This window comes from Methylomonas koyamae (genome assembly GCF_006483455.1).
Classification (GTDB): Bacteria; Pseudomonadota; Gammaproteobacteria; order Methylococcales; family Methylomonadaceae; genus Methylomonas; species Methylomonas koyamae_B.
The window spans coordinates 1-42,800 of the sequence record NZ_PPPU01000042.1; the positions used below are offsets into that span (position 1 = coordinate 1).

Below are 42,800 nucleotides of genomic sequence, written 5' to 3' on the forward strand. Positions count from 1 at the left end.
CCGGCGGTGACGGCAAAACCGCCGATATAATCGGCGATGCCGCTTTCAACCGGTGCAACGAAGTCGGACAAGCAATAGTTTGGTCGGCCCGGCGCCTTAACGTTCTGCTGTCGCAAATGGTGCAGCACTTCGAGCCGCTCGCTACGGCTGTCGTCGGTGTAAACGATGACGTCATCGCCCTCACTGTTGGCCGGGAAGAAGCCGATCACAGCTTTGGCGGTCAGCCAGTTTTCGCTGACGATGCGATTTAGCATGTCCTGCGCGTCCTGGAATAATTTGCTGGCTTCCTTGCCGACGACCGCATCATGCAAGATCGCCGGGTAGCTGCCGGACAGTTCCCAAGTCAGGAAGAAAGGTGTCCAGTCGATGTATTGTGCCAGCGTCGCCAGCGGGAAATGGTCGAAGACCTGGGTGCCGAGGAACTTCGGTTTAACCGGCTGATGCCCGGCATGGTCGAAACGGTTACGCCGCGCGGCTTCAAGCGGATGCTGCGGATTCTTGGCCTGGCGGCCTTTATGGCGTTCACGGACCTGGGCATACTCGTCGCGGGTTTTCGCGACAAAGTCGGCCTTTAAATCCTGGCTTAGCAGCGAACTGACCACGCCGACCGCACGCGAGGCGTCGGTGACATAAACAGTTGGATGCTCGTAGTTGGGTTCGATCTTGACCGCAGTGTGGGCGCGCGATGTGGTGGCACCGCCGATCAACAACGGAATTTGGAAGCCCTGGCGCTGCATTTCCTTGGCGACATGGACCATTTCGTCCAACGACGGCGTGATCAAACCGCTCAGGCCGATCACGTCGACCTTTTCCTCGCGGGCGGTTTTCAAGATGTTTTCCGCCGGCACCATCACGCCCATATCGATTACTTCGTAGTTGTTGCATTGCAATACCACGGTGACGATGTTTTTGCCGATGTCATGCACGTCGCCTTTGACGGTAGCCATCAGCACCTTGCCGTTGGTTTCGCGGGCGGCGCCGTCCTTGTCGGCGTCCATGAACGGCATCAGGTAGGCCACGGCTTTTTTCATGACCCGCGCCGACTTCACGACTTGCGGCAGGAACATCTTGCCTTCGCCAAACAGGTCGCCGACCACGTTCATACCGTCCATCAACGGGCCTTCGATGACGTGCAACGGCTTTTCCGCTTCCAGGCGGGCGGCTTCGGTATCTTCCTCGATAAAGTCGGCGATGCCTTTGACCAAAGCGTGTTCCAGGCGTTTAGTCACTGGCCATTCGCGCCATTCCAGGGTTTCCTGCTTGGCCGCCTGGCCGCTACCGCGATATTTTTCGGCGATGTCCAGCAGTCTTTCGGTGCCGTCCGGGGTGCGGTTCAGAATCACGTCCTCGACTGCGTTGCGCAACTCTTCCGGAATGTCGGCGTAAATCGCCAGCTGGCCGGCGTTGACGATGCCCATGTCCATGCCGGCATGCACCGCGTGGTACAGAAACACCGCGTGGATCGCTTCCCGCACCGGATTGTTGCCGCGGAACGAGAACGAGACGTTGGATACGCCGCCGGAAATCAAGGCATGCGGCAGGTTTTGCTTGATGGCGCGGGTGGCTTCGATGAAATCGACGCCGTAATTGTTGTGCTCCTCGATACCGGTGGCGACCGCGAAAATATTCGGGTCGAAGATGATGTCTTCCGGCGGAAAGCCGACCTGCTCGGTCAAAATCTTGTAGGCGCGGCTGCAAATCTCGATCTTGCGCGCCATCGTGTCGGCCTGGCCGACTTCGTCGAAGGCCATCACGATCACCGCCGCGCCGTAGCGGCGTACCAGTTTGGCTTGCTCGATGAATTTGGCTTCGCCTTCCTTGATTGAAATCGAGTTGACGATACCCTTGCCTTGGATGCATTTCAGGCCGGCTTCCAGAATTTCCCATTTCGACGAATCCAGCATCACCGGCACTTTGGCGATGTCCGGCTCGGCCGCCAGCAGATTCAGAAAGCGCACCATCGCCGCCTTCGAATCGAGCATGCCTTCGTCCATGTTGATGTCGATGATCTGCGCGCCGTTTTCCACCTGTTGGCGCGCCACTTCCAGGGCATCCTCGTAACGCTCTTCGACGATCATCTTCTTGAACACCGCCGAACCGGTAACGTTAGTGCGCTCGCCGACGTTGACGAACAAGGTTTCCGGGCCGATGCTCATCGCTTCCAGGCCGGCCAGATGGCAGCGTTTTTCCAACTCGGGAATTTTACGCGGCGGATATTTGCTCAGTTCGGCGACGATGGCGCGGATCGTGTCGGGCGAGGTGCCGCAGCAACCGCCGATGATGTTCAGATAACCGTTGGCAGCCCAGTCGGCTAGTTCGGCGGCCATCATTTCCGGGGTTTCGTCGTATTCGCCGAACTCGTTGGGCAGGCCGGCGTTGGGGTGGGCCGAGACGTAGGTGTCGGCGATGTTGGACAATTCTTCGATGTACTGGCGCAGTTCCTGGGCGCCGAGCGCACAGTTGAAGCCGATCGAAATCGGTTTGACGTGTTTCAGCGAAGTCCAGAATGCGGCAGCGGTCTGGCCGGACAGAGTGCGACCGGAGGCATCGGTTATCGTGCCGGAAATCATCACCGGCAATTGGTAACCGATTTGGTCGAATACCGATTCGACGGCGAATATCGCCGCCTTGGCATTCAGGGTGTCGAATACGGTTTCGATCAGAATAATATCCGCGCCGCCGTCGATCAAGCCACGGGTGGCTTCGCTGTAAGCGTCAACCAAGTCGTCGAAGGTGATGTTTCTAAAGCCCGGGTCGTTGACGTCAGGGGACATCGACGAGGTGCGGTTGGTCGGGCCCAGCACGCCGGCGACGAAACGCGGTTTGTCCGGTGTCAGCGCGGTTGCCGCATCGGCCGCTTGTCTAGCGACGCGGGCCGAGGCGACGTTGATTTCGTAGGCCAGATCTTCCATCCGGTAATCGGCCATCGCTACCTTGGTGGAGTTAAAGGTGTTGGTTTCCAGAATGTCGGTGCCGGCATCCAGATAGGCTTTATGTATGGCGCGGATGACGTCGGGTTGGGTGATCGACAACAAGTCGTTGTTGCCTTTCAGATCGACCGGCCAGTCGGCAAAGCGCTCGCCGCGATAGTCCTTCTCCTCCAGCTTGTAGCTCTGTATCATGGTGCCCATGGCGCCATCCAGAAATAAAATTCGCTGTGACAGAAGCTGGTGTAAACGTTCGGAGCTATTCATGCGGGCAGTTGATCGAAGAGTAATATTGGAACGGCAGCTGATCGGAAATTTTGGCAAATCAAGATTTGAGGGGAACCATGTCTAAACCCAGTCTGTTGCACGTCGTAAAAAGCGTGATAGCCGCCGCGATTGGCGTACAAAGCAACAAGAACAGAGAGATCGATTTTCAGCATGGCTCGCTGCCGGCCTACGTAATCGTCGGCTTGATTGCGACGGTACTGTTTATTTTGGCGATAGTCAGTATCGTGTCGGCCGTCGTTGGCGGTTGAATGATTGCCGTGGTAAGCCCAAGTCGCCTTGGGCTTACCGAATCGGAACGGCTTAGCTGCCGGACGAGGTTTTAAAGCTGTCTTTGATGCTGATGAACATCTCTTTGACGCCGCTGAACAGGTTTGCCGGAGTCAACGCTTCTTTCAAAATCACCAAGGTGCGGACGACTGCGACGACGAGGAAGCCGGCTACCGATGGAAATAATTCGCACAAGCTGTTGACAAAGAAACCGCCGGCGTTTTCCTGGGTTCTTCTGTCGCTGACGCTGGCCAAATCGCGGTCGTAAGTGTCGCCGATGTCTTTGCCGCCCAGGGCATCGATGATCTCGATGCAGAAAATTTGGGCGATGAATTCCACTGCGAAAAATGCTGCAGCGCACGCGGCCACCCACATCAAAACATTGGATTTTTTAGCCTTCATCATGCTCTGGTAAACCCAGATAGCGGTCAAAACCATTACAATGCCACCGATCATATTTATTCCCCTTGTACTTTTTTATTGTTCTAAAAATTCAGGTTGAAATGGCATACTACCATATTCGGTCCGGATAGCAATTGTGCCGCTATCTTTATCGAACAGCCACGAATTGCTTGACTTTGAGGGTGGCTAAAGTAACATATGAACTTCGACCGCCAACGAAATGGCACATTTTATAACAACTAACTTTAAGGTAGGAGGCACCCATGGGAGCGATCTTAGATTTAACAGAAATGCTGAAAGAACCATCTGGCATGATCGGCGCGGTAGTAATCATCGCTGCTGGCTATTTCTTCGTAAAATGGGTTTTCGCTGAACCTAAAGACGAAGAATAAGCAACGTTTCCTGCTCGCGCTTACAAAGCTTTTCTGGAAAAAGCGGCTACGGACAGATCCCGTAGCCGCTTTTTTTTCGCCCTCTGAGCCGGCTTTTCGGCAAAATCCCTTATAATCGGTAGTCTTTTGGCCTGCCGATCCATCATGTACAAATCGTTAGTTCTAAAAATCAATAGGCTTTATTCGGAAAGGGTTCCGGCAACCGGCATCGGCTTGTTTCGGCTGCTGTTTGGTTTGGTAACGTTGCAGGAAGTGTTGTTTCTGCTGTATTTCAACCATCTGATTTTCGATCCGATTCCGTTCCTGGATGTCGAATTTCCGATGATTCCGTTCTTTCTCTGGCTGTGGGCAGTAGTGGCCATATGTCTGGCCGCGGGTTACCGTTGCCAAGTTAGCAGTATTGCTAACTATCTGTTCTGGCTGGTTTTCGTCAATTTCACCCCGATGCAACGCGATTTTGACGGCGGCTTCGATTTGTTCATGACCGGTGCCAATTTCTGTTTGATCTTCATGCCGCTGGACCGGGCATTCGCCATCGACGGATTACGCCGCAAATTGCGTAATCCGTTCGTTCAGTATACCGCCTACGGACCGGAAACCGTCTCGGCCTTGACATACCATTTACCGGTCATCGTCTGCCTCGGCTTTCTGTATTTCGATTCGGCGATTCACAAAATGTTCGCCGAGCATTGGCGCAACGGCCTTGGTGCTTGGCTACCGTCTTCCATGCCGTACTACATATCCGCGCTCGATATGTCCTGGCTGCTGAACATCGAGATCCTGCAACAGACCATCGGTTACACCATCATCGTTTTCCAGTTCAGTTTCTTGTTTTTGTACTTCCGCCGGAATTTCAGGTGGTTGTACTTTCTGCTGGGATTGTCGCTGCATTTGGGCATCGCCCTCTCGTTGAATATCTATCCGTTCGGTATGGGCATGTTGATTTTCTATGCACTCATGATGCCGTTTGGATGGTACCGTTTTATCGGAGCGCGGCTTTGCGCCAAACACGCGGTTTTGACCGTGTTTTACGACCAGCAATGTCCGCTGTGCAATCGCACGGTGTTGACCTTGAACCATTTCGACATATTGCGCCGTATCGATTTCAAGCCCGCACAAATCCATGCTGCCGAATATCCGGCCTTGTCGCATTTGGGGCAGGAACAACTGATGAAGGATCTTTACGGGGTCGACGGTCTAGGCCGGGTCTATGCAGGTGTCGACACTTATTCGCAAATTCTGGTGGCGATGGGCTACCCGGCGCTGGCAGGCTGGACAATGCGCTTGCCGTTACTCTACGGATGGATTTGTAAGCGCTATCGGGCGATAGCCGACAATCGGCAACGTTTAGTCTGCGACAGCAGTTGCGCGCCGCCGGTTGCCGACGCAGCCGAAAATAGTCTTTACCATCGAATTTTCGAGGCTGAGCATGCGATCTCGGCCAGAAGTTGCGTCCACAAGATCAGTAAAGTGTTGTTGGTATTGATCTTGTTTCAACTCAACAGCAGCATACATTACGGTTTGCTTTACCGCTTGCACGTCGACACCCGGCAAACGCCGGTGACCAGCATGCTGAACAATATGAGCAATGCACTGTTGATGATGTCGCATACCTTTCTCGGCATCACGCCGCATGCTTTGTATCTGCACGACCATTTTGAAGGCTACGACCATATTTTGGCGATTACCTATCTCGACGCGGATGGTACCGAGCACTGGTTACCGTTCGTCGACCAGCAGGGCCGGCTGTTGGCGCCCAACTGGGGGCGGGTGCATTCGATGTGGGCCAATATCGCCGTTACGCCGAATATCGACGAATTGCGGCTGAAAAAATTCATCATGAAAATCACTGCTTTCTGGGGTATCAAAGGCGGTTTGGACCTGGATAACACCCAGTTCATCATCAAAATGAAGAAAATCAGGGCGCCGTTTACCTGGGAGAAAGATTTAAGAAACAATAATTTATCCGGTAGCTGGCAAACGATAGGCTCGGCGCACTGGGTCGGTAGGGAAATCAAAATCAGCCTGCCTATGGACATCGACGCAATATGAAAAAGGGTGTTGCATGCGCAGATTGGTCATGCTATAAATTTTGCGTGCTTCGTTTAAGTACACTCAAAATTATAAAAACCCATTAAATCTGGAGGATGTTATGAAAAAAGTATTTTCTGTTTTGGCTATGGTTATGGTTATGGTGAGCTTGGCCGGTTGCATGGACGATCCAGACCAAGGCAACCCAAAACCAAAAGGTTACGGCTCTACCAACCAACAAGGCAGCGGTATAAAATAATCGTAGCCGTTACAGGATTTCAGACTCCTGATGTAAGGCCCGCATTTGCGGGCCTTATTCGTTTAAGGGCTTGACAATTTGATAATAACCCTGAATTTGCGTATCTGTTTTTAGCCGTGTTATAAAACCTTCCGTGTTCGATTGACGAGCACGTAAAAATTAAAATTTTTTGGAGGAATTATGAAAAAAGTACTGTCTTTATTGGCTATGACACTGATGATTGCCGGCTTGAGCGGATGCATGGACGATCCAGATGCGTCAAAACAAAAAGTTTCCAGCGCTACTTCATCAGTACAGCTGTAAACAAACCTGCTTAACAAAAAGGCCCGTTGAATCCGGGCCTTTTTTGTGTCAAACGGTTACTAAACCTTGGTTTTTTCCGCTTCGATTTCTGCCATGGCCTGAGAAATCCAGGCTTCGGCTTCAGCATTGATATCTTTCGATTTCTTATCGACCGTAGTTATTGGCGGGCCGATTTTTACCTTAATTACGCCGGGATACTTTAAAAAGCTGTTGCGCGGCCAAAATTCGCCAGCGTTGTGCGCCAAAGGGATCACCGGGAAGCCGGATTTCTGGGCCAGCATAGCGCCGCCGGCATTAAATTTTTTGTGCGCGCCTGGCGCGACCCTGGTGCCTTCCGGAAACACCACGACGAACAAGCCCTCCTGTAAACGTTCGATACCTTGATCGATCAACATTTTCAGTGCTTCTTTCTGATTTTGCCGGTCGATGGCGATTGGCTTCAATGTCGCCAAAGCCCAGCCGCCGAACGGAATCTGTAGCAGGGATTTCTTTAAAACCGCGGTTTGCGGCCGAATAAACTGTCTCAACGCCACCGTCTCCCAGGCCGATTGGTGTTTGCTCAGCACGATCGCCGCCCGGTCTTGCGGGATGTGCTCCAGGCCCTCCACCTCGTAGCTCAGGCCGCAGCACAGCTTTAACATATGAAGCAGGCAGTCTATCCAGATGTCGGCGAATTTGTAGCGCAAATGAAACGGCAGGAAAAACCCGCCCAGGATCGCCACCCCGACGATCAGTGTCGAGATCACGATGTAAATGAATAGCAGGGTAGAGCCCAGATAAACTCTAAAGTCGGCTTTCGGAGACGATGTATGTCGCTGCGTCATAAAGATTGTCGAAAACGGGAACGTCTAGTTGTGGGTTGTCGTTAAGGGTTTGCATGCCTTTACCGGTCTTGACCAACACCGGTCTGGCGCCGGCTGCTTGGGCGGCCTGTATGTCGCGCAACGCATCGCCGACGGCAAAAGTAGCGCATAAATCGATTTGTTTGTCTTGCGCCAATCGGCGAAACAAGCCGGCTTTGGGTTTGCGGCAATCGCATATGTCGCCGGGGCCGTGCGGGCAGTAATAGATTGCCTCGATTTCGCCGCCGGCAGCATGGGTCAGTTGCAACATTTTGGCGTGGATTGCGTCCAGCGTTGCTAAATCGAACAAGCCTCGGGCAATGCCGGACTGGTTGCTGATCACCGCTACGCGAAAGCCATGGCGGTTCAGCATGGCTATGGCTTCCAGGCTACCCGGTAAGGGCAGCCATTCAGCGGCGGATTTGATGAACTCGTCGGAATCGACGTTGATGGTGCCGTCCCGATCCAGTATCACGTAACGCCCGCTCACGCTTGCAGCTTGGAAATGTCGGCGATTCGCAAGAATTGGTTGGACAATTTGGCCAGCAGCGCCAAGCGGCTGTTACGCAGTGCCGGATCGTCGGTATTGACCATCACGTTGTCGAAAAAAGCGTCGACGCTGTCGCGCAGCTGCGCCAGGCGGCTTAGCGCCAGCGCATAATTTTGTTCCGCCAATAACGGCCCGATATCGGCCTCCGACTGTTCGGCGGCGATAAGCAGGTTTTTCTCCGCCGCTTCGACTAATGTCCCGATCTGCTCGGCCGGCGCTTGCTCGGACTTTTTCAGGATATTGCTGATCCGTTTGTTGGCTGCCGCCAAACTTTCCGCTTCAGGCAGAGCGCGGAAATTCTGTACGGCGCGGATGCGTTGCCAAAAATCGAACGGCCGGGTCGGATTAACCGTCAGGACCGCTTCGAATTCGTCGCTGGAAAAGCCCTGGTCCAGGCAGTAGCCTTTCAGGCGGTCGAAAATAAAGCCGACCAGTTTCTGCCGGATTTCGGCTTTGTCGAAAGCGTGGCTGAATTGCGCCAGCGCCGCATCCAGCAATTCCGCAACGTCCAAGGCCAAACCGTTTTCGACCAGTATCCGCAAGATACCTATCGCGGCACGGCGTAAGGCATACGGATCCTTGTCGCCGGTCGGAATCAGGCCAACGCTGAAAATACCGGCCAGCGTGTCGATTTTTTCAGCCAACGCCAGCGCAATGCTGATCGGCGCCTGCGGAATTTCGCCACCGGATTGTTTCGGGAAATACTGTTCTTCCAGCGCGTGGGCCACCGCCAAATCTTCGCCGTCGGCCGCGGCATAATAGCGCCCCATCGTGCCTTGCAGATTGGCGAACTCGCCGACCATATTGGTTATCAGATCGGTTTTCGCCAGTAGGGCTGCGCGCTTGGCCAAGCCCGCGTCGGCGCCGAGTTGTTCAGCAATCAGGCCGGCCAGATTGGCGACACGTTCGGTTTTGTCGAACAAGGTGCCCAGGTCTTTCTGGAACACGATGGTTTTCAGGCTTTCCACCCGTTCCGCCAGCGACTGTTTTCTATCCTGCTTCCAGAAAAATTCGGCATCGACCAGACGCGGCAATACCACCCGCTCGTTGCCGGCCCGAATCGAATCCGGACGCGAGCTTTCGATATTGGCGAAGGTAATGAAATGCGGCAGCAAACCGCCTTGCGCATTCTTCACCGGGAAGTATTTCTGGTTGGCCTGCATCGTCGTGATCAATACTTCCTGCGGCAATTCCAGAAAACGGGAATCGAAATTACCCACCACCGGCACCGGCCATTCGTTCAGCGCAGCAACCTCTTCCAGCAGGTCCGCCTCGATATGGGCGACGCCGCCGACTTTTTCCGCCGCTTGGTTCGCCGCATCGCGAATCACCGTCATCCGTTCCTCGAAATCGGCCAGCACCTTGCCCTGCAGCCTTAAAACCTCCAGATACTCGTGCGGGTCGTGAATGCTCAAATCCTGCGGCGCGTGAAAGCGGTGGCCGCGCGTGATCCGGCCGGTAGTACGGCCGAGGATGTCGGTAACGATGATTTCGCTGCCGAACAATAGCACCGCCCAATGTACCGGTCGGGCGAATTCGGCGTCGAAACTGCCCCAGCGCATGCGCTTGGCGATCGGCAGATTGACCAAAGCCTTGCGGATGATGTCCGGTAATAATTCGGCAGTGGCCTGACCTTTTACGGCCTGCTTGAAGATCAGCCAGGAGCCTTTGTCGGTCTCCAGTTTTTCCAATTGCTCGAAACTGGCGCCGCAACTGGCCGCGAAGCCCAAGGCCGCCTTGCTGGGCGTGCCGTCCGGCCCGTAAGCCGCTTGCAGGGCCGGGCCGCGTTTCTCGACCACCTTGTCGGCCTGAAAGGTTTGCAGATCGTCGATCAAGACTGACAATCGGCGCGGAGTGGCATAGGCGCGGGCCAAGTCGTAACTCAATCCGGCATCCTGCAGACCGGCCAGGATGTTGTCCAGCAAGGCTTGGCTCAGGCGTTTCAGAGACTTCGGCGGTAATTCCTCGCAGCCCAATTCGAATAGAAAATGATTGGTCGCAGTCATGATTACGCTCCTTGTCTGGCCAGAATCGGAAAGCCCAGCGCTTCCCGGCGGTTGTAATAAGCTTCGGCGACCGATTTGGCCATATTGCGGACCCTGAGGATATAGCGTTGGCGCTCGGTCACGGAAATGGCGTGGCGGGCGTCGAGCAGGTTAAACGAGTGCGAGGCTTTCAACACCATTTCATAGGCCGGCAGCGGCAGATTTTTTTCCAACAACATCAGGCATTCGCGTTCGTAGGTGTCGAAGCAGTTGAACAGGAAATCGACGTTGGCCAGGTCGAAGTTGAACTCCGACATTTCCACCTCGTTCTGGTGAAATACGTCGCCGTAAGTGACCACGCCTTGCGGGCCCTGAGTCCAGACCAGATCGAATACGGACTCGACGCCTTGCAGATACATCGCGATCCGTTCCAGACCATAAGTAATCTCGCCGGTCACCGGCCGGCATTCCAAACCGCCGACTTGTTGGAAATAGGTAAATTGCGTCACTTCCATACCGTTCAACCACACTTCCCAGCCCAAGCCCCAGGCGCCCAGGGTCGGCGACTCCCAGTTGTCCTCGACGAAGCGGATGTCGTGTTCCAACAGATCCAGCCCCAAATGGCGCAACGATCCCAGGTAAAGCTCCTGGATGTTGTCCGGCGACGGCTTCATGATCACCTGGAATTGGTAGTAGTGCTGCAAGCGGTTCGGATTTTCGCCGTAGCGGCCGTCGGTCGGCCGGCGCGAAGGCTGCACGTATGCCGAGTTCCAGGGCTCCGGGCCTATCGCGCGCAAAAACGTGGCCGGATGGAAGGTGCCGGCGCCGACTTCCTGGTCCAAAGGCTGCAACAACACACACCCCTGATTCGACCAGTATTCCTGCAAAGTCAGAATCAGGCCCTGAAAAGTTGAGACATCGTTTTTGCTAGTCGACACGTTGAGAGCCACTCGTTTGGTAAAAATGCCCCGATTATATCCGAAATCGCTACGCAGGGCGGAAGGGCGCCGGGCCGCCGATACCCGACAAAGCTTGCTGGCGACGGGCTGGCCGCCGCAAAATCCGGCGTGGATTCGGCTGCGGTTAGACTAGTCGACAACTCGGCTAAAACCGCCGGTTTTGGATTAGAATGCCCGGCCATGGCCCGCAATCGCCCTTGTAACTTCCCAACCCTTGCCCAGCGATGAATAAAATTACCGAGCGCCTTCGCCAATACTGGCTTCTCGCCCGCTTCGACAAACCCATAGGCATTTTCATTTTGCTGTGGCCTACCTTATGGGCGTTATGGATTGCCGGCAACGGCAGGCCGGATTCCTTGGTGTTGACGGTATTCGTTGCCGGCGTGGTTTTGATGCGCGCAGCCGGCTGCGTCATCAACGATTATGCCGACCGCGATTTCGACCCGCATGTCGACCGCTGCAAGCAACGGCCGATCGCCGCCGGCCGCGTCACGCCCAAAGAAGCCTTGCTGGTATTTGCAGCACTGTGCCTGACCGCGTTCGGCCTGGTGTTATTGATGAACTGGTACACGATAGCGCTGTCCTTCGTCGGCGCTTTTCTGGCGGCCAGCTATCCGTTCATGAAACGCTATACCCATTTGCCGCAAGCCTATCTGGGCGCGGCATTCGGTTTTGCGGTACCGATGGCGTTTGCCGCCCAAACCAACAGCATCCCGTTGGTGGGCTGGGTTTTATATCTGGCGGTTTTGCTGTGGGCGCTGGTGTACGACACGATGTATGCGATGGTTGATATCGACGACGACTTGAAAATCGGCGTTAAATCCACGGCAATTTTATTCGGCAGCCGGGTGCGGGAAATCACCGGCGGTCTGCAAGTCGTCATACTGGGCTTGTTAGTCTGGATCGGCACGCGACAGCAATTGGCCTGGCCCTATTACGCCGGTTTATTGGCCGCGACCGGTTTTGCGGTTTACCAGCAAACGCTGATCTTCCATTTCGACAAATCCAATTGTTTCAAAGCGTTTTTGAACAACAACTGGTTTGGTCTGGCCGTATTTGCCGGACTGGTGCTGGCATACCTGTAACCGGACAGACTGGGTTGACGCCGGATTTTTTGCGTCACCGGCGGTCCTCCCAAGCGGATGCGTTTGCCAGGCAGAGGTGATGCTTTTATTAACGCAACTGAATTTCGGCAAGCCGCGGCTGTTGGCCGCGGACTTGGCGAGGTAGAACCCGTAGCGCGGCTATTTGGACGCGGGATGTTCGCTGGTTTCAAGGCATATGGTGGGCTCGCGTTGACAATCAATCGATTGATTGATATTTTCTAAATCAATCGATTGATTTCTTGCTTGGATATTCGGCGGCATGACTAAAACCACCCCCTGCGACACCGATACTCATGATTCCCGCAGCAGACTGGTTAGCGCTGCACTGCGCTTGTTTGCCGAAAAAGGTTACGAAGGCGCCTCCACCCGCGAGATCTGCGAGGCGGCAGGCGTCAACATTTCCGCGATCCGCTATTACTTCGGCGACAAAGCCGGCTTGTACCGCGCCGCGTTCACCGAGCCGATGGGCGAATCCCCGTGCGGTGCGAACATAGCCGAATATGCCGATTTGCCGTTGCCCGAAGTGTTTTACCGCTTCTTCAGCGAATTTCTGGAGCCCCTGAAAAAAGGCGAAGAGCTCGGGCTGGTGATGAAGCTGCATTTCCGGGAGATGATCGAGCCGACCGGGGCTTGGCAGCAAGAGATCGATGCGGAGATCAAGCCGCAACACGATGGCTTGGTGGCGTTGTTGCAAGCCCATTTTGGCCTGGCTGAAATCGACGACGATTTGCATCGGCTGGCGTTCTCGATCACCGGCATGGCTGTGCATTTTTATGTCGGGCAAGACGTCATCGCCGCGGTTTCGCCGCCGTTGTTGAATACGCCCGACGCAGTCGACATCCTGGCGGAACGTTTGGCCGGCTACGCGACGGCTATGGTTGCCGGTGAGGCGGCACGGCGTCGGCTCCCCGTTGTAGCCCAGGCCCGGCATTCGCATTAAATCAGATCTATTTCACTGGAGGAAAACCATGACCCACGGAAAAATCATTGCATTGGTCGTTGCCTTGCTGTCGATGATCGGGCTCGGTCTGGCGGTTGGCAGCGCTAAGGAACCTGCGCCCGCCGCATTGCCGGCCGCCAACCCGGCGCTTAGCGTCACCACGGTGCAGCCGCAAATGGTGGACATGCCGATTGCCCTGACCGCCAACGGTTCGATCGCGGCGTGGCAGGAAGCGGTGATCGGTGCCGAAATCGGTGACTTGCGGCTCAACGCCGTTAACGTGCAAGTCGGGCAAACCGTGAAGAAAGGCCAGGTGTTGGCAACCTTTGCCGACGAAAGCGTGTTGGCCGACATCGCGCAAAGCCGCGGCATCGTCGCCGAAGCCGAAGCCAATCTGGCGGAAGCGCGGGCCAATGCGGAACGCGCGCGCAAAGTTCTGGAGAAAGGTGCGTTGAGCGCCCAGCAGGTCGACCAATACTTGACCGGCGCCAAAACCGCCGAAGCCAAACTGCAATCGGCCAAGGCGCAACTGGAGGTGCAATTGCTGCGCTTGAAGTACACCAAGGTTCTGGCCAGCGACGATGGCGTAATCTCGTCACGCAGCGCGACATTGGGCGCCGTCGCGGCCAAAGGCCAGGAGTTATTCAAACTGATCCGGCAGAACCGGTTGGAATGGCGGGGTGAAGTCACTGCTGCCGAAATGACGCAACTGCGGCCCGGCGTCGCGGTGACGGTCGAAGTGCCTAATGTCGGTAGCATCCGGGGAAGTGTGCGTTTCCTGGCGCCAACCTTGGACGAACAAAGCCGTAACGGCCTGGTTTACGTCGATCTGCCTAACGCGGCGCAAAGCGGTTTGCGGGCCGGCATGTTCGGTCGCGGCGAATTTCATCTCGGTTCCCGCGCCGGCTTGACCGTACCGCAAGACGCGCTATCGCTGCGCGAAGGTTTCAGTTACGTGTTCCGCCTGACCGAGCAGAGCGGCGAGCGGGCCAAGGTCGAGCAGGTCAAAGTCCAATTGGGCCGCCGCGCCGGAGATAAGCTGGAAGTACTGGCAGGCCTGAACCCCGGCGATCGCCTGGTGGCCAGAGGCGCATCCTTCCTGGCCGACGGCGACAGCGTCAGAGTGGTGGCGCCATGAACGTATCGGCTTGGTGCATCCGCAACCCGATCCCGGCGCTGATGCTGTTCGTGCTGCTGTCGTTCGGCGGCGTGCACAGCTTCAAAACCATGAAAATCCAGAATTTTCCGGACCTGGATTTACCTACGGTTACGGTCACGGCAAAGCTGCCCGGAGCCTCGCCGGCGCAACTGGAAACCGAGGTGGCGCGCAAAATCGAAAACGCCATTGCCACCTTGCAGGGTTTGAAGCACATCATGACCAAAGTCCAGGACGGCAGTGCGACCATCACCGCCCAATTTCGCCTGGAAAAGCCGGTGCAGGAGGCGGTGGAGGATGTGCGTTCCGCCGTGACCAAGGTACGCACCGATTTGCCCAGCGATCTGCGCGATCCTATCGTCAATAAACTCGATCTGGCCGGCTCGCCGATTCTGGCGTTTACCGTGCGCTCCGACCAGCGCGACGACGAAGCCTTGTCCTGGTTCGTCGAAGACACCGTCGCCAAGCGCTTACTGGCTGTAAACGGCGTTGGCGCCGTGACCCGGGTCGGCGGCGTCAGCCGGGAAGTGACGATTGCGCTCGATCCGGTCAAATTGCAGGCTTTGGGTGCGACTGCGGCCGACATTTCCCGCCAGTTGCGCGAAATGCAGCGCGAAAGCGCCGGCGGCCGTACCGATCTGGGCAGCGGCGAGCAGCCGGTGCGCACCTTGGCCAACGTGCTCTCGGTGGATGAGATGCGGCCGCTGCAGTTATCGCTGCCGGACGGTCGTCATATCCGTCTGGATCAGGTCGCCACGGTCGAAGATTCGGTGGCCGAACGCCGGGCTGCTGCGTTTCTGGACGGCAAGCCGGTGGTCGGTTTCGAGGTCACCCGCAGCCGCGGTGCCGGCGAAGTCGAGGTCGGCGCCGGTGTGAAGAAGGCTTTGGACGAATTGTTGGCCGCGAATCCGGACATCGAATTCAGCGAGGCTTTCAATTTCGTCGATCCGGTTGCGGAAGAATTTGAAGGCTCAATGGCCATGCTCTACGAAGGCAGTTTGCTGGCGGTGCTGGTGGTCTGGCTGTTTCTGCGCGACTGGCGCGCTACCTTCATCTCGGCGGTAGCCTTGCCCTTGTCGGTGGTGCCTGCCTTCATCGGTATGGACCTGTTCGGGTTTTCGTTGAACGTGATCACCTTGCTGGCCTTGTCCCTGGTGATAGGCATCCTGGTCGACGACGCCATCGTCGAAGTGGAAAACATCGTCCGCCATCTGCGGATGGGCAAGACGCCGTACCAGGCAGCAATGGAAGCCGCCGACGAAATCGGTCTGGCCGTGGTCGCCACCACCTTTGCCCTGGTCGCGGTGTTTTTGCCGACCGCGTTCATGAGCGGCGTTGCCGGCCGTTTTTTCAAACAATTCGGTTGGACCGCGGCGTTGGCGGTGATGGCCTCGCTGGTGGTGGCGCGGATGTTGACGCCGATGATGTCCGCCTATCTGTTGAAAGGCACCGGCCACCAGGAAATAGCCGAAGGACCGTTGATGCGCTGGTACATGCGTGCGGCCGCCTGGTGCCTGAGGCAACGCCTGCTGACGATCAGCGGTGCGGCGGCGTTTTTCGTCGGCTCGCTGATGCTGATTCCCTTATTGCCGACCGGTTTCATTCCAGCCGACGATAATCCGCAAACCCAGGTGTTCGTCGAATTGCCGCCGGGTGCCAGCTTGAACCAGACCCAAGCCTTGGCGGAAGCCGCCCGGCTTCTGGTGGCCGACATTCAATACGTGAAGACGGTCTATACCACGATAGGCGCCGGCTCGGCCGGTAGCGATCCGATGGCCGGCGACCAGGGCGCCGGCGAAGTGCGCAAAGCCACGTTGACCATTACCTTGGCCAGCCGCCGCGACCGACCGGTCCGAAAACAGGTTATCGAACAACAGATTCGGCAAGCCTTGGAAAAATTACCCGGGGTGCGTACCAAAGTCGGTTTGGGGGCGTCCGGCGAGAAATACGTGCTGGTGTTAAGCGGCGACGATCCGCAAGCCTTGTATAGCGCAGCCCGCGCCGTCGAGCGCGATCTGCGGACGATTCCGGGCCTGGGTAGCATTGCCTCCAGCGCTGCTCTGGTCCGGCCGGAAATTGCCGTAAGGCCGGATTTCGCCCGCGCCGCCGACTTGGGCGTCACTACTGCCGCATTGGCCGAAACGTTGCGCATCGCCACGGTCGGCGATTACGACTGGTCGCTGTCCAAGCTGAATCTGGCCCAGCGCCAGGTGCCGATGGTGGTGAAGCTGGCCGCCGAAGGCCGCCGCGATCTGGCGGTGCTGGAACGGCTGGCGGTGCCGTCGGCAAAAAGCGGTAGCGGTACGGTCTTGGTCGGCCAGGTGGCGAAACTGGAACTGTCCAGCGGCCCGGCCGTGATCGACCGTTACGACCGTTCGCGTAACGTCAATTTCGAGATCGAACTGTCCGGCCAGCCGCTCGGCGAAGTCACCGCCGCGGTCGCCAATCTGCCCAGCATCCGCAATCTGCCGGCCGGCGTCAAACGCATCAGCATCGGCGACGCCGAGATGATGGAAGAGCTGTTTTCCAGTTTCGGTTTGGCGATGCTGACCGGCTTGCTCTGCATCCTGGTGGTGCTGATCCTGCTGTTCAAGGATTTCATCCAGCCGATCACGATCCTGGCCGCGCTGCCATTATCGTTCGGCGGCGGTTTCGTCGCCTTGCTGTTGACCGGCAAGGCCTTCTCGATGCCGTCCTTGATCGGTTTGGTGATGTTGATGGGCATCGCCACCAAAAACTCGATTCTGCTGGTCGAATATGCCATCGTCGCCCGCCGCGATCATGGCATGAGTCGCGCCGATGCGTTGCTGGATGCCTGCCGCAAACGGGCGCGGCCGATTGTGATGACCACCATCGCGATGGGCGCCGGGATGCTGCCGATCGCACTTGGTACCGGCGATGCCGATGCCTCGTTCCGCAGCCCGATGGCAATTGCGGTAATCGGCGGCCTGATCACCTCGACCTTGCTTAGTTTGTTGGTGATTCCGGTGGCGTTTACATATCTGGACGACGGTAAGCAATGCGCGCTGCTACTGTGGCGGCGTTGTTTCGGCGGCAATACCGCCGGTGCCCAGGCGCCGGTTCCGGATTGACCGTCCAGCGGGGCCGGCCGTTTCGGTCCCGCGACTCCAAATGGTGCATGGCGGGTTAGCACGGCGGGCAAACGGTCCAAACCGGTGCGGTGCCGGACGCTGACCAGCGGTATTTTCGAGTCGACAAGGCTGGCGAGAAATTTGCTGCACACAAAGCCAGTCTCCACTTTCGACGAGTACCCCATGCCCGCTTCGTTGCTTTCCGCCGTTCTCGGCAACTATCGGCTTCACCATCAATTCCTGATCCTGTCCGGCCTGATCGCACTGCCGGCAATGCTTAGTGCGGCCGTGGTCGCCAACGGCCACCCCGGCCTGTCGCCGGAGCTTTGGCTGGCGGCGACTGCCGGCCAATTGCCCTGGATGATCGCGCTGTATGCCCTCTACGCCGGATTGCGTAACGGGCTGCAAAGTCTGCTTGCTGCACAGCGCCAACTTGCGAACGGCGATTTCGACGTGCGCTTGCAGGTCTCCGGCCGCGACGAGTTGGCTGAACTGGGCGTTGGCTTTAACGATACGGTACGCGAACTGGGCCGGCGGATGAACAAGGTGCAGGCGTCGATCCAGGAAGTGACCTATGCCGCCGACCAGTTGCACCAAGGCTCCGGCCAGGTTGCCGACCAACTCGACCTGCAGCGGAAAAGCACGACGATGATGGCGGCGGCCATCGAGCAAATGTCGGCCAGCATCCTGGGCGTGGCCGGCCAATGCCGGGAAACCGAAAAGATTTCCTCGACCACGCAACAACTGTCGCTGCAAGGCCAGCATTCGATCGATAGTTTTATTGCCGATATCAAGCAACTGTTCCTGGAAATAGAGGAACTGGCCGGTTTGATGCGCAACCTGGAACAGCATTCCCAGCAGGTCTCGCAAATCTCGGAGATGATCAAGGCCATTTCCGAACAGACCAATCTACTGGCGTTGAACGCGGCGATCGAAGCGGCGCGGGCCGGCGAATACGGCCGCGGTTTTGCCGTTGTGGCCGACGAAGTGCGGACGCTGGCGCAACGGGTCAGGCTGTCGGCCGAGGAGATCACCGGCACCACCCAAGCGGTGCGCGAGCAAATCGATCGCGCCGTGCGTTCGATCGACGCCACGCAGCAACGCACCGAGCAGGGTATAGACAAGGCTTACAGCGTGGAGCGCGTGCTGGCCGGGATCAAGGAATATGCCGACAGCGCCTTGGACAACGTGTCGATGATCGCCACCAGCACCGAACAGCAAAGCCAAGTCAGTCTGGAGATCGGTCGCAACGTGGAAAGCATCGCCCAGCATGTCGAAGAAAACAGCAAAGCCGCCCAGGAATCGGCGGCGATCGCCCGCCATCTGTCGAAACTGGCGCAAGTCGCAGCTCATTAACCCGCACCGCACATATTCCGATGGCCAATACCTTAATCTTACTATGCGCGGCCGCCGGCTCGGCCGGCTCGGTGTTTGCCGCGATCTGGCATTGCCGCAACCGAAGCCGACTCGCTCACTTGGCCGGCCAACAAACCAGCATCGCCATCAACCGCCAACTAAAGCAATTACTCGGCAAAATACAACAGCACCGCGGTATGGTCAGCGGTTATCTGAACGGCGATGCCAGTTTCAAATATAAAATTTCGGCATTGCAGGCCGAAATCGACCGCGAAACCGAACAAATCGCCGCCAGCTTGCAAGCCTTGCCGGCCCATCGTGCCGGATTCGAGTCGATTCAATCCCGCTGGCGGTCATTGAGCCCGACCGTACTGCACGGCACCCGCGAGCAAAGCTTCGACAATCACTGCCAATTGATCTCGGCCGTACTGGATTTGATACGCGACATCGCCGAACGCAGCCAATTGCACTGCGATAGCGCCTGCCCGTTCGGATTCGTCGAGATTGTTTGGCATTTGTTGCCGGACACTGCCGAAGCGATCGGCCAAACCCGGGCGATCGGTACCGGCATTGCCGCCGCCGGCCGCAGCCTCAGCACCGAACGCATCAAACTGGGCTACTTGCTGACCCGCATCCGCAATACCGCAGAGCGCCTCGAGTCCGGCATCGCCCGAACGCCGTCGGCGATGGCGGGCGCCGAATTTCGGCGCAGCTTCGGCGAGGTGCAGCAGCGCATCGGCAGTTTGGTCGGCGATATCGAGCAGCAATTGCTGGCGACCGAACGCCCCGAAATCGACCCGGCCGGCTTTTTCGCCAACGCCACGCAGACACTGAACGGCGTATTCGACCTGTACGACCGGGCCGAAGCGGTCGCCAACCGGGAGTTGCAAACGCTGCTGGCCGGCGCCACCCGGCTGGGCCGCCAATCGCTGGCAGCGCTGCTACTGGGCTTGGCTATCGCCACCGCCGGCATCGTGCCATTGGCGCAGTAAGCCGGCGTCCGGCCGGAACGGCTTGTGTAACGGCGGGGTAAGCCGTTACAGTGGCGCGGTTTGCCGCCCGACCTGCCCCACGGCAACGGCGGCTACCGGACCCGTTCGCGAATTTCGATGCCCAACGCCAAATCCATACCGCAAGCCAAAGCCGATTTTCTGATCGGCAATTTGCGACCGCTCGCCGCCGATCCGTTTCGGACTTTATCCGCCTGGTGGCGCGACTACGGCGATGCGGTCGGTTTTCGAGTACTAACCCGGCAATTCTATATGTTCAGCCATCCGAGCATGGCGGAACAGGCCTTGGTCCGTCAGGCCGGCAAGTTCGTCAAAATGTACGACCCGCAAAAGCCCAAAGGCCTGGAGTTGGTGCTCGGCCAGGGTTTGGTCACCAGTCGCGGCGAATTGTGGCGCAATCAGCGGCGGTTGATGCAGCCGGTGTTTCAGCGCGGCAACCTGAGCGCATTGCAGCCGCAAATCGTTGCCGCCGGCCGCGAAATGCTGCTGCGCTGGCAAGGCTTGGGCGATGGGGTCCAGGTCAATCTGTGCGACGAAATGATGCGACTGACGCTGGAAGTCATCACCCAAACCATGTTCGGCACCAGCGTGCTGGATCGGATCGAGGCTATCGCTCCGGCGCTGGACACGGCATTGCGCCACGCCGCAGCGTCGCTGCTGAATCCGTTATCCTTGCCGCCATCGGTGCCGACGCCGCGTAACCGCGCCTTCAACCGGGCCATGGCGACGTTGGACGGCGTGGTTTACGGCATCATCGAACAGCGCCGCGCCCAACCGGCGCCCGTCGGCCAGGATTTGCTGGGCATGTTGTTGCAGGCGCGCGACGAGGATAGCGGGGCCGGCATGAGCGACCGCCAACTGCGCGACGAAGTGTTGACCATTTTCAGCGCCGGCCACGAGACCACCTCGAATTTACTGAGTTGGACCTTGTACTTGTTGGCCAGGCATCCGGAAGCGCTCGGCCGTTTGCGGCGGGAGTTGCAGGCTTTGCCGGCCGAGGAAGATTGGCAGTTTGCCGACCTGCAAAACCTGGAATACTGCAAGGCGGTCCTGCACGAATCGCTGCGGCTGCGGCCGCCGGTCGGCATCATCATGCGTAAGGTCGCACAAGATGTCGAATTCGAAGGTTACCGGCTCGCCGCCGGGAGCTTGGCGTTGTTCAATATTTTCAACCTGCACCACCATCCGCAATTCTGGGACGACCCGGAGCGCTTCGATCCGGAGCGCTTTCTCGGCAACCGTAGCCACCGCTTTGCTTTTATGCCGTTCGGCGCCGGCGAACGGATTTGTATCGGCAATCATTTCGCCTTGCTGGAGAGCCAGTTGCTCTTGAGTCTGATCGTGCGCCATTACGATATCGAATTACTCGATCCGGGCGAGGCGGAGATCGAATTAATGGTGAGCCTGCGGCCGAAAGGCGGGCTGCCGGCGAGCTTGCACCGGCTCGCATAAGCCCAGGCAAAAGGCCGGAATCAGGTTGCGGAGAGTCTTGCGCTCGGTCGGATTCCAACCCTGCCGCGGCGATACCGATCAGCTTGAGCTGCCATCATCTCCACTTTGCTCGCGCTCTTTGCTGATCAGCCAATCCAGCACCAGGGCGTAACTGGTCGCCAGCAGGGTTGGGCCGATGAATACGCCAATGAAGCCGAAGGCCAGCAGGCCGCCGAAGATGCCGAATACGATCAAGACGAACGGCAATTCGACTTCGCGGCTGATCAGGACCGGCCGCAACCAATTGTCTATCGTGCCGACGAACAACAGGAACCACAGGGCGATAAAAATCGCCCGGCCGGTTTCGCCTCCCACCAGCAGCCATAACGCAACCGGCAGCCAGACTACGGTGCCGGCGGCCGGAAGCAGCATCAAAAAGAAAGCGACGACGCCTAGCACGAAGGCGTAGGGCACGTCGGCAAGCACGAAGCCGAGCATCGAAGCCAAGGCTTGAACCAGCGCGGTGCCGATAATGCCGTATACCACGGCGCGCAAGCTGGAGCGGACGATGTGCAGAATGCGTTGGCTGCGTTCGCCGGCCAGGCGCCGAACCGCAATCACCACGTGTTCGGCGACCCGTTCGCCGTCGCGATAGAAAAAAAACAACACCAGAATACTCAGGCCCATATGCATCAACTGGCCGCCGAGCTTGATGCCTTGCTGCAAAATCCAGGTGCCGGCACCGAGGGCGTAGGGACGGGCCAGATTCACCAGCCGGCTGGTGTCTTCGCCTATATTTTGCCAAGCCGATTTGGCCCTGTCGCCGAGCCACGGCAGGCGTTCCAGCCATTCCGGGGCTGCCGGCCAGGTGTGCACGCTTTGGTTGAGCCATTGCAACAAGCGGTTGATGTCTTCGGTAAAGCTGAATCCGGCGGTAACGAACGGCGTCAACAGCAGGATACCGATCGGCAGCACCATGGTGGCCGCGGCGCGATTGGCGCTGAAATGCCATTCCCGCAAGCGGGAATAGAGCGGCCAGGTGACGAAACATAAGATGGCGGCCCACAGCAAATCGAACACAAACGGCTGCAGCACCTGGTAACAGGCAAACAACAGCAGGCCCAGTGCGGCCAGACTGGCGGCTTTTTCGTAACGCGTGTTTTGCATGCTCATTGGCGGCCTGCACCGGTTTAACAATACTGGTCCCGAGTTTACGGCATTATCGCGCCGGCCGGTATTGCCGGTTGCGGCTTAATCAGCGCTTGCTTGGCCGGCGAAGCATTCACTAGAATGCGGCAGCGACATTTTGGAGACCCTTGCCGTGAGCGAACCCCGTGAATTCATTCCGATCAATATCGCTGTATTGACCGTATCCGACACCCGCAGCGAAGCGGACGATACTTCCGGCCGCGTGTTGGTCGAAGGCCTGCTCGCGGCCGGGCATATGTTGGCGGATAAAAAAATCGTGCGCGACGATATTTATCAAATTCGCGCCGCCGTCAGCCAATGGATCGCCGATCCCAATGTCAATGCAATCATCACCACCGGCGGCACCGGCGTAACCGGGCGCGACGGCACTCCGGAAGCGGTGTTGCCGTTGCTGGACAAGGTGCTGGACGGCTTCGGCGAGGTGTTTCGGATGTTGTCCTACCAGGACATCAAGAGTTCGACGATGCAGTCGCGGGCGCTGGCCGGCGTCGCCAATGCGACCTATATCTTCTGCGTGCCGGGATCGTCCGGTGCCTGCCGCACCGCCTGGGAGGCGTTGATCAAAGACCAACTGGATTACCGCACCCGACCTTGTAATCTGGTGCAACTGATGCCGCGTTTGCTGGAGAAATGATGCGCCGGACTTTTTTATTTTTGGCTGCTGTGGGCGGCTTTAGCGGAGTGGCGCTGGGTGCGTTCGGCGCCCACGGTTTGAAACATCTGCTGAGCGATTACCAATTGGATATCTACAAAACCGCGGTAAATTACCAGATGTGGCATAGCCTGGCGTTGGCTCTGGCAGCGTTATTACCCGAGCGGGCGGCGCTGCGTTGGGCGGGAAGGCTGTTCGCGCTCGGCATTCTGCTGTTTTCGGGCAGTCTATACTTGCTGGCGATATTCGATATCAAATGGCTGGGTATGGTTACGCCGCTGGGCGGCCTGGCGTTTTTGGCGGGATGGGGCCTGCTGGCCTACGTCGCGCTTCGAGAATAAGCAGGAGTCACCGATGGAATCCAAACCGCCCGTTCGCCCGTCTTCGCCGTCGCGGCCCGGAACCAGCCGCACCACGCGCGACGAACCCGAAGTCAAGTTGGCGCCGGTCGTCGAAGACGGTCTGCTAAAAGTACTGCATGCCGTGATCCATTTTGCGGTTCGGGTGCTGGCGGTGCTGATGGTGCTGGTGATTTTGTGGGGCGTGGCCGACGTGGTGTATGTAATCTACCAACGCCTGATCGCGGAACCGTTTATGATGTTGACGGTCTCGGACATATTGTTGATTTTCGGTTCGTTCATGGCCGTGCTGATCGCGATCGAGATTTTTATCAACATCACGTTGTACATCAAGCACGACACGCTACCGATTAAAATGGTGATTGCCACAGCCTTGATGGCCGTGGCCCGAAAAGTGATTATGTTGGATTTCAAGGACCTGGACCCGGCTTATACCGTCGGGATTGCCGCTGTAACGGTGTCTCTGGGCCTGACCTATTGGCTGATTTCCTATAAACCGCAACCCGTCAAAACTGAAGAGCGATAAGCCATGCGCGATGCCAGCCCGCAAACTGTCTACCTGAAAGACTACACGCCGCCGGAATATCTGATCGACCAAGTCGAATTGGATTTCGATTTGGACGACCAGCGCACTAAGGTGCGCGCCAAAATGAGCGTCAGGCGCAATCCGCAGAGCTTGGCCGACAGTGTCGCGCTAAAGCTGTGGGGCGAGGAGTTGCAATTGCTCAGCATCGCCGTCGACGGCCGGCCGCTGAGCGCCAGCGAATATCTGGTCGGCGACGAAGCGTTGATTGTCCACGAGGCGCCGCAGGACAGGCCGTTCGAAATCCTGATCGAAAATCTGATCAATCCGCAAGCCAACACCGCTCTGGAAGGGTTGTTTCTGTCCAGCAGCATGCTCTGCACCCAGTGCGAGGCGCAGGGCTTTCGGAAAATCACTTGGTTTTTGGATCGGCCGGACGTGATGAGCCGTTTCAAAACCACGCTGGTCGCCGACAAGGCCAAATACCCGGTATTACTGTCCAACGGCAACAAAACCGGCGGCGGCGAGTTGGAAAACAATCGGCATTGGGTCAGTTGGGAAGACCCGTTCGCCAAGCCGTGCTACCTGTTCGCGTTGGTCGCCGGCCAGTTGGAATGTGTCGCCGACGAGTTCGTGACGATGAGCGGCCGGCGGATTGCGCTGGAGATTTTCGTCGAGCAACACAACGTCGACAAATGCGCCCATGCGATGCAATCGCTGAAGAACGCGATGCGCTGGGACGAGGAAACCTACGGCCTGGAATACGATCTGGATTTGTATATGATCGTTGCCGTCGACCATTTCAACATGGGAGCGATGGAAAACAAGGGGCTGAACGTGTTTAACACCAAGTTCGTGCTGGCCCGGCCGGATACTGCTACCGACAGCGATTACGAACACATCGAAGGCGTGATCGGCCATGAATACTTCCACAACTGGTCCGGAAACCGGGTCACCTGCCGCGATTGGTTCCAGTTGAGTCTAAAAGAAGGCTTTACCGTATTCCGCGACCAGCAATTCAGCGGCGACATGACTTCGCCGGCCGTGAAGCGGATCGAAGACGTCAACGCCTTGCGTACCCGCCAGTTTGCCGAGGACGCCGGCCCTTTGGCGCATCCGGTGCGGCCCGAGGCCTATATCGAAATCAACAACTTTTATACGCTGACCGTCTACGAAAAAGGCGCGGAAGTGGTGCGGATGCTGCACACCTTGCTCGGTGCGGAAGGTTTTCGCAAAGGCTGCGATTTATATTTCCAACGTCACGACGGCCAGGCTGTGACCTGCGAGGATTTCGTCAAGGCGCTGGAAGACGCCAACGGCGTCGAATTCGGCCAATTCCGCCGCTGGTATTCGCAGGCCGGTACGCCGCTGCTGGCAGTCGAGCAGGACTACGATACAGCCGGCGGCCGCTTGCAACTGACGTTGCGCCAAAGCTGTCCGCCGACGCCGAATCAGCCGGTCAAGCAACCGTTACATATTCCGGTAAAACTGGGGCTATTGAATCCAGACGGGACGCCGGCCGCATTCGAGTTCGGTGGCGAGCGGCACACCGAGGTCACATTGAATCTGACCGAAGCCGAACAAAGCTTCAGCTTCGGCAATCTGGCCGGCAAGCCGGTGGTTTCGTTGCTGCGCGGTTTTTCCGCGCCGGTGACGTTGAAAATGCCGCGCGGTTTGGACGAACTGGCCTTTTTGCTGAGCCACGATAGCGACACCTTCAACCGTTGGGAGGCCGGCCAGCAATTGGCGACGCAAGCCATTTTCGATTTGATCGACAGCATCGAGTTGGGTCGGCCGCTGCAGCTGGATTCGATCGTAATCGAAGCGTACCGCAAGGTGCTGGCCGATGTCGGCGGCGATTTGTCCTATCAGGCTTTGCTGTTGGCTTTACCGGAAGAGAGTTATCTGTCCGGCCAAATGGCAATTATTGACGTCGACGCCGTGCACCAGGCCCGCGAGTTCGTCAAGAAAACCCTGGCAACCAGTCTGGCGGATCAATTTCTGGCGCTTTACCGCCAACACCACCGCGACGAATCCGGTTGCTTCGATGCCGGCGCCGTGGGCCGACGCCGCCTGAAAAACACCTGCCTGAGCTACCTGAGTAAATTGGAAACGCCGGACAGTCACCGTCTGGCCGAGCAGCAATTCCGGGGCGCCCGCAATATGACCGACCAAATCTCGGCATTGTCGGCGATCGTAAACAGCTACAACCCGGACAAAGCCGATTGCCTCGACAGTTTTTACCGGCAATGGCAGCAGGAGGCGCTGGTCATCGACAAGTGGTTTGCGCTGCAGGCGACCAGCAGCATGCCGAATACCTTTGCCACTGTGCAGAATCTGATGCGGCACCCGGCTTTCGATATGAAAACGCCGAACCGAGTTCGGGCCTTGGTCGGCGCCTTTAGTCAGTCGAATCCGTTGCATTTCCATGCTGCGAATGGCGAAGGCTACCGGTTTTTGGCCGACCGCGTGATCGAATTGAATGCGTTGAATCCGCAAATCGCCTCGCGCATGGTCAGCGGTCTGGCGCAATGGCGGCGCTACGACGCCAACCGGCAAAGCTTGATGAAACAGGAATTACAGCGTATTGTCGCTACCGAACATTTGTCGAAAGATGTCTACGAGATTGCCAGCAAGAGTTTGGCGTAGCCGTCACAATCACGTAAACTAGCTTCGGACCCAGTTACCCGCATTAGCATGAACCCACGCACCGCCCAGGTTGAACGCAACACCCTCGAAACCCAGATCAAGATTTCGGTTAATCTCGACGGCAGCGGCTCAGCCGCGTTCACTACCGGCCTGCCGTTTTTGGACCACATGCTGGACCAAGTGGCCCGGCACGGCTTGATCGACATGGAAATCGTGTCTCACGGCGATCTACACATCGATGCCCACCACAGTGTCGAAGACATCGGCATCACCTTGGGCCAGGCGGTTGCCAAAGCGCTTGGCGATAAAAAAGGCATTTACCGCTACGGCCACGCCTATTGTCCGCTCGACGAATCCTTGTCGCGGGTGGTGGTGGATTTTTCCGGCCGGCCGGGATTGTTTTACGATGTCGAATTCAAGCGCGCGCTGATCGGCAATTTCGACGTGGATTTGTTCAAAGAATTTTTTCAGGGTTTCGTCAACCACGCCGGCGTGACTTTGCATATCGACAATCTGAAAGGCGGCAACGCCCACCACATTGCCGAAACCGTTTTCAAGGCATTCGGCCGGGCAGTGCGGATGGCGATCAGCCCCGATCCGCGCATGGCCGGGATCATGCCGTCCACCAAAGGCACTCTGTAAACTCTTCACAGCCGCTTCGAACTTTTGACCTTAAATATCTAACTGTTATGCCGTCAGTTGCCGTCATCGATTACGGAATGGGTAATCTGCATTCCATCGCCAAAGCGCTTCAACATGTCGATAGCCGAAGCCAAGTACTGGTCAGCTCCGATCCGGAAATTATTCGCGGAGCGGACCGGGTGGTGTTTCCCGGCGTCGGCGCAATTCGCGATTGCATCAATGCGCTGCACGACAGCGGTTTGGCCGAGGTCATTAAAGAGGTGGCTGCCGCGAAACCGATGTTGGGAATTTGCCTGGGCATGCAAGCCCTGCTGACCGACAGCGAGGAAAACGGCGGTGTCGCCTGTCTCGGCCTATTACCCGGTCATGTCCGGCGCTTCGCCGACGATCTGCGCGACGGTGACGGCGAGATCCTGAAAATTCCGCACATGGGCTGGAATCAAGTCGAACAGAAGCCGCATCCGTTATGGAAAAATATCCCGGACCGCAGTCGTTTCTATTTCGTGCACAGCTATTATGCGGTGCCGGACGACGCACGCCATACTGCAGCAACCGCAGATTATCCGCAAACCTTCACCTGTGCCTTGGCCAATGGCAATCTGTTTGCCGTCCAATTTCATCCTGAAAAAAGCCAGACGGTCGGATTGCAATTGTTGCAAAACTTCCTGGCCTGGGACGGGACGGCGTAACCGCCAACGTTCTGCGTTGGCTTTACTAACCCTTTGAAATAGTGATTTAACTGTCGAGATTTAGATATGTTGCTGATACCCGCAATTGACTTGAAGGAAGGAAAATGTGTCCGCTTGCGTCAGGGCCGTATGGAAGACGACACCGTGTTCTCCGACGATCCGGTGGCGGTTGCGGGGCGCTGGGTTGAAGCGGGCGCGAAGCGTTTGCACTTGGTCGATTTGGACGGCGCCTTTGCCGGCAAGCCGAAAAACGCCGACATTATTCACGCCATCGTCGAGGCCTACCCGGAAGTGCCGATTCAAATCGGCGGCGGCATCCGCGACGAGGACACCATCCAAGCCTACCTGGAAGCCGGCGTACAATACGTGATCATCGGCACCAAAGCCGTCAGCGAGCCGCATTTTGTCCGCGACGCAGCGATCGAATTTCCCGGCCACATCATCATCGGTCTGGACGCCCGCGACGGCAAGGTGGCGATCGACGGCTGGTCCAAACTGTCTCGCCACGACGTGATCGATATGGCGCAAAAATTCGAATCCAATGGTGTTGCGGCGATTATCTACACCGATATCTCCCGCGACGGCATGATGCAGGGCGTTAATGTCGAAGCCACCGCCAAGCTGGCCAGTTCGGTACACATCCCGGTCATCGCCTCCGGCGGCATCACCAATCTGGACGATATCCGCGCTTTGGGTGCCGTGGCCCAAGAAGGCATCATGGGCGCGATTACCGGCCGCGCAATCTACGAAGGCACCTTGGATTTCGCCGAAGGCGCCAAACTGGCCGCTTCCTTCGGCGGCGAGGATTGAACGGCAACCCGCCATGAGCCTAGCCAAACGCATCATTCCCTGCCTGGACGTCGATAACGGCCGCGTTGTCAAAGGCGTCAAATTCGTCGATATCCGCGATGCCGGCGATCCGGTCGAAATCGCCCGCCGCTACGACCGCGAGGGCGCCGACGAACTTACCTTTCTCGATATCACCGCCACCCACGACAACCGGGATACGATGGTCCATGTGGTCGAACAGGTTGCCAGCGAAGTGTTCATCCCGCTGACCGTGGGCGGCGGTATCCGTAGCTCGGACGATATTCGCCGCATGCTGAATGCCGGCGCCGATAAAGTCGGTATCAACAGTGCCGCGGTGTTCCGGCCTGAGTTCGTCAAGGAGGCCGCCGACAAGTTCGGTTCGCAGTGCATCGTTGTCGCGATCGACGCCAAGAAAGTCAGCCAGGACGGCGAGGCGGAGCGCTGGGAAATTTTTACCCACGGCGGCCGTAAACCCACCGGCATCGATGCCGTGGCATGGGCGGTGCGGATGAAGGATTACGGTGCCGGCGAAATTCTGTTGACCAGTATGGACCGCGACGGCACCAAGTCCGGCTTCGATCTGGCCTTAACCCGCGCCATCAGCGAAGCGGTCAGTATTCCGGTGATCGCCTCCGGCGGCGTCGGCAACCTGGACCATTTGGCCGACGGCATCATCGAAGGCAAGGCCGATGCGGTGTTGGCCGCCAGTATTTTCCATTTTGCCGAATATACGATAGAACAGGCCAAACGCCACATGCAGTCGCGCGGTATCGAGGTGCGGTTATGACGACTACTTGGCTGGAACAAATCGAATGGACCGAGGACGGATTGGTTCCGGCCATTGCCCAGGACCACAGCAGCGGCCGAGTGTTGATGTTTGCCTGGATGAATCGGGAATCGCTGGCCCTCACCGTCGCCGAAGGCTACGCCGTGTATTGGTCGCGCTCCCGCCAGCGTTTGTGGCGCAAAGGCGAGGAATCGGGCCATCGCCAAAAAGTCATCGATCTGCAGTTGGATTGCGACGGCGACGTGATTTTATTGAAGGTGGAACAGGAAGGCGGCATCGCCTGCCATACCGGCCGGGAAAGCTGTTTCTTCCGCAGTTTCAAAGACGGCGATTGGCAAGTCAGCGAAGCCGTGTTGAAAGATCCGCAAGCAATATACAAATAAACGGCTATTGTCTTAGCCGCGGCTGCGGGTCCGATTGGCGGCCTGCAGCGTAACCCCCCTACTTCTGGCGTCGCGTTATCGATGCCGCCCTTCCCGGCTTTGCGTTGCGGCTGTCGGCCTTCGGCTGGCAGGGAATTATTTGCTGTGGCCGCAAGTCCGAGCTAAGGTTAAAGTAATCCAGCGGATTGACGCTATAAAACGGACTATCCCTACAGTCGTTGCGCTCCAGGCCGGCATGCACCGGTCGGGCGCTCAGAATCGCGGTATTGGCTTATGATACTGATCGTAAAAAATATTCCTTCTGCTTCCCAGGAAGACGAATTGGCCGATTTCGTTGCACCGGCTTTGCGGTTTTGTTTTTGGTTGCCGTTCAAAGTTGGCCGAATTTTGAAGACCGATATTTTTTGTCTGAAAAACCTGAGAACCAATGTGCTGTCGTTTCACGGCCGAGTCTTTATCGACGACGATAAAGCCGGGCGCCAGGCGATCAAGAAATTGCACGGCAAGCGTTTCAAAAACAAAATCGTCGAAGTGCGTGAGTATTTCATTCGGTCCGGAAAAAACGACCGCCGCGCCGGGCAACAGATCGTCACGGTCGAAATGCTGGAAAAACGCAAGGGCGACCGCCGCTGCAACGTCAAGCATGGCAACGACACGCCAATCCACACCAACGTATTCGATACCCGCAACGTCTACCAAGTCAGCCGGCGAGCTAGAAACGAGTTTTACGACGAATGATTGCAGGCGCCGCCGGTGCAAGCGAGCCGTGTTGACGATGCTGCTGCCGTCTCGGACGCAGGCTCAAATCCGGCAATCGGCCTTACAAGCCTTGCCCGCCAGCCACGCCCCCAGCGGCAAACGGTAGCGGGCGAAATACGCATACAGTTTGGCAAACAGCGGCCGGGTCAAAGGCCAACGCAACGGCGCAGCCAACCAACCCAGACCCAGCAAGCTATAGGTCGCGTGGAAGGCATCGATGCCTTTCACCAGCGAGCCATCGGCCCGCACGCCGTGAATTTCCGCCATCAACTCGGCCTCGGTACAACCTAAATGTTCCGGTACGAAGTCGTTTGCGTGGATATCCTGAAACGCGACGCGGCCGGCGGCGTTTCTGGACTGTAGCCAAGCCACTTCTCGTCGGCAAATCGGACAGTGGCCGTCGTAGAGTAGGGTGAATTCGGCGTTGGTGTTCATGGCGTTACCTGTGTGCGTCAAAGGACCGGGGGCTGTTATCGACCACGATTTATCCCCGATAGGCTACCGGACGAAACGCATTCGGCAAGTTCAATTCCCGGATCGATCGCTGGCGCCGAAACCGCCGCCGCCCGGCGTTTCAATGACGATGCTGTCGCCAGCTTCGACTCGAATGTCCGCGCAACCGGCTAATTCGACCGTTTCGCCGCCGGCTTTGAGTAAACGGTTGACACCCGGCGCGCCGGGCCAGCCGCCGCGCATACCGAACGGCGGCTGGCACCGGTGGCTGGAGAGAATGGCTACCGTCATCGGCCGCCAAAATTCGAGCCGGCGTCGCACGCCGTCGCCGCCGCGATAACGCCCGTCACCGCCGCTGCCCTCGCGTAGCGAAAACTCGCGCAATAGCACCGGAAACCGTTGCTCCAGAATTTCCGGATCGGTGATGCGCGAGTTGGTCATGTGGGTATGCACGCCGCTGGTGCCGGCGAAACCCTCCCCGGCTCCGGCGCCGCCGCAGATGGTTTCGTAGTACTGGTAATCCCGGTCGCCGAAGGTCAGATTGTTCATCGTGCCTTGGGATGCGGCCAGCACGCCCAACGCGCCGAACAAGGCGTCGACGATGTACTGTGATGTCTCGACGTTGCCGGCCACCACGGCCGCCGGATATTGCGGATTCAACAAACAACCTTCCGGAATCACGATATCCAGCGGTTTCAGGCAGCCGGCGTTTAACGGAATGTCGTCCTGCACCAGTGTCCGCATTACGTACAGCACGGCGGCCTTGCATACGGCCGCCGGCGCGTTGAAATTGTCCGCCAACTGCGGCGAGGTGGCGGAAAAATCGATCCGTGCACTGCTCGTGTCCCGATCTATCGAGACGCTGACGGCAATGGTTCCGCCTTGATCCAATGGGTAGGCGAAGCTGCCGCCGTCCAGCGTTTTCAATAAGCGGCGGACGCAGGCTTCGGCGTGGTCCTGCACGTGTTGCATATAGGCAAGTACCACCGCTAACGAATAATCGCCGACCATGGCCAATAACTCCTGAGTGCCTTTTAGATTGGCGGCGATTTGTGCCTGCAGATCGGCCAGATTTTGCTGTGGATTGCGCGCCGGGTGGCGGTTGCCGGCTAGCCATTCCAGAATCGCCGCTTCCTGAAACCGGCCGGCGTCCAGAATTTTCAGTCCGGCGCTGATCACGCCTTCATCGTCGATATGCCGGCTGGCGGCCGGCATCGAACCCGGCGAAATGCCGCCGACATCGGCATGGTGGCCGCGCGAGGCGACGAAAAACAGCAGTTGCCGCTCGGCGTCGAATACCGGCGTCACCACGGTGATATCGGGTAGATGGGTGCCGCCGGCGTAAGGCGAATTCAGCAGATAGGCGTCGCCGGGTGCCAGGTCTTTACCATGGCTCAGCACCAAGGCTTTGACGCTTTCGCCCATCGATCCCAGATGGACCGGGATGTGCGGGGCATTGGCGATCAAATTGCCGCCGGCATCGAACACTGCGCAGGAAAAATCCAGCCGCTCCTTGATATTGACCGAATGTGCGGTGTTTTGCAGTACGAAACCCATCTGCTCGGCCACCGACATGAAGCGCTGGTTGAAGATCTCCAGCATGACCGGGTCGGGACCCGCGGCGAGGGACGGGGCGGCGATCGAGTATTTGTTTCCGCTCAGCAGCAGATCGCCGTTGTGCTGCATCAGGGCTTGCCAGCCGGGCTCGACCACGATGGTCGAAGTCGGCTCCAATATCACTGCCGGCCCCGCCACTGTTTGCCCGCAGCCCAGTCGTTCCCGGCGGTAGACCGGCGCATCGTGCCAACGGCCGCAGCTGAACAGGCGCGTGCGGTCTTGCGCCTCGCCATCGTGGCGATCTGCAACGGTTGGCGCTATCTCGCTAAAGCGCGAGTCGCAAGCGATGCTTTCGACCTGCAAGCTGGCAATCACCACCGGCCGCTCGTAGCAAAAGCCGAATTGGCGCCGGTATGCCGCGGCAAAATCCTGCAGTATTGCCTCGGGTTCGGCGTAGTCGACCGTCAAGGCGGTATCGCTGCCTTGATAACGCAGTGCCAGGCGCCAGCGGCTAATGGATTGGTCCGGGTCCAGGCCTTGAGCGGCCAGCTCACGCCGCGCCGCCTGTTCCAAGTCTGAGAAACGCCGCCGCAACTCGGCCGCATCCACCTCCTGCCATAAACCTTCCAACGCCGCTTGTTTCAGCACCCGAAACTCGGCCAGGCCGATGCCGTACGCCGACAGCACGCCAGCCAACGGATGTAGCAATACCTTGCGCATGCCCAGGCGTTCGGCCAGCAGGCAGGCGTGTTGCGCGCCGGCCGCGCCGTAACAGCACAAGGCGTAGTCGGCGAGCGGGTAGCCTTTTTGCACCGAGATTTTTTTGATGGCCTCGGCCATATGCTCGACGGCGATCTCCAAAAAGCCCTCGGCGACTTGTTCCGGGCTGCGGCGTTCGCCGCTGGCGGCGGAAACTTCGGCCGCCAGTGCCGAAAATAGCGCCGTTACCCGCTCGCGGTCCGGCGGCAAGTTACCTTTCGGGCCAAACACCGCCGGAAAATCCGGTAACTTGCCCAGTAGCAGATTGGCGTCGGTCACTGTCAACGGCCCGCCGCGCCGGTAACAAGCCGGACCGGGATTGGCGCCGGCCGAGTCCGGCCCCACCCGGCAGCGCAAGCCGTCGAAATGCAAAATTGAGCCGCCGCCGGCAGCGACGGTATGAATCGCCATCATTGGCGTCCGCATGCGGACGCCGGCGACTTCGTTGTCGAAACTGCGCTCCAGCTCGCCGGCGTAATGGGCAACATCGGTGGAGGTGCCGCCCATATCGAAGGCGATAATCTTGGCCAACCCGGCGCCTTTGGCTGCCGCAATCGCGCCCACCACGCCGCCGGCCGGGCCGGATAGGATGCTGTCCTTGCCGTGGAAGGCGTCCGCCCGCACCAGACCGCCGTTTGATTGCATGAACAACAGGCTTGGGGTCGAGTCGCCAGTTGGCAGGCCGCGTTCGACCTGCGCGACGTAACGGCGTAACACCGGCGACAGATAGGCATCGACCACCGCAGTATCGCCGCGGGCGACGAATTTCGGCAGCGGACTGGCGAGATGCGACAAGGAAATATGCTCGAAACCAATGTCGGCGGCCAACTCGGCTAGCATCAATTCGTGTTGCGGGTAGCGCCAGGCATGCAGCAACACGACGGCGAGATTGCGAATGCCCAGGTCGTAAAGCCGCCGCAATTCGGCGTTGGCTTGGTCCTCAGTCAGTTCCTGCAATACGCGGCCGTCGGCGCCGACGCGGACGTCGATTTCGGCCACCGCCTGATAGAGGGGCTCCGGCCGGCGAATCCGCAGCGCGAAAATGTCCGGTCGGTTTTGGTAGCCTATGCGCAGACAATCACGGAAGCCGAGGTTGGTGACCAACGCAATGGCGGCACCCTTGCGTTCCAGCAAGGCGTTGGTGCCGACCGTGGTGCCCATTTTGACGGCGGCTATCCGGTCCTTCCTGCCGGTGCCGGACTCCCGCAGAATCTGGCTTATGCCGTGCAGTGCGGCGTCCGGATAGAGTTCCGGATTTTCCGAAAGCCACTTGCGAACCGCCACCTTTCCGTCCGGGGCCAGCGCCACGATATCGGTAAAAGTGCCGCCCCTGTCGATCCAAAACTGCCAGCCCGCCGCCATCGAAAAAAACCTACTAGAAATTACTAATCAAATTTTTGCTAACTTTATGTAATGATAGCCATTCTTCGACAATGGCATTTTAATTGATGCCGGCCCGGATAACGCGGTTGCCGGGCCATTGCGCGGCAATAATAATCACATAGGGGGGAAAGGCGTGGAAACTTTGTTCGATTTGGTTCTGGTCGCGGCGGCCTTGTACGGCGCGAAAGCGTATTTGACCGCGCCGGAAGTCGTCACCGACCGGGAAATTTTTTCCAGCCGGGGGTCGATGTTCGTGAAAAGGCTGGTCAGCGAGCAAGCCGGCCAAGGCCGGCCAAGCCAACCGGGTTCGCCTGTTCCGCGCTTCGAACCGCCGCTAGCCGAGCCCGAACCAAGCCAAGGCATTATCGCCGAAGCCGAACCAACGCTGCCGGCCGAATCGGATATGCCGGCGGCCGTCACTGCGTCCGCGGCTGAACAGGATGCCGACCTATTGCCGGTAGCGGTTGAATTGCAGGTGCCGCAGGATTCGGTATTGAATCGGCATTATTGGGCGCAACGCGCCGCCGAGCGCGCCGCGATCGAGCAACCCTACCCGACCGATTCGGTGTTACTGCGCCATTACCGGCAGATACAAGCGGCGGCCCTGCCGTTCGAGGTGCTAAACGCCGATACCGGTCGTGCGGTCGGGCCGGTTGCGGCCGAGCAAACCGCGCATGCTGTCGGCGCTGGCGTGGCGATCCCGGAAGATTCGGTGTTGAAGCGTCATTTCCTGGCCGATGCCCGGTACCGGATCGAACAACAGTACGGCCCTTGTCCCGATGAAACCGTGTTGCGCCGCCATCACCAGCAGTTGGTGGCTGCCGCCTGGGACGCTTTTTTGGCCGGTTTGGCTTAATCCACGCTTTGACCAGTCCGCAGCCGCAGTCATTTTCGAAGAAATGCCAGAATGCACCTGGCGTCTGCCGACAACTGGTTTAAAATTCAAGCGTTACCGGAGTGATTAGTCCTGGCCGGTCAGGGTATTTTCTGCAGGGAACGGTCCGCTCCGGTCTTAGGCAGCCTTATATGGGAATAGAACTCGCGTTATCATGATTAACACACCGTATGCCTTGAAAGATTCGCGCCCTAACCGGGCCTGGCTGGCGTTGGCGGCCTGCATGTCTTACGCCGGAATCGAACCGGTATCGGCGACGGATATGCCGCCTGCGGCTGCGGAAGCGATAGCTCCAGCGGCGATTGAGGCGGCGCCGGTGCCGGCGGCAAATTTTATTCCGGCCGACAACCCGATCGGCAGTTTGCTATTGAGCCGGCAACACCCGCTGTTGGCGCGGGCCGACTTCAGCCGGGTTAGCGACTTTGTCGTGCAAATCTACCAAGCCAATAATTTTCAGCCGATTTGGCTTAACGCCAACCGCTCGGAAAAAAACCTGAACGATTTGTTCGGTATGTTGGATAACGCGGCTGGCAATGCGCTGTCTCCCGCCAGCTACGATGTCGAGCGCCTGAAACAATTCGTGGGTTCTCCGGTCGCCGATAATGCGACTGCTGCCGGCTACGACGTGGCCTTGACCGTATCGCTGGTGCGGTTTCTGCACGACTTGCGCCAAGGCCGGGTCGACCCGCGCGACGTTCAATACCCGGTGCATATTGCCCCCAAGCCGGCGTTGGATATTGCCGGTTTGTTGAAACAACATCTGGAAACTCAGACGCTGAGCGAACTGGCGGCCGTGTTCGAACCCAAAGCCAAACAGTATCAACAATTGAAGCGGGTTTGGAACCGGATGCAACTGTTGGCCGGGCAATCTGCGCTGCACGAATTCAAGCCCGGCAAGCAATTGCGCCCGGGCGATAAGCATCCCCATATTGTTTACCTGCGGCAAAACCTGCTGGCAATGGGCCTGATCGCTGATAACGTCAATCCGGAAAGCAAGGTTTACGATGCCGATCTGGCCGAAGCCGTGAAAAAAGTCCAACGGCAACAAGGTTTGAAAGCCGACGGCGTGATCGGCGCCGCGACTGCCGCCTTATTCAACCGGCCGCCGCAGGAAAAATTGGCGCAGTTGGAGTTGGCGATGGAGCGCTCGCGCTGGATTCCGGATCCGAGCGACGGCCCGATGATCCTGGTGAATATCCCGGCCTTCGAATTGTGGGCGTTCAATTCGCCCGACGATGCCAACCCGTTGAATATGAAGGTCATCGTCGGCAAATCCCCGGACAAACAAACCCCGGTACTGTGGGAGGAAATGAAGTACCTGGAGTTCATGCCGTACTGGAATATTCCGAAGAATATTTTCGAGAAGGAAATTTTACCGAAAGCGGCAAACAACCAAGGCTATCTGGCCAGCCAGGACATCGAACTGGTGCGGCACCAAAACAGCGAGGAAAAAGGCGGCGGCAGCTATCTGCGCGCCCGCCAGCGTCCCGGCAAGAAAAATCCGTTGGGCCGGGTCAAGTTCGTGTTTCCGAACACCGCCGATGTTTATTTGCACGACACGCCGAGCCGGGCCGCGTTTAACCGGCCGCGGCGCGATCTGAGCCACGGCTGCGTCCGGGTTGCCGAACCCAAGCGTCTGGCCGAGTTCGTGCTGGGCGACCAGCAGGGCTGGGATAAGGACACGATAGAACAAGCCATGTCGGCCCCGAAAACCCGCCACGTCACCTTAAAACGTTCGGTGCCGGTACTGTTTTACTACGCGACCACCTTTATCGATCACGCCGACCAGTTGCACGTCTATCCGGATATCTACGGCCAGGACGAACTGCTACAGAAGGCTTTGAACAAATTGCAGGCACCCACTGCCGGCACCAACCAATTGGCCGCCAGCGGCAAAGCCGCGGCTGCAACCAGCAGTCAGTAGTGGGCAAACTGGACCGGGCATAAAAAAGCGCCGGGATCGGCGCTTTTTTATGCGGCTGAGCGCGAAGGTACTAAAAAGTCCAGGTCCGGAAAGTACCGGTATCGAGATGGATAAAATTCGATTCCGGGTAATAACCGACGCCGCCGCGATGCATGGCCAGCGCCGCGTTGTGGATTCGGCGCAGATCGAAACGTTCGATGCGGATGTCCACCGCTCGGCCGTGCATGTGGAAGCTGTTGTTAGCGACACCGGTATGTTCGGCGTGCAGTTTGGCGTTGGTCAACGGCGAACGGTAGCCGCAGATGACGCCGAAAGGTTGCTGCAAGCCCAGCATTTGTTTCAGATCGTGCAATTGGTCGAGCAACTCGGGGTCGATCGGATGCACGTCGTCGGTACGGTAGTCGCGCAGTAAGAAACTGATTTCATCCAGCGCGTCCGTCAGATAGCGGCCTTTCTCGAAATAAGTCAGATTCAGCTTGTCGCCGGTATGCGGATTTTGAAACGCCAGCGAACGGTGAGACGTCATTCTGCTGCGGTCGGCGAGGAACATCGGTTCCTGATCCAACGCAATCATCGGCTCGCGTTGGCCGGGGCGAATCACCGAATGCACTCTGCCGCCGCTTTCATGGCTATGGCTGATCTGTGCGGTACGTAGCCCGTGCTTTTTGCCGTGGTAAACGTCGCGGATTCTGGCTTGGTATTGTGCGTGATGGTCGGCGTGGGCCAGTTGTATCCGGCCGTGCTGGATTTTCGCCGATTTATGGCTGTTATGGGCGGTTAGCGTTTTTTTCTCCGCATGCCGCGCTGCTTTGCCGGCTTGAATCGCCTCGTGTTTGGGCAGACGCGCCGCGCTTTTCGCCGCCTTGCCGGTTCTATGGTTCTTGTCGGCTTTAACTGCCGCACTTTTGGCAGCATGAGCTACGCCGGGCATTGCGATAGATAAAACGGCACCCAGCGCCAGGCGGCCGAAAAAGCTGCGTCGCGACAGCTCCACTTCGCCTTGCGTATCGCCATCATTCTCTAAGTTATGTCTCAGCATCCATAATCTCCTGTTTAACATCTTACGGATAGTGCTTGATTCCGAAGGTTAAAATCCAAAATTAGTTGTTCCGATTATAGCAGTCTATCACACAGAAGCGACTGTAAAGCCAAAACGGCTGTCAATTGTCGGTAATATTACAATTGCCTGAAGGTGCATATTCCGTTCTCGGTATGTTATCGGCATCGCGGATTTAACGGTTTTTCAGCTTCCGGTAAAGTTCGACCATGGCTTCCGTTAAAGCTGGATCCGCGCAGTACAGCACGCCGCAATGGTTCATAAACAAGGAGCCGTCCGGATTCAATAGCAAGGCCCGGCCGAACATGTCGCAAGCGATGGCGCCGGTCTCGCGGAACAGGCAAGCCGTGGCTGCATAATCCCAGACGCTACCGCCGCCGGGTTGCGGTTTCGGGAATTTGAAGTAACAGGCCGGCGCATCGGTCAAGACTTGGCAAGCGTTCAGCGCGGCACCGCCCTGCAAGGTCAGAGTGGCACCGGTATAACCCAATGCGACGGCCAGACGTTCCAGTTCAATCCGGGCTGCGGGGTAGAGCGGGTCGGCGGCAAAGCTCTTGTCGGTGATGAAATTCAGGACGCTCCCGCCTGCTTTAGGCAACTCCAACAGATGCGAATCGCGCCAGGCGCCACCGTTTTGCACGGCCCGATACAAGGTTCGCGCCAGCGGGTCGTAAACCACGCCGATCAGCGCGGTTCCGCCGCGTTCGACCAGCGCGATCGATACCGAGTAACCCGGCACGCCTTCGACGAACGGCAAGGTGCCGTCCAACGGATCGATACTCCAGAAGTAGTCTTTTCGCAGCCGACTGCCGTCGTCGGCCTGCTCTTCCGAGAGCACGGCCAGATCGAACATATCGCAGGCGGGGCGCAAGGCCTGCAAGATCGTTTGCTGGCTCAGATGGTCGACTTCGGTGACCACTTGCGCCGCCAGACTGCCGCCGCCAGTCTTATTGCCGACCGCAATCCGGCGGCCGGCATGGCTTGCGATGATGTGTCCGGCCTGATACGCCGCGGCAATGGCGCACTGGCAGAGTAAGTCGAGTTCGGTTGTCGACAGTCGCATATTCAGGGTTCCGGGCTATCGGTCAATTCCGCGATCACTTGCCGCGCCAACCGTTCGCTGTAACTGTCTGCCGGCCAATGCTGCGGGCTCCAGCCTTTCAGGAAACGATGGAAATCGGTCCAGGCAAGCGGATACAACAGCCGCCATTCGCGTTCCAGCGCATCCGCATCGACGTTGTTAGCTTTGGTTTGCAGAGCGGTCCTCAACGCTTGAAAATAGAAGTCCAGCAACTCGGCTTCGCGGCGTTCCGCCGCACGGCCGTCCAGGCAGCTATCGATAAAATAGGCTACATCCTTCATCCCGCAGCCGCCGCCGACGTACTGAAAATCCACCGCGGCGACGCGTTCGCCGTCCAGCGAGAAACAGAAATTGGCTAGTTTGGCGTCGCCGTGGATCAGGGTTTGATGCACGCTGGCATTGAGTTTGCGATCAATCGCCGCCGCGGCGCGCTTTAACCCGGGGTCGGCCAAGGCCTGCAATTCGTCCGGCCGGGTTGCCAAATGCCAGTAGGTTCCGGTTTGCCACAGGCCATCCGGTTTTACGCCGAGGAAAGTGGCGTGAAAATGGGCCAGCCAGTTCAGGCAGGCGCGGAGTTCCGTATCGGTCAAACGGTTGCGCCGCGCTGAAAACCCAGCCGCGTCCAAGTCTTCCAGCACGATCAAGATCTCGTCGCCGAACGACTCTGCTGCCAGACAGGCCGGCACCCGACACTGCCCATCGCAGCGGCGGCTCCATTGGCCGTACCAGGCGGTTTCGATCCGGTAGGAACGCAGTTTGCGCTGATGGGATATGTCCGTTTCGTTGCGCAGCACCGGCAACTTTACGTGCTTGACGACCACGCTGGCGCGATTGCCGCCGACCAAGCGGTAGCGCACGATCTGGCCGTAACCGCTCCATAGCCTTTGCACCGGTTCTGCGCCGCTGATATCGGTCGCCTCGGCGGCGCGCAGAATCAGGTCGCGAATACGGTGGTCCATCGAAGTCTGGGTGACGATGCCGGCCCGGTTCGGACCGGCGGACAACCTTAAAAGAACAGTTCCCGCATTTTCTGCCCGGGCGACGGTGCGCGCATGAAGGCTTCGCCGACCAAGAAGGTGTAGATGCCGTTATCCTGCATCAGTTTGACGTCGGCCGGAGTGTGGATGCCGCTTTCGGTAACCACCAGCTTGTCGGCCGGTATCGTGTTTTTCAAATCCAGCGTGGTTTGCAACGAGACCTCGAAGGTACGCAGGTTGCGGTTATTGATGCCAATCATGTTGGTGTTCAGCCGCAACGCCCGCTCCAGTTCCGCGGCATCGTGCACTTCCACCAGTACGTCCATGCCCAGTCCGGTCGCGGTATCGGCTAATTCCTGCAGCATCGCGTCGTCCAATGCAGCGACGATCAGCAACACGCAATCGGCGCCCAATGCCCGCGACTCGTGGATTTGGTACGGGTCGATCATGAAGTCTTTGCGGATCGCGGGCAGCGGGCATCTTTCGCGCACCATCTGCAGATTCGCTTCCGAGCCCTGAAAAAACTCTTTGTCGGTCAGCACCGACAAGCAGGTAGCGCCGTTGAAAGCGTAATCGACCGCGATTTCGACCGGCTTGAAATCCTCCCGGATCACACCCTGGCTGGGCGAAGCCTTCTTGATCTCGGCGATGATCGCCGGCTTTTGCTGGTCGGCCTTGCTGCGCAGAGCCTGATAAAAACCGCGCGGACCTTGCACGCCGGTCGCAATTTCCTGCAACACTGAAATCGGCGTGTTGTTCTTGCGGCGGGCGACTTCTTCGGTTTTTTTGGCGAGGATGGTTTTTAGGATGTCGGGAGTATCGGTCATGGTGTGTTGTTCGATTTGGTTATGTGTCGCTATCGCGACGGATTATATTTGAAGTCGGGTCTCGGCCCGACAGCCGAGATACTTTTCTTTGCTTGTCCAAAGAAAAGTATCCAAAAGAAAAGACACCCCGATGCCGCTTTAATCCTGCGCTCCGAAGGGTTTGAACGGGGTTTTCGGAAGGGCTATCCATAGCCCTCCGAAAACGAGCGGCATGCCCGAAACAGCGGGGCAGGCTCTCCCTGCCGCTCCCCTTTCGGGCTAATCCGTCCAAACCCTCCGGTGCTCGGCGCGGCATAGGGGAATCCATCCCGGAATTAAAAGTCGTCTGGTCTGCAAATCATGTAGTCTCGATGGAGTGAAACGAAATCGAGGTATTGATAACATCAATGGATTCCACTATGACTAATTGTTGCTCCAATCGGAACGACGCGGGCTTCGGAAAACTTTATGGGTAGTTTGTTAGTCACAATTATTTCCTTACCTTATTTTTTGTTTCTATATGTAAACCAAACGTACATTAATGGGCCAAAGCCAATGAGCATTTCTATCGGTATTGATATTTTTGAATTATTCCTACTGCTTACGCGGCGCTGGTATATCTCTGCGTAATCGTTAAACAGAGGTTTTCCATCAAGAAATATTTCATATACATGGCTATTCCAAAAAAAATATCAAACTTCCTTTGTGACAAGATGGTTATATTTTTTTCTGCCAACCAAAATAAATCATCTTTGTTTGATTTTTTTACGCGAGAATCGCCAAAGTTAACTCTAAATCTTTCTTGACGGCCATCAACGTCCAACAAGATAGAATATGCAGGCTGTTTTCTGATACTGTCAACACCTATCACTCTGCCTGTATCTTTATTCATTTGCTCAAGAGTTAACGGCGGATTAAATAAATAGTCATTCAAATCGACGCATAAAACTATCAGAGCAAACATGCAGCCTAAACCGACAACGATTACACCATTACCAAAGATCGCACTATAGTTTCGCCACGCTGCCAAATAATCTTTTCTGGCATTATTTAACAACGCCAATGGATTCCATCTTAAAAAGTTGCTCAGCAATTTTCTGTTATTATTCATTTGTTTAACATAAAAGTCCGGTAGATACCGTCTTAAACC

At 57.6% G+C, this 42,800-nt stretch carries 38 protein-coding genes; 24 read left to right on the plus strand and 14 right to left on the minus strand.

From position 1 onward, the window contains the following. The coding region (metH, locus tag C2U68_RS18235) for a methionine synthase (protein WP_140913901.1) at positions 1 to 3,194 on the minus strand (3,194 nt) is incomplete at its 3' end. A gap of 77 nt (positions 3,195 to 3,271) precedes the next feature. On the opposite strand from metH, the gene C2U68_RS18240 reads away from it, so the two are divergent. After that, the gene (locus C2U68_RS18240) at positions 3,272 to 3,463 is read left to right on the plus strand and encodes a DUF2970 domain-containing protein (protein WP_140913902.1); all 192 of its coding nucleotides are present in this window, start codon (positions 3,272 to 3,274) and stop codon (positions 3,461 to 3,463) included. Positions 3,464 to 3,515: 52 nt separating this feature from the next. Here the strand turns inward: C2U68_RS18240 and C2U68_RS18245 are convergent, their stop codons facing one another. Next, positions 3,516 to 3,938 carry a hypothetical protein gene (locus tag C2U68_RS18245; RefSeq protein ID WP_140913903.1) on the minus strand — a complete coding sequence of 141 codons (423 nt, stop codon included), beginning with the start codon at positions 3,936 to 3,938 and terminating at the stop codon, positions 3,516 to 3,518. Positions 3,939 to 4,147: 209 nt separating this feature from the next. Here C2U68_RS18245 and C2U68_RS21660 point away from each other — a divergent pair, with 209 nt between their 5' ends. From C2U68_RS21660 to C2U68_RS21665, 4 genes are all read left to right on the plus strand, one after another. Next, entirely contained in the window at positions 4,148 to 4,276 is a 129-nt protein-coding gene (locus C2U68_RS21660; RefSeq protein ID WP_255189959.1) for a hypothetical protein, read from the plus strand. A 144-nt stretch (positions 4,277 to 4,420) separates the two neighbouring features. Continuing rightward, positions 4,421 to 6,328: a DCC1-like thiol-disulfide oxidoreductase family protein gene (locus C2U68_RS18250; protein WP_140913904.1), complete on the plus strand. Its 1,908-nt coding sequence runs from the start codon at positions 4,421 to 4,423 to the stop codon at positions 6,326 to 6,328. Positions 6,329 to 6,428: 100 nt separating this feature from the next. After that, positions 6,429 to 6,566, plus strand: coding sequence for a hypothetical protein (locus C2U68_RS21315; protein WP_186289665.1), 138 nt, complete (start codon positions 6,429 to 6,431; stop codon positions 6,564 to 6,566). A gap of 180 nt (positions 6,567 to 6,746) precedes the next feature. Continuing rightward, positions 6,747 to 6,869 carry a hypothetical protein gene (locus C2U68_RS21665; RefSeq protein WP_260839399.1) on the plus strand — a complete coding sequence of 41 codons (123 nt, stop codon included), beginning with the start codon at positions 6,747 to 6,749 and terminating at the stop codon, positions 6,867 to 6,869. Between the two features lie 59 nt (positions 6,870 to 6,928). On the opposite strand, the gene C2U68_RS18255 is transcribed toward C2U68_RS21665, so the two are convergent. Genes C2U68_RS18255 through glyQ form a run of 4 tightly spaced genes read right to left on the minus strand, consistent with a single transcriptional unit; the run spans position 6,929 to position 11,184 of the window. Next, entirely contained in the window at positions 6,929 to 7,693 is a 765-nt protein-coding gene (locus tag C2U68_RS18255) for a lysophospholipid acyltransferase family protein (protein WP_140913905.1), read from the minus strand. Beyond that, the gene (gene gmhB / locus C2U68_RS18260; protein ID WP_140913906.1) at positions 7,653 to 8,201 is read right to left on the minus strand and encodes a D-glycero-beta-D-manno-heptose 1,7-bisphosphate 7-phosphatase; all 549 of its coding nucleotides are present in this window, start codon (positions 8,199 to 8,201) and stop codon (positions 7,653 to 7,655) included. The genes C2U68_RS18255 and gmhB overlap by 41 nt, the downstream gene beginning before the upstream one ends. After that, a complete protein-coding gene (gene glyS / locus C2U68_RS18265) occupies positions 8,198 to 10,267 on the minus strand; it encodes a glycine--tRNA ligase subunit beta (protein WP_140913907.1) in 2,070 nt (689 codons plus the stop codon). The genes gmhB and glyS overlap by 4 nt, the downstream gene beginning before the upstream one ends. Positions 10,268 to 10,269: 2 nt before the next feature. After that, positions 10,270 to 11,184 (minus strand): glycine--tRNA ligase subunit alpha, encoded by a 915-nt coding sequence (gene glyQ, locus C2U68_RS18270; protein WP_064023322.1) that lies wholly within the window; start codon positions 11,182 to 11,184, stop codon positions 10,270 to 10,272. Positions 11,185 to 11,429: 245 nt separating this feature from the next. Between glyQ and ubiA the strand changes: the two genes are divergently transcribed. From ubiA to C2U68_RS18305, 7 genes are all read left to right on the plus strand, one after another. Beyond that, a complete protein-coding gene (ubiA, locus tag C2U68_RS18275; protein ID WP_140913908.1) occupies positions 11,430 to 12,290 on the plus strand; it encodes a 4-hydroxybenzoate octaprenyltransferase in 861 nt (286 codons plus the stop codon). A 280-nt stretch (positions 12,291 to 12,570) separates the two neighbouring features. Beyond that, positions 12,571 to 13,251 carry a CerR family C-terminal domain-containing protein gene (locus C2U68_RS18280; protein ID WP_140913909.1) on the plus strand — a complete coding sequence of 227 codons (681 nt, stop codon included), beginning with the start codon at positions 12,571 to 12,573 and terminating at the stop codon, positions 13,249 to 13,251. Positions 13,252 to 13,279: 28 nt separating this feature from the next. Then, on the plus strand, positions 13,280 to 14,389 hold the full coding sequence (locus C2U68_RS18285; protein ID WP_140913910.1) for an efflux RND transporter periplasmic adaptor subunit: 1,110 nt from the start codon (positions 13,280 to 13,282) through the stop codon (positions 14,387 to 14,389). Continuing rightward, on the plus strand, positions 14,386 to 17,499 hold the full coding sequence (locus tag C2U68_RS18290) for an efflux RND transporter permease subunit (RefSeq protein WP_140913911.1): 3,114 nt from the start codon (positions 14,386 to 14,388) through the stop codon (positions 17,497 to 17,499). The genes C2U68_RS18285 and C2U68_RS18290 overlap by 4 nt, the downstream gene beginning before the upstream one ends. A gap of 183 nt (positions 17,500 to 17,682) precedes the next feature. Beyond that, positions 17,683 to 18,855: a methyl-accepting chemotaxis protein gene (locus C2U68_RS18295; RefSeq protein WP_140913912.1), complete on the plus strand. Its 1,173-nt coding sequence runs from the start codon at positions 17,683 to 17,685 to the stop codon at positions 18,853 to 18,855. Positions 18,856 to 18,875: 20 nt separating this feature from the next. Beyond that, positions 18,876 to 19,847 (plus strand): nitrate- and nitrite sensing domain-containing protein, encoded by a 972-nt coding sequence (locus C2U68_RS18300; protein ID WP_140913913.1) that lies wholly within the window; start codon positions 18,876 to 18,878, stop codon positions 19,845 to 19,847. Between the two features lie 117 nt (positions 19,848 to 19,964). Beyond that, positions 19,965 to 21,317, plus strand: a complete 1,353-nt coding sequence (locus C2U68_RS18305; protein WP_140913914.1) for a cytochrome P450 — start codon at positions 19,965 to 19,967, stop codon at positions 21,315 to 21,317. Positions 21,318 to 21,395: 78 nt separating this feature from the next. On the opposite strand, the gene C2U68_RS18310 is transcribed toward C2U68_RS18305, so the two are convergent. After that, on the minus strand, positions 21,396 to 22,469 hold the full coding sequence (locus C2U68_RS18310; protein WP_140913915.1) for an AI-2E family transporter: 1,074 nt from the start codon (positions 22,467 to 22,469) through the stop codon (positions 21,396 to 21,398). 148 nt (positions 22,470 to 22,617) lie between these two features. Between C2U68_RS18310 and moaB the strand changes: the two genes are divergently transcribed. From moaB to C2U68_RS18360, 10 genes are all read left to right on the plus strand, one after another. Continuing rightward, on the plus strand, positions 22,618 to 23,139 hold the full coding sequence (gene moaB, locus C2U68_RS18315; RefSeq protein WP_140913916.1) for a molybdenum cofactor biosynthesis protein B: 522 nt from the start codon (positions 22,618 to 22,620) through the stop codon (positions 23,137 to 23,139). Then, positions 23,139 to 23,498, plus strand: coding sequence for a DUF423 domain-containing protein (locus C2U68_RS18320; RefSeq protein ID WP_140913933.1), 360 nt, complete (start codon positions 23,139 to 23,141; stop codon positions 23,496 to 23,498). The genes moaB and C2U68_RS18320 overlap by 1 nt, the downstream gene beginning before the upstream one ends. 13 nt (positions 23,499 to 23,511) lie before the next feature. Beyond that, positions 23,512 to 24,042: a phosphate-starvation-inducible PsiE family protein gene (locus C2U68_RS18325; RefSeq protein WP_140913917.1), complete on the plus strand. Its 531-nt coding sequence runs from the start codon at positions 23,512 to 23,514 to the stop codon at positions 24,040 to 24,042. A gap of 3 nt (positions 24,043 to 24,045) precedes the next feature. Continuing rightward, positions 24,046 to 26,688: an aminopeptidase N gene (gene pepN, locus C2U68_RS18330; protein ID WP_140913918.1), complete on the plus strand. Its 2,643-nt coding sequence runs from the start codon at positions 24,046 to 24,048 to the stop codon at positions 26,686 to 26,688. 48 nt (positions 26,689 to 26,736) lie between these two features. Next, a complete protein-coding gene (hisB, locus tag C2U68_RS18335) occupies positions 26,737 to 27,330 on the plus strand; it encodes an imidazoleglycerol-phosphate dehydratase HisB (protein WP_140913919.1) in 594 nt (197 codons plus the stop codon). A gap of 47 nt (positions 27,331 to 27,377) precedes the next feature. Further along, complete coding sequence (gene hisH, locus C2U68_RS18340) at positions 27,378 to 28,019, plus strand: imidazole glycerol phosphate synthase subunit HisH (RefSeq protein WP_140913920.1); 642 nt, start codon at positions 27,378 to 27,380, stop codon at positions 28,017 to 28,019. Between the two features lie 66 nt (positions 28,020 to 28,085). Further along, positions 28,086 to 28,829 (plus strand): 1-(5-phosphoribosyl)-5-[(5-phosphoribosylamino)methylideneamino]imidazole-4-carboxamide isomerase, encoded by a 744-nt coding sequence (gene hisA / locus C2U68_RS18345; protein WP_140913921.1) that lies wholly within the window; start codon positions 28,086 to 28,088, stop codon positions 28,827 to 28,829. A 13-nt stretch (positions 28,830 to 28,842) separates the two neighbouring features. Next, a complete protein-coding gene (gene hisF / locus C2U68_RS18350; RefSeq protein WP_140913922.1) occupies positions 28,843 to 29,616 on the plus strand; it encodes an imidazole glycerol phosphate synthase subunit HisF in 774 nt (257 codons plus the stop codon). Beyond that, positions 29,613 to 29,999, plus strand: coding sequence for a phosphoribosyl-AMP cyclohydrolase (gene hisI, locus C2U68_RS18355; RefSeq protein ID WP_140913923.1), 387 nt, complete (start codon positions 29,613 to 29,615; stop codon positions 29,997 to 29,999). Before hisF ends, hisI begins: the two co-directional genes overlap by 4 nt. Positions 30,000 to 30,272: 273 nt before the next feature. Then, the gene (locus tag C2U68_RS18360; RefSeq protein ID WP_140913924.1) at positions 30,273 to 30,737 is read left to right on the plus strand and encodes a hypothetical protein; all 465 of its coding nucleotides are present in this window, start codon (positions 30,273 to 30,275) and stop codon (positions 30,735 to 30,737) included. A gap of 63 nt (positions 30,738 to 30,800) precedes the next feature. On the opposite strand, the gene C2U68_RS18365 is transcribed toward C2U68_RS18360, so the two are convergent. Together C2U68_RS18365 and C2U68_RS18370 are read right to left on the minus strand one after the other, a co-directional pair. Further along, complete coding sequence (locus C2U68_RS18365; protein WP_140913925.1) at positions 30,801 to 31,193, minus strand: thiol-disulfide oxidoreductase DCC family protein; 393 nt, start codon at positions 31,191 to 31,193, stop codon at positions 30,801 to 30,803. Between the two features lie 90 nt (positions 31,194 to 31,283). Further along, the gene (locus C2U68_RS18370) at positions 31,284 to 34,889 is read right to left on the minus strand and encodes a hydantoinase B/oxoprolinase family protein (RefSeq protein ID WP_140913926.1); all 3,606 of its coding nucleotides are present in this window, start codon (positions 34,887 to 34,889) and stop codon (positions 31,284 to 31,286) included. Positions 34,890 to 35,043: 154 nt separating this feature from the next. On the opposite strand from C2U68_RS18370, the gene C2U68_RS18375 reads away from it, so the two are divergent. Both C2U68_RS18375 and C2U68_RS18380 read left to right on the plus strand, forming a co-directional pair. Next, the gene (locus C2U68_RS18375; protein ID WP_140913927.1) at positions 35,044 to 35,766 is read left to right on the plus strand and encodes a hypothetical protein; all 723 of its coding nucleotides are present in this window, start codon (positions 35,044 to 35,046) and stop codon (positions 35,764 to 35,766) included. 193 nt (positions 35,767 to 35,959) lie between these two features. Then, on the plus strand, positions 35,960 to 37,729 hold the full coding sequence (locus C2U68_RS18380; protein ID WP_260839400.1) for a murein L,D-transpeptidase: 1,770 nt from the start codon (positions 35,960 to 35,962) through the stop codon (positions 37,727 to 37,729). Positions 37,730 to 37,799: 70 nt separating this feature from the next. Here C2U68_RS18380 and C2U68_RS18385 read toward each other — a convergent pair whose 3' ends face one another. The 5 genes from C2U68_RS18385 to C2U68_RS18405 form a co-directional block, all read right to left on the minus strand. Further along, positions 37,800 to 38,768, minus strand: a complete 969-nt coding sequence (locus tag C2U68_RS18385) for a YcbK family protein (RefSeq protein ID WP_140913928.1) — start codon at positions 38,766 to 38,768, stop codon at positions 37,800 to 37,802. 193 nt (positions 38,769 to 38,961) lie between these two features. Next, on the minus strand, positions 38,962 to 39,849 hold the full coding sequence (locus C2U68_RS18390; RefSeq protein WP_140913929.1) for a 3'(2'),5'-bisphosphate nucleotidase CysQ: 888 nt from the start codon (positions 39,847 to 39,849) through the stop codon (positions 38,962 to 38,964). Positions 39,850 to 39,851: 2 nt separating this feature from the next. Further along, positions 39,852 to 40,826, minus strand: coding sequence for a phosphotransferase (locus C2U68_RS18395; RefSeq protein ID WP_140913930.1), 975 nt, complete (start codon positions 40,824 to 40,826; stop codon positions 39,852 to 39,854). 47 nt (positions 40,827 to 40,873) lie between these two features. Further along, positions 40,874 to 41,671: an indole-3-glycerol phosphate synthase TrpC gene (gene trpC, locus C2U68_RS18400; RefSeq protein WP_140913931.1), complete on the minus strand. Its 798-nt coding sequence runs from the start codon at positions 41,669 to 41,671 to the stop codon at positions 40,874 to 40,876. A 580-nt stretch (positions 41,672 to 42,251) separates the two neighbouring features. Next, positions 42,252 to 42,800: hypothetical protein (locus C2U68_RS18405; RefSeq protein WP_222101934.1), on the minus strand; the 549-nt coding region annotated here is incomplete at its 5' end.

What these genes read in the sequence shown, in the direction of transcription:
- C2U68_RS18240 (WP_140913902.1), top strand. Translation starts at nt 3,272, where the DNA reads ATGTCTAAACCCAGTCTGTTGCACGTCGTAAAAAGCGTGATAGCCGCC.
- C2U68_RS18245 (WP_140913903.1), bottom strand. Translation starts at nt 3,938, where the DNA reads ATGATCGGTGGCATTGTAATGGTTTTGACCGCTATCTGGGTTTACCAG.
- C2U68_RS21660 (WP_255189959.1), top strand. Translation starts at nt 4,148, where the DNA reads ATGGGAGCGATCTTAGATTTAACAGAAATGCTGAAAGAACCATCTGGC.
- C2U68_RS18250 (WP_140913904.1), top strand. Translation starts at nt 4,421, where the DNA reads ATGTACAAATCGTTAGTTCTAAAAATCAATAGGCTTTATTCGGAAAGG.
- C2U68_RS21315 (WP_186289665.1), top strand. Translation starts at nt 6,429, where the DNA reads ATGAAAAAAGTATTTTCTGTTTTGGCTATGGTTATGGTTATGGTGAGC.
- C2U68_RS21665 (WP_260839399.1), top strand. Translation starts at nt 6,747, where the DNA reads ATGAAAAAAGTACTGTCTTTATTGGCTATGACACTGATGATTGCCGGC.
- C2U68_RS18255 (WP_140913905.1), bottom strand. Translation starts at nt 7,693, where the DNA reads ATGACGCAGCGACATACATCGTCTCCGAAAGCCGACTTTAGAGTTTAT.
- glyS (WP_140913907.1), bottom strand. Translation starts at nt 10,267, where the DNA reads ATGACTGCGACCAATCATTTTCTATTCGAATTGGGCTGCGAGGAATTA.
- ubiA (WP_140913908.1), top strand. Translation starts at nt 11,430, where the DNA reads ATGAATAAAATTACCGAGCGCCTTCGCCAATACTGGCTTCTCGCCCGC.
- C2U68_RS18280 (WP_140913909.1), top strand. Translation starts at nt 12,571, where the DNA reads ATGACTAAAACCACCCCCTGCGACACCGATACTCATGATTCCCGCAGC.
- C2U68_RS18285 (WP_140913910.1), top strand. Translation starts at nt 13,280, where the DNA reads ATGACCCACGGAAAAATCATTGCATTGGTCGTTGCCTTGCTGTCGATG.
- C2U68_RS18290 (WP_140913911.1), top strand. Translation starts at nt 14,386, where the DNA reads ATGAACGTATCGGCTTGGTGCATCCGCAACCCGATCCCGGCGCTGATG.
- C2U68_RS18295 (WP_140913912.1), top strand. Translation starts at nt 17,683, where the DNA reads ATGCCCGCTTCGTTGCTTTCCGCCGTTCTCGGCAACTATCGGCTTCAC.
- C2U68_RS18300 (WP_140913913.1), top strand. Translation starts at nt 18,876, where the DNA reads ATGGCCAATACCTTAATCTTACTATGCGCGGCCGCCGGCTCGGCCGGC.
- C2U68_RS18305 (WP_140913914.1), top strand. Translation starts at nt 19,965, where the DNA reads ATGCCCAACGCCAAATCCATACCGCAAGCCAAAGCCGATTTTCTGATC.
- C2U68_RS18310 (WP_140913915.1), bottom strand. Translation starts at nt 22,469, where the DNA reads ATGAGCATGCAAAACACGCGTTACGAAAAAGCCGCCAGTCTGGCCGCA.
- C2U68_RS18320 (WP_140913933.1), top strand. Translation starts at nt 23,139, where the DNA reads ATGCGCCGGACTTTTTTATTTTTGGCTGCTGTGGGCGGCTTTAGCGGA.
- C2U68_RS18325 (WP_140913917.1), top strand. Translation starts at nt 23,512, where the DNA reads ATGGAATCCAAACCGCCCGTTCGCCCGTCTTCGCCGTCGCGGCCCGGA.
- pepN (WP_140913918.1), top strand. Translation starts at nt 24,046, where the DNA reads ATGCGCGATGCCAGCCCGCAAACTGTCTACCTGAAAGACTACACGCCG.
- hisB (WP_140913919.1), top strand. Translation starts at nt 26,737, where the DNA reads ATGAACCCACGCACCGCCCAGGTTGAACGCAACACCCTCGAAACCCAG.
- hisH (WP_140913920.1), top strand. Translation starts at nt 27,378, where the DNA reads ATGCCGTCAGTTGCCGTCATCGATTACGGAATGGGTAATCTGCATTCC.
- hisA (WP_140913921.1), top strand. Translation starts at nt 28,086, where the DNA reads ATGTTGCTGATACCCGCAATTGACTTGAAGGAAGGAAAATGTGTCCGC.
- hisF (WP_140913922.1), top strand. Translation starts at nt 28,843, where the DNA reads ATGAGCCTAGCCAAACGCATCATTCCCTGCCTGGACGTCGATAACGGC.
- hisI (WP_140913923.1), top strand. Translation starts at nt 29,613, where the DNA reads ATGACGACTACTTGGCTGGAACAAATCGAATGGACCGAGGACGGATTG.
- C2U68_RS18360 (WP_140913924.1), top strand. Translation starts at nt 30,273, where the DNA reads ATGATACTGATCGTAAAAAATATTCCTTCTGCTTCCCAGGAAGACGAA.
- C2U68_RS18365 (WP_140913925.1), bottom strand. Translation starts at nt 31,193, where the DNA reads ATGAACACCAACGCCGAATTCACCCTACTCTACGACGGCCACTGTCCG.
- C2U68_RS18370 (WP_140913926.1), bottom strand. Translation starts at nt 34,889, where the DNA reads ATGGCGGCGGGCTGGCAGTTTTGGATCGACAGGGGCGGCACTTTTACC.
- C2U68_RS18380 (WP_260839400.1), top strand. Translation starts at nt 35,960, where the DNA reads ATGATTAACACACCGTATGCCTTGAAAGATTCGCGCCCTAACCGGGCC.
- C2U68_RS18385 (WP_140913928.1), bottom strand. Translation starts at nt 38,768, where the DNA reads ATGCTGAGACATAACTTAGAGAATGATGGCGATACGCAAGGCGAAGTG.
- C2U68_RS18390 (WP_140913929.1), bottom strand. Translation starts at nt 39,849, where the DNA reads ATGCGACTGTCGACAACCGAACTCGACTTACTCTGCCAGTGCGCCATT.
- C2U68_RS18395 (WP_140913930.1), bottom strand. Translation starts at nt 40,826, where the DNA reads ATGGACCACCGTATTCGCGACCTGATTCTGCGCGCCGCCGAGGCGACC.
- trpC (WP_140913931.1), bottom strand. Translation starts at nt 41,671, where the DNA reads ATGACCGATACTCCCGACATCCTAAAAACCATCCTCGCCAAAAAAACC.